Source organism: Tardiphaga sp. GW822-FHT04G09, from assembly GCF_058800725.1.
Map to the genome: position 1 here is coordinate 1 of NZ_JBXAMO010000010.1, position 55,288 is coordinate 55,288.

Sequence of the window (55,288 nt, forward strand, 5' to 3'; positions counted from 1 at the left end):
GTGACGATCGCGATCGCCCCTCTCGGTGGGGCAGGACGAAGGGGAAAATAATCAAGATGGGGATGTTGTCAATAGAGATAGGAAAAAATGTGTGAGGCGATTCCAGCCACACGCGTCATTCCCAGGCACACCAATTGGTGTGCCTGGGGGCGGGATCGGCACCGGAGGCGACGGGACCGAACTTCAGCCACTCCACTTGGAGTGGCTGAGAAATCCCGACCTGTTCAGCGGAAAACACTCCGTCATTCCGGGCTCAGTTCGGCCCGCTGCGCGGTCCGCCCTGCCCGGAACGACGAATTTGGATCGGGCTTTCCCGCCGCGCCAAGTGGAGTGGAGGTTCGCGCTCTCCCGGCATCGCCGGCGACGCGCGCCCTACCGCCCCTTTACCTTCCGCCACGCTGCGAAATCCACCAGCGTCTGCTCGTCGGTGGCCGGATAGAGCCCGAAGATGCCCTTGCCGTTCTGGACCTGCTCGGTGACGAAATCCTCGAACGCCGTCATCTCGAAGGCCTCATCAGCGATCTCATCGGCGAGATGGGCCGGAATCACGATGACGCCGTCGCTGTCGCCGAGGATCACGTCGCCGGGAAACACCGGCGCGTCGCCGCAGCCGATCGGACCGTTGATCTCGATGGCCTGATGCAGCGTCAGATTGGTCGGCGCACTCGGGCGATGGTGATAGGCAGGGAAACCGAGCTTGGCTATCTCGGCGGAATCGCGAAAGCCGCCATCGGTGATGACACCGGCGACGCCGCGCTGCGCCAGACGGTTGATCAGGATGGCGCCTGCGGACGCCGCACGCGCATCCTTGCGGCTGTCCATCACCAGCACGGCACCGGGCGGGCAATCCTCCACGGCCTTGCGCTGCGGATGACTGCGATCGCGGAACACGTCGAGCTTGTTGAGATCCTCGCGCGCCGGCATGTAGCGCAACGTAAAGGCCTCGCCGACCAGCGTCGGCTGGTCCGGCCCGAGCGGATGGACATCCTGGATGCACTGGTTGCGGAAGCCGCGCTTGTAGAGCGCGGTGGCCACCGTGGCGGTGGAGATGGTCTTGAGTTTGGCGCGGGTCGCGTCGCTGAGTTTGGTCATGGGATCACTCACTCAATAAATCACGGGTTCTTTGACCGGCGCGCCGAAGTCGGTGCGCAGGAAGTCGAAGTCGCAGCCTTCATTGGCCTGCTGGATATGTTTGGTGAACATCCAGCCATAGCCGCGTTCGTAATTGCGCTCCGGGGCTTTCCAGGCGGCACGACGCTTCTCCATCTCGGCATCGGAGATGTCGAGATTGATGGTGCGCGCATCCACGTCGAGCGTGATCATGTCGCCATTCTCGACCAGCGCCAGCGGACCACCGATGTAAGACTCCGGCGCGACATGCAGGATGCAGGCGCCATAGCTGGTACCGCTCATGCGCGCATCCGACAGGCGCACCATGTCGCGCACGCCCTGCTTCACCAGTTTCTTCGGGATCGGCAGCATGCCCCATTCCGGCATGCCCGGCCCTCCCTGAGGACCCGCATTGCGCAGGATCAGCACGTGGTCGGCTGTGACGTCGAGGCTCTCGTCGTCGATCGCCTTCTTCATGCTGGGATAGTCGTCGAACACCAGCGCCGGGCCGGTATGCTTGAGAAAGCGCGGCTCGCAGGCCGACGGCTTGATGACGCAGCCATCGGGCGCGAGATTGCCCTTCAACACGGCCAGCGCGCCTTCTGCATAGATCGGGTCCTGCACCGTGCGGATGACGTCGTCGTTATAGACTTCGGCGCCGGCGATATTCTCGCCCAGCGTCTTGCCGGTGACCGTCATCACATCGAGATGCAGATGCTCCTTGATGCGGCTCATCAGCCCCGGCAGGCCGCCGGCATAGAAGAAGTCTTCCATCAGATATTTGTCGCCGGACGGCCGCACATTGGCGATGACAGGCACCTTGCGGCTGGCGATCTCGAAATCGTCGAGACCGATATCCTGTCCGGCACGGCGCGCCTGCGCGATCAGATGAATGATCGCATTGGTCGAGCAGCCCATGGCCATCGCTACCGTGATCGCGTTCTCGAAGGCCTTGCGCGTCTGGATCTTCTGCGGGGTGAGATCCTCCCACACCATCTCGACGATGCGGCGGCCGCATTCACTGGCCATGCGGATATGACCGGCATCGGCCGCAGGGATCGACGACGCCCCGGGCAACGTCATGCCGATCGATTCCGCGATCGCGGTCATGGTCGAGGCGGTACCCATGGTCATGCAGGTGCCGTAGCTGCGGGCAATGCCGCCTTCGACCTCCACCCACTCCTTGTCGGAGATCTTGCCGGCGCGGCGCTCGTCCCAGTATTTCCAGGCGTCGGAGCCGGAACCGAGCGTCTTGCCCTTCCAGTTGCCGCGCAGCATCGGGCCTGCGGGCAGATAGATCGCGGGATAGCCGGCGCTGGTGGCGCCGAGCAGCAGCCCTGGCGTGGTCTTGTCGCAACCGCCCATCAGCACCACGCCATCCACGGGATGGCCGCGCAGCAGTTCTTCGGCATCCATCGCCAGCATGTTGCGATAGAGCATGGTGGTCGGCTTGAGGAAGGATTCCGACAGCGACAGCGCCGGCAGCTCCATGGGGAAGCCACCAGCCATCAGGATGCCGCGCTTGACGTCATCGACGCGGCTCTTGAAGTGCATGTGGCAGGGCTGCGCTTCCGACCAGGTGTTGAGGATCGCAATGACCGGACGGTCTTTCCACTCCACCGGCGCATAGCCCTGCTGCATCGCACGCGAACGATGACCGAAGGCGCGGAGATCGTCAGGTGCGAACCAGCGCGCACTGCGAAGTTGATCGGGGGTCTTTTTCTTGTTGCTCATGTCAGCACCTTCAGGGAAATCACGACTGCACGCCCCATTTCTGCACGGTGTTACGCTCGATGGTGCGGAAGATCAGGTTTTCCACGATCAGTCCGATGACGATCACCGTCAATAGGCCGGCGAACACGGCGGGGATGTCGAGCAAATTCCGGTTCTCGAAAATAAACCAGCCAAGACCGCCCTGCCCCGACGACACACCGAACACCAGCTCGGCCGCGATCAGCGTGCGCCAGGCGAAGGCCCAGCCGATCTTGAGGCCGGTGAGGATCGAGCCGAAGGCTGCGGGAATGAGGATGCGGCCCACATAGGGCAGGCCGCGCAGGCCGTAATTGCGGCCCACCATCCGCAGCGTGTTCGATACGCTCTTGAAGCCGGAATGGGTATTGAGCGCCACCGGCCACAGCACCGAATGCACCAGAACGAACACCAGACTGCCATTGCCGAGCCCGAACCAGATCAGCGCCAGCGGCAGCAGCGCGATCGCCGGCAGCGGATTGAACATGGCCGTCATGGTTTCGAGAAAATCAGTCCCGATGCGGGTGCTGATGGCAAGGATCGTGAAGACCGCGGCCAGCACGATGCCGGTCCCATAGCCCATGAACAGGACCTTCAGCGACGCCCAGGCGCGCATCGGAATGGTGCCGTCCTTGACCTTGTCGAACATGGTCAGGACGGTGTCGTGGAAGGTCGGAAACAGCAGCGGATTATCGAGATAGACGCCGTAGGCTTCCCATACTGCGCACAGGAAGATGATGATCGCCGTCTTGCGGACGAAGCCATCATTCCACAGCAATTCGAGAACGCTCAGCTTTCGCTCGAGCTCCGCGGGTTTAACGAGGGTCGCAACCGCCGCCTCATCGCGCATCAGGATTTTGGCTTCGCCCATGGCGGGTCTCCTCAATGCGCAGTGTCGGTGGACGCGAACAGCAGATCGTGGATCTGCTTCTCCAGCCGTCCGGCGCTGCCGTCTTCGGTGGACACCTGATCGACGTCGATGATCTCGGCCTTCACGCGGCCGGGATGCGGCGACAGCAGCAGGATGCGGTTGCCTATCTTGATCGCTTCGGCAATCGAATGGGTCACGAACAGCACGGTGAACTTGGTCTCTTCCCAGAGCTGCAGCAATTCATCCTGACAGGTCCGGCGGGTCAGCGCGTCCAGTGCGGCGAACGGCTCGTCCATCAGCAGGATGTCCGGCTCCATCGCCATGCCGCGCGCAATGGCGACGCGCTGCTTCATGCCGCCTGACAATGTGTGCGGATAGCTGTCGACCACACGCGTCAGGCTGACCTTTTCGATATAGGCGCGGGCGCGTGCCTCGGCGTCCTTCTTGTTCAGCTTCCGCGTCATCAGCAGCGGAAACATCACATTTTCCAGCACCGTCTTCCACGGCAGCAGCTGGTCGAACTCCTGGAAGATCATCATGCGGTCGGCGCCGGGCTCGGTGATCTCCCGCCCGTTGATCCGCATCTTGCCTTCACTCGGCGCCAGATATCCGCCGACAGCCTTGAGCAGCGTGGACTTGCCGCAGCCCGATGGACCAAGCAGCACGAAGCGATCGGACCGATTGACTTCGAAACTGACCTTGTCAGTAGCGGTGACAACCACGCTGGAGGTCTTGTAGCGCAGCGTCACGCCGCTGACGTCGAGAAGTGCAGACATCAGTTACCCTTGAGATCGGCCGAAGCAGGCAGGTAGTAATCGGTCCAGGCCTTCGGCTGGGTCTTCAGCGTCCCGGTCTTGAACAGATGGGTGGCGAACTTCATGGTGCCCTGCGGCGCCAGATTGTATTCCATCATGCCGGGCTCCTTGAGCCAGCCGAGGATGTCATCTGCCGGCGTCTTGTCGCCGGTGACTTCCTTGTAGATCTCCACCGCCGTCCTGGTGTCGTTCATGATCAGGTCCTGCGCTTCCTTGGCGGCATCGCGGACGGCCTGAATCACTTTCGGGTTGGTATCGGCAAATTTGGTGGTGGTGAAGAACTGCGACTGGCTCAGCGGCCCGCCCATTACGTCAGGTGAATTCAGCACCACATGCGCGCCGGGCACGTTCTTCATTTCAAGAAAGGTGAACGGCGGAATCGAGAAGTGGCTGCGCACTTCGTGCTGCACATTCGACAGCGCAGCATAAGCGTCGGGATGGCCGAGCTGCACGGTGTTGGCATCGAGCTTCGACCACTGATCGGCACCGAAGGCCTCGGATGCAGCAATCTGCAGCACGATCGCCTGGGTGGAGATCTTCACCGTCGGCACGGCAATCTTGTCGCCCGGCCCGAAATCCTTGATCGACTTGATGTGCGCGTCGCGGCTGATCAGCGTCATCGGCTGCGCCGATGTGGCGACGATGCCCTTCACCCCGCCTCTGGTGCGGTCCCACAGCAGCAGCAGATTGCCGGTGCCGGTGTTGAGGATATCGACACCACCGGCCAGCAGCGCATCGGTCTGCGCGCCGCCGCCGCTGAAGGTGATCCATTTGGTGGTGATGCCAGGCAGGCCCAGCGCCGCGGCATGTTTCTCGATCAGCTTCTGCTTCTCGATGATGTGCGTCGGCATGTAGAAAATACCCGGCTGACGCGACAGCGAAATCTCGGTCTTCTGCTGCGCCTGCGCCGGAAACACCGACATCACGAGGCCGAGCGCCGCCACGGCGCCTGAACAGGCAGCCCACATCTTGTTCATATCGTATCCTCCGCTGGGTTGACGTTGTTGACCGTCTTGACCCAAGGCACTAATACATTAGTGCATCGAAGGTCAAGCTGCGGCTGTTTATTTCTCTGTGATCCCTTTTTCTCATTCGCATTTCAGTGGCTTCATCATGCCTGCACCGACCACCGCGTCCCGCCGTACTGCACCGCGCTCTGCCGAGCGGCTCGACCGCGACCGTCAGGCGGCGCCGCAGGTATTCGAGCGATTGCGCGAATTGATCATCTCTCTTGCCCTGCCGCCGGGCTCTGCGCTGTCACGCGCAGCACTCGCGGAGCAGTTCGGCGTCAGCTCGACGCCGATCCGCGACGCGTTGATGCGGCTCGACAAGGAAGGCCTGGTCGAGGTCTTCCCGCAATATGCAACGGTGGTCTCCAAGGTCGATGTCGGCCTGGCGCAACAGGCGCATTTTCTGCGTCAGGCGCTCGAACTCGAAATTGTCAGAATTCTCGCGCTACAGCCTGACGCCGCGCTCATCATCGATCTGAACCGGATCATTGCGTTGCAGCAGCAGTTTGCAAAGGCCGGCGACTTCGCCCGCTTCATGGCGGCGGATACGGAATTTCATCTGAGGTTGTATGACGCCGCTGACAAGCGCGGACTGTGGGATCTGATCCGCAGCCGCAGCGGGCATATCGACAGGTTGCGTCGCCTGCATCTGCCGTCTCTCGGCAAGGCACAGGCGATCGTGCGGGATCACAAGCTGATCGTCAAAGCCATCGCGGCAGGCCAGCCCGACGAGGCGCAGAAGCATCTGCGCGCGCATTTGTCGGGCACGCTGCGCGACGTCGACAAAATCCGGATGCGATATCCGGAATATCTCAGCGACTGACGATAACGGAGCCTGGCCGACCGCAGGTCGGGTGTGCCCGCTTACGCCTTCCGATGCGCCTCCAGCGCCTGGGCATAGAGCGCAAGGCCTTCGGCCACTTTCTGGCGCTGCGCAGGCGTCAGGCGCGCCAGTGCATTCGTCACCTGCTGACGTCCAAAGGCCTGAATGGCTTCGCGGGTCCGCCTGCCTTTGGCGGTCAGCAGCAATCGCTTGATCCGGCCATCGCCGGCACTGGCAGCCTCCCTGAGCTCACCCGCCTCGATCAGCTTGCGGATCATGCGGCTGACGCTCGATTTTTCCAGACCGAGAAACGCCGATAATTCGACTGCCGTCATCGCCTCGCGCTCGCCGATCTCCAGCAGCGCGTGAACGGCCGATGGCGGATAATCGGTGGCGGCAACGGTCGCCTGCATGAAGCCAAGCTCGCGCACCATCAGGCGCGACGCTGCGCGGATGTGATCGATCAGATCGGCGTCGATATCGGGCAATCCCAGGCTCCTTGACGATAGTTGTATGATACAACTATATTGACCGTGGTGAATGATGCCCGTGTTAGCATAATCCGTGCAGGGAATGACCATGACAACCAGCGCTGTCCAACGCCGCCCCTATGCCCGCATGGCCGGGCGCATCTGCCTCGTCACCGGCGGGGGCAGCGGCATCGGGCGGGCGGCGGCACTGTTGATGGCACAGGAAGGCGCCGCTGCCGTCGTGATCGCGGGCCGCCGCGAAACCGAGGGACAATCGACGGCCGACGAATGCAGCCGGCTTGGCGCGAAAGCACTGTTCGTGCGCACCGACGTGACGGATGAGGCGGAGGTCGCCGGCCTAGTCCGAACCGTGATGGACGAATTCGGACGGTTCGATGTGGCCTTCAACAATGCCGGACATCAGGAACGGCGCGCGCCGGTCGAGCAGCAGACGAGCGCGGTCTATGACACCGTGTTCGACGCCAATGTCCGTTCGGTGTTTCTCAGCCTGAAGTATCAGATCCCTGCCATGGAGCTGAATGGCGGCGGCCGCATCGTCATCAACGCGTCGGTCAGCGGCATCCGCAACCCCAATCCCGGCCTCGCGCTGTATTCCGCATCGAAAGCGGCCGTGATCTCGCTGATGCGCTCGGCGGCGATGGAATGCGGGCCGCGCGGTATCCGCATCAATGCGGTGGCGCCGGGCCGCGTGGTGACCGACATGATGCTGGCTTCCGGCATAGCTGATATGTCGGCGGTCGCGGCCGGCCTGCCAATCCGCCGCATGGGACAACCGCACGAAGTCGCCGAAGCCGTGGTGTGGCTGGCTTCTGACGACGCCGGCTATGTTGTCGGCCATGTGTTGTCGGCGGATGGCGGCTTCAGCGCAACCTGACAACACTCGCGCATCATTGCGCTGCAACAGAAGAGTGCGGGCGCGGCAGTGCGACTTGCAACTCCCAAGCCCTTGGCAACGCCGGTGCTATCGTCAAAGATCACAAGCCGATTGCCAAACCCATCGCGACAGGCCAGCCTGAAGCGATGGCGATGGATCAGCGCCTCGCGCTGTGCTGCTGCACGTCATCAACACACGTCATGACGATCCGGAGTATCTGACCGACCAACGATCACGAATATCCGGCAGCGACCGGGCGGACGAAACGGATGCCTGCATCAATGACAGGCACCGCAAGGGAAAACACAGGGAGGAAGTCAAGATGAGCATTTCTCGTCGTGGTATTCTATTGGGCGGTGCTGGCGCACTCGGCGCGGCAACATTTCCACTCGCACGTCCCGCCATCGCGCAATCGTCCGAACCGATCAAGATCGGCTGGCTCGCGGCCATGACCGGGCCGAGCTCGGCGCCGACCGTCGGCTTCAACCGCGGCGTCGTCTTCGCCACCGAAGCCATCAATGCCGCTGGCGGCGTCAAGGGCCGCAAAATCGAGATCATCACCCGCGATACGCAGGGCGACCCCACCAAGGCCGTGAACGCCACGCAGGAGCTGATCAGCCAGGCCAAGGTCCATGCGATCTGGGGGCCGGTGAATTCCGGCGAGGCGCTGGCAACCACGCCGCTGATGGCGCGCGCCAAGATGCCCGACCTGCATCCCTGCGTCGTCGACACGCTGATCGATCCCGCGAAATTCCCGGCTGCGTTCCGCATCGCGCCGTCGAACGGCCAGTGGGATGATGCCGTGCGCAACTACTGTCTCAAGGTGCTGAAGGTCAGCAAGATCGCGGTGATCGGCGATACCACGGGTTATGGCGTCACCGCGGTGAAAGCCTCGGTCGAGGCTTTCAAGAAAGACGGCGCCGATGTGGTCTACAGCGCCAATATCGACGCCACGCAGCCCGACATGACGCCCGACATGCTGCGCGCCAAGAATGCGGGATCGCAGGTGATCGTGGTGTGGAGCGTCTCCACCGGCATGGAAGCGCGCATGTTCAACACCCGCGCGTCGATGGGCTGGGACGTCGCCTTTGTCGGCCATCCCTCGCTGGCCTCCGGCGAACTGGCCAGCCTGGTCGAGAAACCCGCCAATTGGGAGAAGGTCTATGCCATCGGCTACAAGAGCTGCAGTTATGACTCCACCGGCAAGCTGCCGCCCAAGAGCCAGGATCTGGTCGACCGGCTCACCAAGGCGAAGGTTGCGCTCAACGACACACTGCTGTGGTGGGTCGCCGGCGGCATCGACGCCGTCGAGCTGATCGCCAAGGCCGTCGAGGCTACCGGATCGACCGACAGCGAGGGGATCGTCAAATACTGGAACTCGCTGTCGAAATATCCCGGCTATTTCGGCAACTACTCGTTCTCGCCCACCCAGCATAACGGCTATCCGACCGACGAGATCGTGATGTCGGAAGCCCGCTCTGCCAAGAACGGCACCTTCGCCCTCGCCCCCGGCTACTCATAGGCCGGCGGGAGGGCACCCGCCATGCTCGGCTCGATCATAGCCTCCGGCCTCGCGGCGGGTGCGATCTACGCGCTCGTCGGCATCACCTACAACACCATGTTCTCGACCTCGCGAGTGATGAGCTTCACCGCCGGGCAGCTCGCGATGCTCGGCGGCGTGTTTGGCTCGCTGTTCATGCTGAAAATGGGGATGCCGACGCTGGTCGGCTTTGCCCTCACACTGATCGCCTGCGCGATCATCGGTGTCATCACCGAATTCGTCGCGGTGCGGCCGGTGCTGAAGAGCCTCGAGCAACATCTCTATGTGCTGTCGACGCTGGCGCTCGCGCTGATGATCCAGCAGGTCACCGCGATCAAATGGGGCACCGAGCCGCAACCGTTCCCGCGCATCGTCGGCCTGGGTACGGGAATCTGGGACGAGAAATTCTGGCTGCCGGTGGTGGCTTGCGGCCTCACCATTCTCGGCCTCGAATATCTCTATCGCCGCACGCTGGTGGGCCACGCCTTCATGGCGATAGCGGAAGACAATTTCGCGGCGCGTGCGCTCGGCCTGCCCGAGCGCAACCTGCGCGTGGCGAGTTACGCGCTGGCTGGCGTGATCGGCGGCGTCGCAGGCTTTGCCGGCGGCGAATTGATGCTCGCCTTCTTCGCCAATGGCGCCCTGCTGAATTTCTACGGTTTCGTGCCGGTGGCGCTCGGCGGTCTCGGCAACAATCGCGGCGCGCTGATCGGCGGCCTGGCGCTCGGCCTGTTCCAGCAGGCCGCGAATTTCCTGGTCGGCGGCATCTTCTCGTCGGTCGCGGTATTCGCGATCTTCATCATCGTGTTGCTGGCGGCGCCGCAGGGCCTGTTCGGCTCCGCCACGGCGCGGAGGGTGTAATGACAGTGATGACCGACACATCAGCAGCCCCCGAGATCACGACGAAGCATTCCGTGCTGCCGGCGCTGCTACCGTTTCTCGGCGTGTTCGCGCTGGCCATGATCCTGCCTTTTGTCAGCAACGACTACTGGGCGCTGATCGGCACCCGCGCCGCGATCTACTGGGTGCTGGTCGCCGGGCTCAATCTGGTGGTCGGCTTCGCCGGTCATCTCGCCATCGGCTATGTCGCGTTGCTGACGCTCGGCGCCTACACCACCAGTGTGCTTGTCGCCGGCAACGTGCTGCCGCCGGTGCCGATCTTCGTCGCACTGATCGCCGCGAGCGCCGTCGGCGCCGTATTCGGCGTGATCGTTGGCCTGCCGGCGATGCGGCTGCGCACCTTCTATTTCGCCATGACCACGCTCGGCTTCGCCACCATCGTGACGCAGATCGCACTGGCCTGGCAGAGCGTCACCGGCGGCGGCATCGGCATTGTCGGGCCGGAATTCTCGGCGCCGTTCAACACGCCATGGGGGTTCTATTATCTGTGCATCGGCTTCGCGGCGGTGGCCACATGGCTCAGCGCCAATATCGCCTATAGCCGGTTCGGCCGCGCGCTGATCGCAATCCGCGATGCGGATGTGGCCGCGGAAGCGACCGGCATCTCCAAGCCCAGGCTGCTGGTGTCGATCTTCTTGCTCGCCGGCGCCATGGCGGCCTTTGCCGGCGGGCTATTCGCCAGCCTGCAGACCTATATCACCCCGGATGCCTTCACCTTCGATCTGTCGGTCCTGTTCTTCATCGCCATCCTGATCGGCGGACGCGGCTCGATCCTCGGCCCGATGCTCGGCACCATCATCCTCACCATCCTGCCGGAGATCGCTGCACCTCTGGCCGCATGGTCGACATTCCTCTATGCAGTGCTGCTGCTCCTGATCGTGCTGGTGATGCCCGGCGGCATCGCGGCCCTGCTGGATTTCAAGAGCCGCCGGCCGCTCGCGAGCAATCGCGCTATCGTGCCGCGCATTGCGGGGCTCTCCGAGGTGCTGCGCAAGACGGCCACCACCAGCACGCTCACGCTACGCGATGTCGTCCTGACCTTCGGCAATGTCCGCGCCATCGACGGCCTCGATCTCGACGTCAAGCCCGGCCAGATCCACGGCCTGATCGGGCCCAACGGATCCGGCAAGACCACCACGCTGAACGTGATCTCCGGCTATTACGCCGCCAAAGGCGGCACCATCACGCTCGGCGACGACGCGCTGCCGCCCGGCATGCCGGAACTGCGCGCCGGCAAAGGCATCGCCCGGACGTTCCAGACCCCGCGGGTGATCGGCGAGGCCTCGGTGCTTGAGAATGTGATGGTCGGCGGCACTATCGAGGGCGAGGCGACATTTGCCGAGGCGCTGCTATCGCTGCCGCGGCATCACCGCGACGAACGCAAGCTCACAGCACAGGCGCGCGCCATGCTCGGCGTGGTCGGTCTGGAATCCCTCGCCGACGTCCGCGCCGATCGCCTGCAACACAGCGAATTGCGCTTCATCGAGATCGCCAGGGCGTTGATGCTGCAGCCCGACTTCCTGCTGCTCGACGAGCCTGCCGCCGGTCTCTCCAGCGACGAAATCATCAGGCTGGGTGCGCTGATCAAGGCCATCAGCCGCCGCGGCACCGGCGTGCTGCTGGTCGAACACCATGCCGACCTGATCTTCGACATCTGCGATCAGGTCACGGTGTTGAACCTCGGCAAGATCCTCGCCGCCGGCACGCCGGCCGAAATCCGCGTTCACAAGGAGGTCGTCAGTGCTTACCTCGGAGGCTGAACCGCTGCTCAGGGTCACTGCGCTGGAATCCGGCTACGGCAAGATCCGCGTGCTCCATGGTATCGACCTGCATATCGCCGCAGGCGAGGTCGTCACACTGCTCGGCCCCAACGGAGCCGGCAAGTCGACGCTGCTGCGCGCCATCTCCGGCCTGCTCCCGGTCAATGCTGCGAGCGTTCGCTTCGACGGCCGTGACATCAGCAACGGCACGCCGCGTGAGGCTGCGCGTGCGGGCCTCGTGCATGTCATCGAAGGCCATCGCGTGTTCACGCAGCAAACGGTCACCGAAAACCTGCTGCTCGCCGCCTATGACCTACCGCGCGGCGAGCGCAATGCCCGCGTCGATGAGGCGCTGTCGTTCTTTCCGGAGATCGCCCAGAAGCACCATGAACGCGGGGCGTCGCTTTCGGGCGGACAGCAGCAGATGCTGACGGTCGCGCAGGGGCTTGTGCGGCGACCACGGCTGCTGATGCTGGACGAGCCCTCTGCAGGACTCTCGCCGGTGCTGGTCGACCGTGTGCTGTCGGTGATTGCACAACTGCAGAAGCAGGGAACTGCCGTGCTGCTGGTGGAGCAACTGGTGGAGAAAGCGCTGGCTGCTGCCAATCGCGTCTATGCGCTGTCGCAGGGGCGGATCGTGCTGGAGGCGGCGACGTCGGAAGCGAATCTGCCGCAGCGTCTGGAGCGGGCCTATTTCGGGCATGAGGACGCGGCGGCGGTGTAGTGGCGCGGTGCGCTGCCTTGCTGCGCTGGCCCCAGCCTCGCCATTCCCCGGCAAACCAATTGGTTTGCCTGAGGGCGCGGGCGGCGCTAGCCGGACGCGCCCCCGGAATCCCGGAGTGAGAGTCTCGAACAGCGCCAAGCCATATCAAGATTCCGGGTTCGCTCGCGAAGAGCGAGCGCCCCGGAATGACAGTGCGTGGCGTAACGCTCGCGATCAACTATCAATAATCGCCACCGCCCTTGTCCATCCCGCCGACGCCTTCTCGATCTTCACCGGGAAGCACGACACCATGAAACCGGTGGACGGCAGCTGCTCAAGATTATGCAGCTTCTCGAGATGGCAATAGCCGATATGGCGACCGGCCTTGTGGCCTTCCCAGATCAGGCTGGCATCCTTCGTCTCGGCATATTTCTTCGCAGTGTAGACAAACGGCGCGTCCCAGCTCCAGCCGTCGATGCCAGTGAGGCGCACGCCCCTCTCCAGCAGATACATGGTGGCCTCATAGCCCATGCCGCAGCCGGAGGTGACGTAGTCCTGCTGCCCGTATTTGACGCCGGCGGATGTGTTGACGACGACGATCTCCAGCGGGCTCAGCGTATGGCCGATGCGCTTGAGCTCGTCCTCGACATCCTTGGCGGTCGCGACATAGCCGTCCGGCAAATGCCGGAAGTCGAGCTTCACGCCGGGTTGGAAACACCAGTCCAGCGGCACTTCGTCGATGGTCCATGACCGTTCGCCACGATTCATCGTGGGATGGAAATGATAGGGCGCATCGAGATGCGTGCCGTTATGGGTCGAGAGCTGCACCAGCTCCACCGCCCAGCCCTCGCCATCCGGCAGGTCTTCCTGCTTCAGCCCGTCGAAGAACTGCAGCATCCGCGGCAGGCCCTGCTGGTGATCGACATAATTGATGGTCGGATGATTGCCCGGCGGATCGGCGGGGACGTCGTTCTGCAGGGGAACGGAGATGTCGATGAGGCGACGGGCCATGGGATTTCCTCGGGGGTTCTTATTTCGATTCGTCATTCCGGGGCGGCCCCGACGCCGGAGGCGGCGTGACCGCCCCGGAATGACAGTGTGTGGTCGCAATGACGGTGGAGAGCGTTGCGCCCTCACACGTCCTGCCGCACCACCTTGTTCTTCAACACGCCGATCTTCTCGACCTCGAGTTCGATCTCGTCATTGTGTTCGAGATACCAGCCGAGTTCGAGGCCGCAGCCGTTGCCGACGGTGCCGGAGCCAATGAATTCGCCAGGCATCAACGTCTCGTCCTGCGTCACATGGGCGATGATTTCCTCGAAGGAGAACAGCATGCCCTCGCTGGTCGAGGACGAGCGCACCTTGCCGTTGACGCGGCATTCCATCTTCAGTCTGTAGGGATCGCCGATCTCGTCGGGCGTGACGATCCACGGGCCCAGCACATTGCCGCCGTCGAAGCTCTTGCCCTTCGCCGGGCCAAGACGGCCTTCCATCTCCAGCCGCTGCGCGTCACGCGCCGAGAAATCGTTGAAGATGGTGTAGCCGAAGATGTGATCCTTCGCCCTGGCCGCGGAAATATTCGCGCCCTTGTTCTTGGTCACGATGCCGAATTCGAGTTCGTAATCCATCACCTTGCTGTAGCGCGGCCACTTCACCGTCGTATTCGTACCGCGCACGCTGAAACGGTTGGTGATGTAGTAGATCGGCTGGCGGCGATAGACTTCGGGCAGTTCGCCAAGCGGCTCGGCTTCCAGCCGTGCCAGCTCTTCCATGTCACCCTTCGCACGGGCAGCCAGTTTCAACTGGCCGCGCGGCGACTGCCGGATATGCAGCGGAAACGACATGCCATCGCGCATCTGCCGCGGCTCCGGCAGCGGCGCGAGAACGTCTGTGCCGGCGACATTCACTGACAGCGTTGCATCGCTGCCATGTTTCTCGAATACGCTGCGCGCCGCATCGAGTGCAGCCTCGCCGGCATCGATCAGGGCCAGCATCGACCCGAAGGCGGGATTTCCGCCATCGCGGGCCGCAGCGCCGGCGAGATCGAACAGCCTTCCGTCATCGGCGTGAACGATACCGACTTTGTCCTGACCACCGGCACGAAATGTCGCGAGCTTCACTGGCGTCTCCCACTTGCTTTTGTTCGTCGATAAAATATATGATCAAAAAAAATATCGATAAACAAGAGGCGATCGAAAAGATTGCTTCGGGATCGAAAATGCTCGGGTGAGGGAGACGACCATGACCAGATGGACGGTGGCAGCCCTATTGGCCACGCTCGCTGTGACGGGCACCGCGCATGCCCAGAGCAAGCTCCAGATCGGTTGCACAGCAACAACGGACTGCGCCTCGGCCATGGTCGCGGTCGATGACGGCATCTTCAAGAAGCACGGACTCGATGCCGAGATGATCCCCATCGGCATCAATTCCAATATCCCGGCGGCCATTCTGTCCGGCTCGATCCAGATCGGCGGCCCGACCTCCACCGTCTTCCTGCAGGCTGCCGACGGCGGCCTCGATCTCGTCGCGGTCGCCGGCGCAACGGTGATGAGCCCGACATCGAACGCCAATATCACCGCCTTCGTGCGTAACGGCATCACGGTCAAGGAGCCGAAGGACTTCATCGGCAAGAAGGTCGGCGCGCCGGGCCTCGGTGCGTTTCTTCACGTGCTGTTCGTCAAATGGCTGGTCGACAAGGGCGTCGATCCCAGGAAGGTCAATTTCGTCGAAGTGACCTTCCCGACCATGCCGGACATCATCAAGTCCGGCGGTGTCGATGCCGTGCTGGCCGCGGAGCCGACGGTATCGCGCATGCTGGCGGCCGGCAGCGGCAGCATCGGCGCGCGCTACGCGTCGGAGCTCGAGCGCACAGAGCCGATCATTTTCTATGCGGCCTCGCGCGAATGGGCCGAGAAGAATCCCGACACCGTCAGGAAATTTCGCGCCGCCATCGCCGAAGCTGCGGCGATCGTGAACAGCGACAAGGCCTCGGCCGCAATCGCCAAATTCACCAAACAGACCATCGAACTGGTGAAGGCATCGCCGCCGAACAAGTCGGAGCCGGTGCTGAAGGCCGAGCAGCTGGCATGGTGGATCGACGTCATGTCCTCGCAGAAAATGCTGGAGACCAGGCTCGATCTCAACAAACTGATTCTGAAATAGGGCGAACTGAATGGCGGGCCAGCCCCTTAGCAGTCCAATCGACGTGTCCGGCTCGGATACGCTGAGCGAACGTGCAGCGACACTGCTTCAGCATGACATCATTGCCGGCAATCTCGCGCCAGGCACGCGGCTTGGCATCGTCGATCTCGTGCAGCGTTACGAGATCGGCGCCACGCCGATGCGCGAAGGACTGTCGCGCCTGATCTCACGCGGCCTGATCATCGGCATCGGCCAGCGCGGTTTTCGCGTCGCCGACATCAGCCGGGAAGATCTGGCCGACATCACACGGATGCGCAGCGTGGTGGAGATGGAGGCGCTGCGGCTGGCCATCGAACATGGCGACGATGCCTGGGAGGCTGGCATCCTCGGCGCGCTTCACCAGATGCGCAGGCATATCGACCGGACCGGCGATGAATTCCGCGAAGGAGCGCTGGATTTCGACAAGCTCCATAAGGGATTCCACACCGCCCTGCTGGCGGCCTGCGGATCGAAGCGCCTGCTCGCGGCGCATTCGGAGCTTTACGATCAGGCCTATCGCTACCGCAGGGTGATGATGCGCGGCTTCGACAGCGGCAGCCGCTTTGTCGCAGCCCATCAGCTTCTGGCCGATCGCGTGCTTGCGCACGAAACTGGTCCTGCACAGGCGATGCTGACGTCGCATCTGCACTCGACGCTCGCTTACGTCTATCCGCCCGGACAGGGAGATTGAGCGCGATGACATCCATTGCCCTTCGCAAAGACATGCCGTCCCCCCAACTCGAAACGTCGCAGATCGCGTTTTCCCATGTCACGCTGGATCTCGGCGGCAAGACGATAATCGAAAACGTCAGCCTCGACGTGAAGCCCGGCGAGTTTCTCTGCATCATCGGCGCCTCCGGTTGCGGCAAGACCACGGCGCTTCGCCTCGCAGCTGGCCTGTACCAGCCGACATCCGGACATGTCAGCTTCGACGGCGAGCCCATGCGCGCACCGCGACGCGACGTTGCCATCGTGTTTCAGGATTACGGCAAGGCACTGCTGCCATGGCGCACCGCCGCCGGAAATGTCGCGCTGGCGCTGGAAACCATCGGCATGCCCAAGGCCCAGCGCCCGGCGCGCATCGACGCGTTGCTGAAGAAAGTCGGCCTGCCCCATCACGCCGCGAAATATCCCGCCGAGATGTCCGGCGGCATGCAGCAACGGCTGCAGATCGCGCGATGTCTGGCGCAGGAGCCGAAAGCGCTGCTGATGGACGAACCGTTCGGCGCGCTGGATGCGATGACCCGGCAGGGCCTGCAGGACGAGGTGCTGTCCCTGCTCGATGCCAGCAAGGCCACGGTGATCTTCGTCACTCACGATCTCGAAGAAGCCATTTATCTCGGCGACCGCGTCGTCGGCCTGCTGCCGCATCCCGGCCGCATCGGCATCGATCTTCCGATCAACCTGCCGCGCCCGCGCGATCAGTTGACCACGCGCGAGAACCCGGAATTCCTGCGGCTGCGCCGCGAATTGTTCGACTTCATCAAGGCATCGGAAGCATGAGATCCGAGCGCCTGAAAGCGGCGGTCCTTCCGATGAGCCTGCTCATCGTGCTGGAAGCCTGGGCGCGCTCTGTCGATATCCACAGCGATGCATTGGCGCCGCCAAGCGCCGTGATGCTGGCGCTGTTTCAGGCGTTCGGCGACGGCTCCATCCTGTCAGCCACACGTGACACGCTGGCTTCGGCCTTTGCCGGCCTCATGGTCGGCGGCGCCATCGGACTGTTCCTCGGAATTGCGCTCGGTATTTTCCAGCCGCTGGATCGGCTGATGGAAGTCACCATTGAGTCCCTGCGGCCGATCCCCTCCATCGCACTGCTACCGATCGCGCTGATCGCGCTCGGCTTCGGCTATCCCATGGAAATTGTGATCGTCGCCTTTGCCTGTGTTTGGCCGATCCTGATCCTCAGCCGCGCGGCCGTGCGTAGCATCGAGCCGCGACTGATCGAAGTCTCCCGCGCGCTGCGGCTGTCGCCAGGCGACCGTATTCGCAAGATCATCATTCCCGCGGCACTGCCGCGCATCTTTCTCGCCTTTCGTCTGGCCGCCGGCATCGCGCTGATCGTCGCGGTGACCGTGGAAATTGCGATCAATCCCATCGGGCTCGGCGCGGGCATCATGATTGCGCAGCAGGCGCTGCGCCCGGACCTGATGCTCGCTTATCTGCTGTGGATCGGCCTGATCGGCTACGCGCTTAATGCCGCATTGCTGGCCGCGCAGCAGCACCTGTTTGGCCGCGCGGCGCTGGCGGGAGAGGTCCGATGAACTGGACACTCACCCTCTGGCGCCTCGCCAGCTTCGCCGTTGCTGCAGGCCTGATCGCGCTGTGGCAGCTGATCGCCAATCTGAAACTGGTCTCACCCGTGTTCTTGCCCGGCCCCGATCGCGCCTGGGCCGCGCTGATGCGCGGCTTCAGCAATGGTACATTGCTGGACAAGACGATCGGCACCCTCGAACACATGTTCTATGGCTGGCTGGTCGCATCCGTCGTCGGCATCGCACTCGGCGCCATGATCGGCTCGTCCAGGGCGATGCGCAGCTATGTCGCCCCGTCGCTGGAGTTCCTGCGGCCCCTGCCCGTATCGGCGATCATTCCCGTCGCCATCGCGCTGTTCGGACTGACCCAGGGCATGGCACTGTTCGTCATCGCCTTCGGCGCGATCTGGCCGATGCTGCTGGCGACGGTTCACGGCTTCGGCGCAGTGGAGCCGCGTCTCTATGAGGTCGCCCGCTCGCTGCACATGTCGCGCCTTGCTGTGATCTTCAAGATCGCGCTGCCATCTGCGAGCCCCGACATCATCTCCGGCATGCGGCTGAGCCTGACCGTGTCGCTGATCCTGGCGGTGGTCTGCGAAATCCTCGCGGGGCTCGATGGATTAGGCCACTGGGTGCTGCTGTCGGCGCGCGCGTTTCGTTCGCCGGATCTGTTCGCCGGCGTAATCCTGCTCGGCGTGATCGGCTATGTGACCGCGCTGGCCATGTCGCTGGTCGAGGCGCGACTGCTGCGATGGCGGACGAGCGGACATTGAAATAGGAACGCGGAGGCACATGGATTCCCTCCCCCTTGCGGGTCTGGCGGACGAATTCGTCCGCCATGGGTCGGCCGATAGGCCGGGGTGGGGGTGCCGCGGGTGGCGGCGCTTGTGGCACCCCCACCCGACCGCGCTGCGCGCGGCCACCCTCCCCGCAAGGGGGAGGGAAAGACAACGCTCTACGTGCCGGCCAAAAACACCTTCGAGATCGCCGCCTGCGCGTCTGCCTGGATCCGCTTGAGATGATCCTCGCTGCGGAAACTCTCCGCATAGATCTTGTAGACGTCCTCGGTGCCGGACGGCCGCGCGGCGAACCAGCCATTGGCCGTCGACACCTTGATGCCGCCGAACGACTGATCGTTGCCCGCCGCCTTGCTCTCGGTCCTGGTCACCGCATCGCCGGCGAGCTCAAGCATGCCGATCTGCTCCGGCGTAACCTTCTTCAGCACATTCTTCTGCTCGGGCGTGGCCGCGGCATCGATGCGCTCGTAATAGGGCACGCCGAATTCCTCTGTGAGCTTTTCAAAGCGCTGGCTTGGATTCTGCTTGGTTACCGCGGTGATCTCGGCGGCGAGCAGGCCCAGGATGAGTCCGTCCTTGTCGGTGGTCCACACGGTGCCGTCCTTGCGCAGGAACGAGGCGCCTGCGCTTTCCTCACCGCCGAAGCCGAACGAACCGTCGACCAGACCGTTGACGAACCACTTGAATCCGACCGGCGTCTCGACGAGCTTGCGGCCGATTTTGTTCACCACACGATCGATGATGGCGCTGGAGACGATGGTCTTGCCCACCGCCGCATCCTTGCGCCAGTTCGGGCGGTGCACGAACAGATAGTCGATGCTTGCTGCGAGATAGTGGTTCGGATTCATCAGCCCGCCGGTGCGGGTGACGATGCCATGGCGGTCGGCATCGGTGTCGTTGGCGAAAGCGACGTCGAACTTGTCGCGCATGCCGATCAGCTTGGCCATCGCATAGGGCGATGAACAGTCCATGCGGATCTTGCCGTCCCAGTCCAGCGTCATGAAGCGGAAGGTCGGATCGATCGCGGTATTCACGATGGTCGCATCGAGCTTGTAGCGCTCGATGATCGGCTGCCAGTAATGCACGCCGGCACCGCCAAGCGGATCGATGCCGATCTTGACGCCGCTCGCGCGGATCGCGTCCATATCCACGACATTGGCGAGATCGGTCACATAGGGCGTGATGAAATCGTAGCGCTTCACGAATTCGGATTTGCGGGCGCGCGCGATCGGGATGCGCCGCACGCCGGCCATGTCGCTCTCGAGGAAGCCGTTGGCAGCCTTCTCCATGATGCCGGTGATGTCGGTATCAGCCGGGCCACCATTCGGCGGATTATATTTGAAGCCACCATCTTCCGGCGGGTTGTGCGACGGCGTGATCACGACGCCGTCGGCAAGGCCGGAGCTGCGGCCCTTGTTGTAGGTGAGGATGGCATGGGAGATCACGGGCGTCGGCGTGTAGCCGTCCTGCGCGTCGATCATCACATGGACGCCATTGGCGGCGAAGACTTCCAGCGCGCTGACCAGCGCCGGTTCAGCCAGCGCATGGGTGTCGATGCCGATGAACAGCGGGCCGTCGATGCCGGCGCTCTTGCGGTAATCGCAGATCGCCTGGCTGACGGCGAGAATGTGGTTCTCGTTGAAGGAATTATGGAGCGCCGAGCCGCGATGGCCGGAGGTGCCGAAGGCGACACGCTGCGCGGGAATCGTCGGGTCCGGCTTGCCGGCGAAATAGGCCGTCACCAGCCGAGGCACGTTGACCAGCAGGGACGGATCGATGGTTTTGCCGGCCAGCGGACTCACATGGGCAGCCATTTGTTCTCCTTCATACACCTAGAGCCCTGAAGCGGCAGAGCCGCCGCCGGGGCTCAGGACTCTTGGCATGTTTTGGAGGACAAATCAGCTGTTTGCGAGGCGCCTGTGGCCCGCAACGGGGCTCAGGACCGGCCGAAGGTCCGGTGCGACACCCATGCCAACGGGACGGCGAAACAGACGAACATTGCGACCACGGCGGCGGCAACCAGCATACTGTCGAAAGGCATTTCTCTTCTCCCTGAGTGATGGAGAAGAGTGTGAGCCTCGCGCGATGACTGCGCCTTGAGATGGGTCAAAGGCGTAAGTTTGAAGCGGCAGCACGTCGGATGGGTAGAGCGAAGCGAAACCCATCGCTTTCTTGCGTACAAATGATAGGATTCGCTCCGGCGCGATGCGCCTCCGCTCTACCCATCCTACGCATTTGAGATGGGTCAAGATTGCGGTGGGAGATGCGGCGCTGCCCTCTCCCCGCAAGCGGCGCGAGGTAAGAAAACGAAGCTAGGCCGCAGCGAGCTGATCCAGCCGGTCGGTGGACAGCAGGCGCACGCCATCGGGCACCACGACCACGGTCTTTTCCCTGGCGAGTTTGGTCAGCGTGCGGCTGACGGTCTCGATGGTCAGGCCGAGATAATCGGCGATGTCCTGCCGGCTCATGGGCAGCGGGACGTTGACCGATTTCGCGCCGATGCGGCCATAGCGGGCCTGCAGGTTCAGCAGGAAGGCGGCGACCTTCTCGTCGGCGGTACGACGGCCGAGCAGCAGCATCTGGTCCTGCGCAAGGCTGAGTTCATGGCCGGCGAATTCATGCAGGCGGCGCAGCAGATGCGGCTTGCCATCGACATAGGTCAGGAAAGCGGCGCGGCTGAAGCGGCAGACGCGCACGGGCGTTACAGCCTCGGCGGCGACGCCGTAACGGTCCATCAGCGCAAGTCCGAGGAAGTCACCAGGCAGCGCAAAACCGACGATCTGGCGGCGGCCATCGGGCAGCGACTTGTACAGCCGGACGATGCCTTCGGTCACGTTGAACACGCTGCCGGCCAAGGCGCCCTGGTCGAACAGCATGGTCTTGGCCGGGAAATTCTTGACCTGGCTGAGGCGATCGAGCTCGTCGAGTTCCGCCGGTGCCAAAGCGCCGCAGACGCTGAACAGGCGCACCTTGCAATCGTCGCAGCCGTTTCCGCCGCGGCCGTGCTTGCAGTCGTGCTCTCCGGCACAGGTCTCGACCGCTGGCTCTGCGAAGGTCATGGCAGTGTCCATCTCTGGTTTCGTCTTGTGAGGCTGAAAATCACTCTACACCATTTGACATGGATCAATCCCGGACGCTTTGACCCATATCAATGCCGGAACGGCCCATCCCCGCCAATTTTGCGGCCATGCGGGAATCCAGCCATGAATGAGGAATATCAGGCGCAACCAATGACTTGGGCCGATGCCCGGGCCGCCTATCCGCTCGTCTATCTGCACGATGCCAGCATTACGCTGGATGCATGGCTGGATTTCGTGCGCCGACGGACCGATGCCGATTCCGGCGACAACGGGCTGATCGTGATCCGCGACCGGCGAGACATCGTCCATGCGCTGTTTGCCTACCGCGTCGATCTCGACCTGCGCGGCTGCAACCGGCTCTGCATTGCGCAGCTGATCGTGGCCCAAATTCCCGGCTCGCAGATCGACCATGCCGTGGTTGCCTCGACCAGCCAGGTCGCAGCGTCGCTGCGCTGTCCGAGCATCGTCATCGAGCAGCCGTTCGATCTGATGCCCGGCTCCCCGATGCGGGCGCCCACAGCCGCGTGAGCGGCTCATTTCAAATCGGAAAATCCGATTGCAAGCACCAATAACATTCGTTTGTCAAAACTCATGGCGGACCTAGGCTTGATGGCATTCCGGGGCGGCGACGCCCGGCCCTCGATCATGCAGGAGCCGACCATGAAAATGATCATTCGCCCCGACGTATCGGTCGCTCTCGCGCTGTTCGCCTTTGCTGCGGCGATCGTCGCACGCCTGACCACTGCCCGAGGATCTCGGCACAATGCCGATGAGATCGCGGCCATCGTTGCGACGTCGGGGCATCCGTCCGGCGCCTAGCCGAACCGACGCCTCGCATCACGCCCTCGTTGCCGGACGTTTCGGCGCCCTCGCCTGCCCTGCAGGCGCGGGCTTCTTGTTGGCCGCGTCACGCGCAAGGCGATGCATGAGTGTGACCGCTTCGGCAATGACCGTGTCGTCGCGATCCCCGGAATAGGCGACATAAGCCGACATCGAAAACACCGGCGCGTTTGCGACGACATGCAATCGCCGAGCCTTCAGCAGGGGCGTAACGATGCGTCGCGGGAAATATCCGGAGCCGCCATTCTCCAGCACATGCTGCAAGCCGAGCCAGCCTATATTGGCAGTGAGCGATGGCCCTGCGAAATCCGGAAACAGCGCCATGTGGCGCGCGTAGAATTCCGGACCCCAGTCGATATAGACGTAACCCGGCTGCGGCAACGGCGCGCTGTTCCTGCTGGTCGACACCAGGATGAGATGGTCCTCGAACAACTGCTCGACCTTGAGCCCGGGCCGGCTCTGCGGCGTATACATCACACCGATATCGATACGACCTTCAACGAGGCCCTGCATCAATTCGGGTTCAAGGGCACTCTCGGCGCGGATCGCGATATCCGGATGTTTCGCACGCATCAGCGGCAACCAGTGCAGCAGATACTCCTCCCACAATCCGATGCGACCGCCCACGGTCAGCGTACCGCTGAATCCCTTGGCGATGCCCACGTCCTGCCGCGCCTGTTCCACCGTGCGTACCAGCGTGGACGCGTGCTTCTGAAACTGGCGGCCGGCCGGCGTCAGCGCGGCCCCCGCCTTGTTGCGCACGAACAGCGTCACGCGCAGCAACTGCTCCAGCGTCTGGATCCGCGCGCTCACCGTCGACTGCGTGACATGGAGCTTGTCCGCCGCGGCCACGAAATTCCCCGCGCTCACCACCGCAAGGAATGTCCGGGCCAGTTCGGTATCCATGACGACGCTCTCCGGCTACGCGCCCTCGTCGAGCGCGACCATCTCGCGCTTCCTGCGCAGCGCTGGCAGCAAGGGCGCGATCAGCAATACGACGGCCAGCACGAGACAGGCCGCCGAGATCGGCCGCTCGACGAAGGTCATCAGATCGCCCTGCGACAGGATCAGCGACTTGCGCAGATTGTTCTCCAGCAGCGGACCAAGCACGAAGGCCAGCACCAGCGGCGCCGGCTCATAGCCGAACTTGCGCATGAAGTAGCCGATGACGCCGAAGCCGACCATGACATAGACGTCGAACACGTTGTTGCTGCTGCAATAGACGCCGATGATGGTGAACAGGATGATGAGCGGGAACAGCACATTGTAAGGCAGCTTCAGCAGCTTCACCCACATGCCGATCAGCGGCAGGTTCAGCACCAGCAGCATGACGTTGCCGATATACATGCTGGCGACGATGCCCCAGAACAGGCCGGGGTTCTGCGTGATCAGCAGCGGGCCAGGCTGCAGCCCGTGGATCACGAAGGCGCCGAGCAGCAGCGCCATCACCACGTTGGGCGGAATGCCGAGGGTCATCAATGGAATGAACGCGCCACCGGCCGCCGCGTTGTTCGCGGCTTCAGGTCCGGCGACGCCTTCGATGGCGCCATGACCGAAACGCTCCGGCGTTCTGGACAGACGTTTCTCCAGCGCATAGGACGCGAAGGATGCGACCACGGCGCCGCCACCCGGCAGGATGCCGAGGAAGAAGCCGAGAATGGTGCCGCGCCCGATGGGCCCGGCACTGGCTTTCCAGTCTTGCTTGTTGGGCAGAAGCTGCGTGATCTTCGCATTGATGATGTCGCGCTTGATGGCCTGCTCCGTGTTGAGCAGCACTTCGCCTAGCCCAAACAGACCCATCACCACAGGCACGAGGCCGATACCGTCGATCAGTTCGATGCGGCCGAAGGTCAGCCGCGGCTGCGCGGTGATGCTGTCGAGGCCGACAAGGCCGAGCACGATACCGATGCAGGCCATCAGCAATGCCTTGGCCATCGAGCCCTGGGTGAGGAAGGTCAGGACGACGAGGCCAAGCACCATCAGGCTGGCATATTCGGCGGGGCCGAAGGCAATGGCGACCGAAGCGAGCGACGGCGCCACCAGCATCAGCATCACCAGCGCGAAGGTGCCGGCGATGAACGAGCCGAGCGCGGAAATGCCAAGTGCCGGACCGGCACGGCCCTGTTTCGCCATCTGATGGCCGTCGATGCAGGTGACCACGGAGGCGGCTTCGCCGGGGATGTTGACGAGGATCGAGGTGGTCGAGCCGCCATACATCGAGCCGTAATAGATGCCGGCCATCATGATGATGCCGGATTCCGGCGTGCCGGACAGTGTGACAGGCAACAGCAGCGACATTGCCGAGATCGGGCCGATGCCCGGCAGCACGCCGACCAGCGTGCCGATGAACACACCGATGAAGCAATAGAGAATATTGACGGGCTGCAGCGCGATGCCGAAGCCGTGCATGACATTGACGAGAACATCCATGATCTGTGTTTCCCGTCAGCCGATTTCGAACATGCCCGAAGGCAACTGGATCAGCAGGGCGTGTTTCAGCACCCACCACACACTGAGCGGCGCCAGCACCGCAAGCGGGATCGCCAGCGTCCAGCGCACCGGATCGATGACACGCAACAGCAGCAGCATCAACGGAATGGTCGAGATCAGGAAGCCGAGCGGCTCAAGCGCAAAGGCATAGGCCGAGAGGATGACGATGATCGCGACCGGCTTGCTCCAGCTTGCGCCTTCCCAGCGCGAGCCGAAGGTCGGGCCGCCTTCCGTGATCGAAGCCAGCACGATGGTCACGGCGAAAGCGCACATCAGCAGGCCGATATAGAACAGCATGAAGCCGGAGCCGGGGTCGTTGATGGTACCGAGCTTCAGCTTGAGGCCGGAGCGAATGACGAACACGCCAAGCGCAATGCCGATCACGCCGGTCCACAGTTCGGAATTGTTGAGCCGGAATGGCGGGCGGGTTTGGTCAGTCATCGCTTCTGTCCCGGGAAATCAAATTGAAATGAAGGCGCATGCGATGGCTTCACCGCATGCGCCCGATGTCGTTACGCGACGATCAATTCGCCTTCTTGCCCAGGCCGATGCTCTCGATCACCTTGCGCTCGGAATTGGTGACCTCGACGACGAACTTCTTGTAGTCTTCGGTGTTCTTGTAGTTCGGCACCATGTCGTATTTCGCCAGCGTCGCAATGACAGCGGGATCGTCGATGGCCTTCTTGAAGGCGTCGTGCAGCTTGGCGACGATCTTCGGATCCATGCCCTTCGGCCCGGCGATGCCGAACGGCGAGTCGTAGACCATCGGGTAGCCGCTCTCCTTCAAGGTCGGCGCATCCGGGAAGTTCGGCGAACGTTTGTCGGTCCATACCATCAGGAGACGCAGCTTGCCGGCATCGACCAGCGGCCGCCAGCCGGTGGAATCCGCCTGCAGCATGGTGTGATTGCCGAGCACGGCGGCATTGGTTTCCGCGCCGCCCTTGAATGGCACCTGCGTGAGCTTGATGCCGGCCAATGCCGCGATCTGCTCCATGCCCACATGCAACGAGGTGCCGGTCCCCGGCGTCGCATAGGTCACCTTGCCGGGATTGGCCTTGGCGAAATCGACCACGTCCTTCCAGGTCTTGAACTGCGAATCCGCATTGGTGGTGATGCCGAAAGTGTAGCCGGTGAGATGGATGATGTAGCTGAAATCCTTGTCGGGATTCCACGACACCTCCTGCATCAGCGGCAGACGGAACACCGTGATCGGAATCTGCGAGATGGTGTAGCCATCCGGCTTCGCCGCGGCCGCCATGGTCGCGGGACCGACCGTGCCGCCACCGCCGCCCTTGTTGTCGACGGCGATCGACTGGCCGAGATGCTTGGACGCAGCATCGGCAATCGCACGCATCGAAATGTCGGTGGAGCCACCGGCCGGCCACGGCACGATCAGCGTGATCGGTTTGGTGGGATATTCCTGTGCCTGGACTGCACCGCCGAACATGGTGGCGACCGCGGCGAGCGCGACGGCAGTGGACAAAGCAAAGCGATTGCGTTGCAACATGTATTTCTCCCTCTGCGATTCCGGGGTGATGCCCGGACCGGCTGTATTTTTATTGTCGTCGTTCAGTCTAGCGCGGAACAAACCCAAGAAAAGGACATGTTTCCGAACCCGACTGCGAACGCGTTTGGCGTCACTTGCAATCAACGATGATTTGGTCGCCGCCGCAATTCGCAATGCGCATAGACCATGCGACATTCCGTCTGCACGCGGAGATCGCCGGACTGGAATATTGATCGCGGCGGCGAGAAATTCCGCCTGCAAAAATAACTGAAAGAATTTCAGAGGCGATGTCGGATCGCAGCCGGCCCAAACGTCCTTTGCGGGACAATCGCCAAAGAGAACATTCAGAACGCATACCCACTGGAGTCCATCCGATGAGCAAACTGATCTTCGTCAACCTGCCAGTCACCGACCTGCCCCGCGCCGTCTCCTTCTATGAAGCGGTGGGTGCCACCAAGAATCCGCAATTCTCCGACGACACCGCCGCCTGCATGGTGTTCTCCGACACCATCCACGCGATGCTGCTGACCCATGACAAGTATCGCCAGTTCACCTCGAAAAAGATCGTCGATGCGAAGACATCGAGCGAAGTTCTGATCTGCCTCTCCGCCGACAGCCGCGACGAAGTCGATGGCCTCGTCGCCAAGGCGAAGGCCGCCGGCGGCGGCCTGGATCCGACGCCGGTGCAGGATTTAGGCTTCATGTATGGCCGCAGCTATGAGGACCCGGACGGCCATATCTGGGAAGTGATGTGGATGGACATGGCCGCGGCGCAGGCTGCGATGGCGGACTGAGCAAGCAAGAAAGGGAACGACGATGTCGAAGATTTCCCCCTGCATCTGGTACGTGAACGAGGCCGAAGCGGCCGCGAAGTTCTACTGTTCGCTACTGCCGAACTCCTCTGTCGACACCGTGCAGCGCAGCCCGATCGACACGCCGTCCGGCAAGGCCGGTGACGTCCTCGTGGTCGGCTTCACACTGGCCGGTCAAAGCTTCATCGGCCTGAATGGCGGCTCGCCCGCCCAGTTCAGCCATGCGGTGTCCTTCACCGTCCATTGCGACGATCAGGCAGAAACTGACCGGCTCTGGGATGCCCTCCTCGCCAATGGCGGCAAGCCGCAACAATGCGGCTGGCTTAACGACCGCTGGGGCGTTCCGTGGCAGATCGTGCCCAAGGGCTTCACGGAGATGGTCGCCAGCGACAATATCGAAGGCTCGAAACGCGCCATGACGGCGATGATGGGCATGGTCAAACTCGACCTGCCCGCGCTGAAAAAGGCCTTCGACGGCGGCTAGATCCCGGTCATAAATGCCTGATCCGGCGGCGATAGCGACCCGACCCCAAAATCGGTGGCCGGGTGGCAGGAACATCGATTTCAGGCACCGATTTCACACGCTGCCTTGCTTGACATCGAGTCCCCCGACTTCTTATATGCCGCGCATTCGCCGGGGGACAATTTGTCCCCTCCGGATACCGTGGCGGGGTAGCTCAGTTGGTTAGAGCACGGGAATCATAATCCTGGGGTCGGTGGTTCGAGTCCACTCCTCGCTACCAGTTTTCTCCTTGGTTCACAGTATCTTAGGAAGCCTGCCACCGAGCGGGCTTTCTGCATTTTTGCGCTGTACCGAGGTGGCTGACAGCTTGGATCCGTCAGCCCACCCTCACCATTATCTTTGGCGCGTCGAGATCGCTTCGCTAAAATCGGCCAGGTCGGGGTTGAACCGCTGCGCTTCCTCCAGGAATGGCGCGTGTCCGGAATCCGCATGAATCTTTAGACTTTCGTGAAATCGGGCTTTCGCTTCTCTATAAAGGCAGAGAAGGCCTCGCGAGCTTCCGCGCTCTGAAGCCGCTCTTTGAAAAGAGCGCTCTCCTCCGCAATCCTTTCGACCATTTCCTGCTGCTCCCGCATCAAAAGCTTTGTATGGCGAAGTGCGCCCGTCGGACGCTGCGTCAATGTCAGGGCGGCGGCCGCCGCCCTCCCACGAACCTCGCCGAGAGGGACAACGGCATTGGCAAGTCCGCATTGAAGTGCGGTTGCGGCATCCATCGGCTCTCCCAACGCGAACATGGCATAGGCCCTCACGTGCCCGATCCGCGAAGGGAGCAACCAACTCGACGCGGCTTCGGGCACCAGCGCCAGATTGACGAAAGGCGTGATGAGGCGCGCATTGTCCGCCAGGTATACGAGATCGCAATGCAGAAGCATTGTGGTTCCGACCCCGACGGCGTTTCCCTGGACGGCCGCGACAAGCGGCTTGGTCGCTTTTGCTAGATTGCCGATGAACCGGAAAGCGGGACTTTCGCTGGTTTCGTTTGCCTTGGACTGGGCCGCGAAGTCCGCTAGGTCGTTGCCGGAGGTGAAGCTGTCGCCATCGCCCTGAAACAGAACGACCTTGACGGCGGGATCCCTTTCGGCGCGTTCGAGGCCTTCCGACATCGCGTTGTACATCGCTCCGGTCAGCGCGTTCTTCTTCTCGGGGCGCGAGATCGTGAGCGTCATCACGCCATCGACGACATCCGTCTTCACATGATCCGTCATGCCATGGTCCTCAGCTTGCGGCGCGCAGGGGTTCGCGGGCAGAGGCGTCGAGAAAACCGGTCAAGCGCTGGCGGATGATGCTTTCGGCGTCCGCCATGATGCGATCGATCAGTTCCTTGACGGTCGGGATGTCGTTAATGAGGCCCGCAACCATGCCGCAGCTCCAGGCGCCGGCGTCCATGTCACCGTCGACCATGACTTTCGGATACACGCCCGCCACTTCGTTGATGATGTCGCCGATGACCAATGAGTCGCCCTTAACGCGTTCGGTTGCGATCAGCCGCTCGACTCCGGCGTTATTGAGAACGCGCTCGGTATTCCTCAGCGAGCGCATCACCAGACGCGTATCGAGTTCCGACGCCTTCACAATCGCATCCTTGACGTTCTGATGGACCGGCGCCTCTTTGGTTGCCACGAACCGGGTGCCCATGTTCATGCCCGCAGCGCCCATCGCGAGCGCCGCAACCAGACTACGCGCGTCGGCCATCCCTCCCGATGCAACGAACGGGATCTTCAACTCTTCGGCAGCGCGCGGCAGCAGAATCATGTTTGGCATGTCATCTTCGCCGGGATGGCCGCCGCATTCGAAGCCGTCGACGCTGACGGCGTCGCAGCCGATCTTCTCCGCCTTCAACGAATGGCGAACGGAAGTGCACTTGTGGATGACCTTGATCCCCGCCTGTTTCAGGGCTGGCATATATTGCTCAGGGCTTCGACCTGCGGTCTCCACCGCCTTGATGCCGCCTTCCTTAATGGCGGCGATGTATTCTGGATAGGGCGGCGCGTCGAACGTCGGAAGAAATGTCAGGTTCACACCGAACGGCTTGTCGGTCATGTCATGACAGCGCGCGATCTCCTTCGCGAGCTTCTCAGGCGTGCGCTGGGTCAATCCCGTGATAATGCCGAGGCCGCCGGCATTCGAGACGGCCGCGGCGAGTTCGGCAAAGCCTACATAGTGCATGCCGCCCTGAATGATGGGATGTTCGATCCCGAACAGGTCTGTGATCGCGGTTCTCATGATCGTCTCCGACTCTCGCTGTTTAGGTTTCTGATTATCAGTGAACGATCTCGAGCAAACCCGCGGCACCCATCCCGCCGCCGACGCACATCGTGACCACCGCGTACTTCGCCTTGCGACGACGCCCCTCGATCAACGCATGACCCGTCAGTCGCGCGCCGGTCATGCCATAGGGGTGACCGACCGCGATGGAGCCGCCGTTGACGTTGAGCCTCTCGGGATCAATGCCGAGTTTGTCGCGGCAGTAGATAACCTGGACCGCGAATGCCTCGTTCAACTCCCAAAGATCGATGTCGTCGATCGTGAGACCATGACGTTTGAGGAGACGCGGAACGGCGAAGATCGGACCGATGCCCATCTCGTCGGGCTCGCAACCCGCCGAGACGAAGCCACGAAAGATTCCGAGTGGCTTCAGGCCCTTCTGGGCGGCGAGCTTGTCACTCATGATAACGGTGGCGCTGGCACCATCCGATAGCTGGCTCGCGTTGCCGCCGGTGATCGTGTAGCCGGGACCCTTCGCGGGCTTCACCTTGGCCAACCCCTCGGCGGTGGTGTCGGGGCGCGGGCCCTCGTCTGTCGAGAGCGTGATCTCGTTGTAGGAGATGGCGCCGGTCTCCTTGTTCGTCACGGCCATCGTCGTCTTGATCGGCGCCAGTTCGTCATTGAAGCGGCCGGCCTGCTGCGCGGCCGCGGTGCGGCGCTGACTTTCGAGACTGTATTCGTCCTGCGCGTCCCGAGAGATGTTGTAGCGTTTTGCGACGTTTTCGGCCGTATCCAGCATGGCGATGTAAGCGTCGCCTTTGATCGCCAGCAGCTCTGGGTCAACCGCGTGCCACTGATTCATATGCTCATTCTGGACGAGGCTTATGGATTCACCGCCTCCACCGACCGCGACCTCCACGCCATCGAAGATCACCGACCGAGCGGCAAGCGCGATCGCCTGAAGCCCCGACGCGCACTGTCTGTCGATGGTGGTGCCGGCGACCGTGACGGGAAGACCGGCGCGAAGCAGAGCCTTACGCGCGATGTTCGACCCCGTCGTGCCCTGCTGCATGGCGCACCCCATCACCACGTCCTCGACTTCTCCCCCGACGATGTTCGCACGAGCGAGCGCCGCCGAAATGGCGTGTCCCATCATGGTCGCACCTTCGGTATTGTTGAGCGCGCCCTTGTAGGCCTTTCCGATCGGGGTGCGGGCGGTCGATACGATTACGGCTTCGGTCATTTATTATTTCCTTTGCTGCATGGGACGGGCGTGACTGCATGTCACGCGGCGCGGGCGAATCGCATCAGATGGAAAGCGGGGTCGCCGAACTGGATATCGATGGCGCCGATCCGCTTGAAATAGTGACCGACCTTGAGCTCGTCGCTCATGCCCATGCCACCGTGCAGCTGGATCGCCTGTTCGCCGATGAAGCGTGCAGCATATCCGACCTTTGTCTTCGCGCCGGAGGCGAGCTTCGTGACATGGGCGTCGTCGGAGGCCAGCGTCAAGGTCAGATGCTGCATGAGTGAGACGGCCTCCTGCAGTGCGATGAACATGTCGACCATTCGGTGCTGCAACACCTGAAATGATCCGAGCGTCACCCCGAACTGCTTGCGGGTCTTGCTGTAGTCGAGTGTCGCCGCGTTCAATTCGGTCATCGCGCCTATGGCCTCGGCACACAATCCGCCGATGGCCCGGTCGCGGCAGTTTTCGAGTGCAGCACTCCCCTGTCCTTCGCGTCCGAGCAGGTTGCTCGCCGGGACTCGGACATCCTTCAGCGTGATCTCGGCCGCCCGCCTGCCGTCGATCGTCCGGTAGCCTTGCATGTGCAGACCGGCCGCTCGACTGTCGACGATGAAGAGGGACACGCCGTCGCGATCGCCGTCCCGGCCGGACGTCCTTGCGGAGACGATCAAGCGGTCGGCGCACGGGGCTCCGATCACGGCGGCTTTCGTTCCCGACAGGACGTAGTCATCGCCACGTCGGTCGGCGGACACCGACACCTTATTGAGATTGTAGCGAGATCCGGGTTCGGCCCAGGCCAAAGCCCATGTCGCTTCCCCCGCGGCAATCTCGGCGAGCAATTCCTGGCGTTGACCATCGGTGCCCAAAGCCTCGATCAGCCCCCCCGCCAGCACAACGGTCTCGAAATATGGCTCGACGACAAGGCTGCGGCCGAACTCCTGCATGACGATCATGGTCGTCAACGGGCCGTTTCCGAGGCCGCCATGTTCCTCCGCGAACGGTGCCGCCAGAAGACCGAGGTCGGCGAACTTTGCCCACACCGCGCGACTCCAACCATCTTCGCCCGCGACGATCTTCGCTCGTTCATCGAAGCCGTATTCATCCTTCAGGAAGCGTTGCACGCTGTTGCGGAGCAATTCCTGGTCTTCGGTCAGTTCGATGTCCATGGACGCCTCTCCTGGTGCGGGTCAAAGACCGAGCACGGCTTTCGCGATGATGTTGCGTTGAATCTCGTTGGATCCGCCGTAGATGCTGAGCTTGCGCGAGTTGAGGTATTTTTCCGCCGACGTATGCCCATACTCAGGCCCGGGCATGAAACGGTTGCCACTGACGGGATGCTCCCGAAGAGCGACGCCGTAGTTGCCCATCGCGCGGTGCGTGAGGTCGGTAATGCGCTGGAAGATCTCGGTGCCTCTGATCTTGAAGAGCGATGCGGCCGCGCCGGGATCGATACCGCGCGACATCTGCGCGACGACCCTCAATTCCGTCGCTTCGAGGGCCAGCACATCCAGTTCGACACGGGCGATCTCACGGATGAACTCCGCGAAACTCGGATCGTCCTCGGGAATTTCAGCCCTGACGATGTCCTTGAGCCGCCGCAGGTACCTGGTCGAACGACCGATACCCGCCATACTGGTGCGTTCGTTGCCGAGGAGGAATTTTGCGTAGGTCCAGCCTTTGTTTTCCTCGCCGATCAGATTCTCGATCGGCACTCGCACGTCCTCAAGGAAGACGTCGTTGACCTCATGTGAGCCGTCGATGGTGATGATCGGGCGCACGGTGACGCCGGGCGTCTTCATGTCGATCAACAGGAAAGAGATGCCCGCCTGGGGCTTTGCGGACGGATCGGTGCGGACGAGACAGAAGATCCAGTCCGCGTGCTGCGCGAGAGTAGTCCATGTCTTGTGCCCGTTGACGACGTAGTGATCGCCGTCGCGAACCGCCTTGGTCCTGACGGACGCTAGATCCGACCCCGAACCCGGCTCCGAGTAACCTTGGCACCACCAGTCCTCGCCCGACAATATGCGCGGCAGGAACCTCGCCTTCTGCGCGTCCGTCCCGAAGGTGTAGATGACCGGACCGACCATGGTCACGCTGAAGGCGAGCGGCGGAAGCGTTCCCGCACGCGAGGTCTCCTGCTCCCAGATGAAGCGCTGGGTCAGCGACCAACCGGGGCCGCCATATTCCTTCGGCCAGAGCGGCGCGATCCAGCCCTTCCGATGGAGGATCCTGTGCCAAAGGAGCGATTGCTCTTTCGTGAGATCCGTCTCGGGATTCGCGACACGCATTTCCTTCGGGTAGTTTTCCGCGATGAAGGAGCGAGCTTCGTCACGAAATGCCGCGTCTTCGGCCGAAAGGTTGAGCTCCATGGCGAGCTACCACTTCTCGCCGAATGGACGAATCTCATGCTCGAAGGTCCACGCGTCGCGCGGTTGCTGGTAGAGGGACCAGTATGCCTCGGCGACCGCCGCCGGCCGCATGAGCCGGTTCGGATCGAGGTTTTCCATCGCCTTCGGCCCTTCGCGGCTGGTGATCAACTGCCGCACCCATTCCGTGTCCACGCTAGAGTCGATGATCAGGTGCGCGACATGAATGTTCTTTGGCCCGAGTTCCCGGGCCATCGATTGCGCGACGGCCCGGAGACCGAACTTGGCGCTCGCGAAGGCTGCGAAACCGTTGCCGCCGCGCAGGCTTGCCGTCGCTCCCGTGAAGAAGATGTTCCCCTTCCCGCGTGCCAGCATTGCCCGCGCCGCCTCGCGTCCAGCGAGGAAACCCGAATAGCACGCCATTTCCCAGACCTTGCGGAACACCCGCTCCGTGGTCTCGACGATCGGAAAATTGACGTTGGCGCCGATATTGAAAACGCACACTTCCAAGGGAGCATGGGCGTCGGCATCGGAGATGAATTTCACCATCTCGTCTTCCTTGCGCGCATCGAGAGCCCGTCCGAACACGGTTCCACCGGCGGCCTCGATCTCCTTGATCAGCGGCTCCAGCTTCTCACCCTGGCGCCGGCCTACGAATACCGTAAAGCCTTCGGCTGCGAATTTTTTGGCGATTTCACCGCCGATGAAGTCGCCTGCTCCGACGACGGCAACCGTTGCATTGCGTTTTTCCAACTAAGTTCTCCCGGAAGCGAGTTTGGCGCGACGACAGCCGCCGCGATCTGATTAGCTGCGCAGCGACTCCGCCAGCTTGTGTTTGAGGATCTTGCCGGTGGACGTGGCCGGCAGCGCCGGCAGCACGATGATCTCGGACGGGCGTTTGTAGGATGTCAGTTGAGGGCTGACATGTGCGATCAGGTCGTCGGCGGTCGTCTCGGTACCCTGAAGAAGCTGCACGAAGGCCACGACCTCCTCGTTGCCCTCGACGGGTCGGCCGACGACCGCGCATTGCACCACGGAGGGATGCGTGCTTAGCACCGCTTCGATCTCCGCCGGGTAGACATTGAAGCCGGACCGGATGATCATTTCTTTCGTGCGGCCTACGATATAAAGGCAATCGCCTTCGAAGCGTGCCAAGTCGCCCGTGTTGAACCATCCGTCCGGATCGATGGCCTTTGCCGTGAGATCAGGCGCGCGGTAGTAGCCGCGCATCACGTTGCGGCCACGGACATGAAGCTCACCGACCTCACCCGCGGGCTTCGCCACGCCATCCATTCCCAGGATCTTCGCTTCGATGCCAGGCAACAGTGGCCCCACAGCCTGGTCGTCGCGCGGGGCATCGATGCGTACCCCCGACAGTCCGGGCGAGCACTCGGTGATCCCGTAACCGTTCAGCAACGGAAGCCCAAGCTCCTGCTGCACTCGGGACTTGAGCTCGAGATCAAGCGGCGCCCCGGCAACAGCAATGAGGCGCAGCGAACCTGGATCGAGCCTCTCCAGACCGTTGACAGCTTTGTACTCCAACAGCCGCTGATAGGTGGCAGGAACGCCGTTGAGGATGGTGATGCCCTCTTCCGCGATCGCCTTCGCCAGCGCGGCCGGATCATATTTGGCGACCAGCCTGACAGTGGCGCCGGTCATCAACGTCATGACCAGCAACGATATCCCGACGATGTGCGAGATCGGCAGCACGATGTACTGCTTGTCCGCGGGTGTCATGCGACGAATTTCGGCCGTCGTCTTCGCGCTGACGAGAAGATTCTCATGCGTCAGCATCACGCCCTTCGGCGTGCCGGTCGTGCCCGACGTGTAGATCAGGACGGCGACCTGGTCCTTCGCGCGTTCCTCGACCGGTTCGGGAGACGTCTCCTCATTAAGTGCCGTGATCGCGATCTCGGAAAGAGGTCCAATTGCCTGGACCTGAGCCTCGTATCGCGCGGCATGGGTGGCCGCTTCCTTCGAAACGCCGACGGTAAGCAGCACGCGCCTGGCGCCGCTGTGATCCCTGATCTGATCCAGTTCGCGCGCGGACAGCCGCGGATTCACGACGATGGCCCAGACATCGAGACGGCTCGCCGCCAGAAGAAGGCCAGCGAGAGCAATGCTGTTTTCACTGACGATCATCAGGCGATCGCCCGGCCTCATGCCGATTTTCGTCAGATCCCGCGCGATGTCAGCAACCGCGTCGCGCAGGTGGCCGTAGGTCCAGGATCCCCCATCTTCGACCAGCGCGACCCGGGTCGGCGTTTCCGCTGCATGTCGATCGATGACGCTGTGGATGCGGCGAGGTAGCGAGGCAAGTATGCGGGTCGCGTCGTCCGGCTCAACCGTCTTCAACATTTTTGTCCTCCCTGGAAAGAGCCGCTTTGGCGCGGCTTCTATCGGTTATTGAATGACCTAGGCTCTTCTCGACCTGAGCGCGGACCTCTGCTCGACGATCGCTTCTTCGACGTCCCTGAGACTGTCCTTACCGAAGAAGATCTCGCTTCCGACAAAGAAGGTTGGCGACCCGAACGACCCGCGAGCAACCGCGTCATTCGTGTCCTTGATGAGCTTCTGCTTGACGTCGTCCTGTTGCGCCCGGGCGATCAACCTGTCGATGTCGATGCCGGAGGATTTGAAGGCCGCGGCAAAGACGTCGGGGTCGTCCATCTTCTTCGGCTCTTCCCACATGTGATGGTAGGCCGCGGTAAAATACGGCTCGAACACGCCTTCGAACCGGGCCGCGACCGCGCCGCGCATCAACATCAGCGTGTTGACCGGGAAAAAAGGGTTGCTCCTGAATTTCGTGATGCCGTGCCGCCGGATGAACCGCTCCGACTCCAGCTTCTGGTATTCAGGCTTGTTCTTGATACCGCGCAGGGATTCTGCGGGCGACATGTTGCCGGTGGCCTTGTAAATGCCGCCTAACAGGACGGGAACGTACTCGAATTTAATGCCGGTGCGACGCTCGATGCCAGGCAGCGCTGCCTCTGCAAGATAGGCATTCGGACTACCAAAATCGAAATGGAATTCTGGCTTCAATCGGTCGGTCACACACGCCTCCTCTTCGATCTTCGTGGGCGCGATCGAGCGTCCGCCCTTACATTCACGCTAGAGTTCTATTTTAGAACTGTCAATCGACAAAACCATTACCGGGGCACAAAGGTAATATCTCTATTGTTTTGAGGTACGTACCAAAATAGAATGTAGCAAATACGCTGTCCGGAGAGACTGAATGAAATGGGATGCACTTGAGGAGGAGCCGTGCTCGCTGGCACGCACTGTCGCAGTCATTGGCGACCGCTGGAGCCTGATGATTTTGCGCGAGTGCTTTCTGCGCAAGCGCAGGTTCGATGCTTTTCAGGCGTCGCTCGGAATCACGCGGCATCTGCTGGCCGACCGGCTCAAGAAGCTCGTTCGCTTCGGCGTTCTGCGACGCATTCCTTATATGGAAGCACCCAAGCGGTACGAATACATTCTGACGCAGAAGGGTCTCGACCTCTACCCGATCATCATGTCGATCGTCCATTGGGGCAACATCCATATGGTCGACTCGCGCGGCAGGCCGATGCTTCATGAGCACAAAACATGCGGCAAGTATTTCGACCCGCTTATGATTTGCTCGGAATGCGGTGAGCCGGTGCTCGCCAAGGAAGTCCACGTCCATCCAGGTCCCGGAGCTCGCGAGGCCGTTGCATCCAAAGGAAGAAAGACTAAAGCAAGCGCCGCTTGATTCCTTGGCCCATCCGCCCGCTGTTGGGACGGACCAAGGAAATGTCCCGGTCACTCCGAGCTTGCGTCCAGCACCTCGCCAAACGGCTCCCAGCTCGTCCCGCTCCAGCGCTGTAACTGTAGCTGTGTCCAGACCATGTTATTGGTTGGACTGGTGTTGATCCGGATGCCGGGTGCGGCCACCGGCAACGCCATGTCGTGGATGGCCTTTGCCTGTATCACGATGTTCTTCCGTGACAGATCGTCACCGCATTGCTTGAGGATCTGCTCCAATATCATGCCCTGCATGTAACCCGTCAGGTAACTGGTGTTGCTGTAATCCGAGCCGGGCAAATACTTTTCGAAAAAGACCTTGTAAGCCTTCACGCCTTCGTCGTTCTCCCATCGCACGTCTGAAGGGTCTTTGCTGATAGTGCCGACGACGACGCCTACGGATTTGTCCAGTCCCGCCGGACGCAGCGTGCCTCCGACCGAACTCGACGGAAAATTGATGACAACCGTCGCCTTCCAGCCGATCTCGGAAGCTTTTCGGATGGCCTGTGCGGCGAACTTCGGCGTGCCGGCGATGAAGAGCGCTTCGGCACCTGAGCTCTTGAGATTGACGACCTGCGAGTCTACCGTCGGCTCCGATACTTCGTAAGCAGCAGTTACGACGCGCTTGTCGAAATCCGCCTTCATGAACGAGCGGAAAGCGTTCACGTAGTCCTTACCCAAGTCGTCGTTCTGGTAAAGGATCGCGTATTTCGCCGTCGGTAGCGCCTTGTTCAAGAACTTCGCGTAGATCTTACCTTCGGTGTCGTAGCTGACCAGGCCGGTTGTGGCCAGCGGAAACTCCTTCCCATCGGTGAACTTGCTTGAACCGCTCACCACAGCAATGCTGGGTACGCCCTTTCCTTTGAGGTACTTGGCGACGGCAGTATTTCCCGCTGTCCCGAGCTGGCCGAAGATGAAGGACACTTCGTCGCTCTCGACGAGACGCCGGACATGCTCGACGGCTTTCGGCGGGCTGTAGGCATCATCCAGAGCAATGTAGTTGATCTTTCGGCCGTTGATGCCTCCGCGATCGTTGATGGATTGGACATAGGCGACCAAGCCTTTGCCCGTGAGCCCGATGGAGGAGGCTGGACCGCTAAACGGGTAGACCCCTCCGATTTTTATCTCTCCGGACGTGACGCCGGGAGCGTCTGCCGCGCGGGCCTCCACGCAGCCAAACAAGCAGGCAAGCGACATCGCTAACGCAGTCGATATTCGACGCATCGTAATCCTCCCCTGAAGCGCGCCGAGTGACAGGTACGGCGGCGTGCGATCATTCGATCGCGATTTTCGGCTGAACGCCGACGCCTGGATTAGTCAGTTCTTTTTTAGAACCTGTCAATGGCGATTTCGGACCCCCTCCTGCTCCACCTGCCTGGCGCGCGACATTTCAAAGGCGCCTTTGGGCCACGAGCAGTCATGCCAGGGGGTCACGGGCTGACACATAGTCCGGCGTCCGCTGACCAAACCAGAACCCGTTGCAACACGCTGCTCTGATTAGGCAGAGGCCGACCCGGGCGACTGGAAGCTTCAACTCCGATCGAGCTTCGGCGCCTGAACAGCGGTCAAGCTCGTCGATCGCCTCGATCCGGAAAGCGCGGCTATTTCCCTGCGACGCCTACAGGCAATTACGGGATGAGACCCGTCGCGCGATAGGTCCGGATCGTCCTGTCATAGATGGCGATGTCCCGGCAACCGCGCGCGACGAGCTGCGCCCCTTCAATGGCAGCAAAGATCGCCATCGCGTGTTCCCGCAGATCCTTCTTGCTCGCCGAAGGCCTTGCCCGCGAGAGCACCTTGCTAAGCCAGCCCACGTTCATCTCCGCGAATTTATCGATCTCGGTTCGGACACCCGCGGGAAGGTCGTCGAGTTCCGCGCTCATGATGCCGCACAGGCACATGCGATTGTTGTTGGCCAGTGCCGAGCGAAAGATCTCAGTATATCTGTCCATGCACCAAGTCGCATCGTCGGAGGTCGCCAGCTTCGCCAGATAGTCGGCCCCCTCCTCGGTATAGCGCCGAGCCAACGCGGCGCCGAGGTCGCCCTTCGTCGGGAAGTGGTAGTGCACGCTGGCGCTTTTAATCCCGACCTCTTTCGCAAGCTCGCGAAAGCTCAGCGCATTGTAGCCATGCGACTGCACCGTCGCTCTTGCGGCGGTCATGACCGCCTCGCGCACGTCCGTCTTGGTTTTTGCCATCTATCGGTCCCAGCCTATCACTCGATAGATAGTTGTTGACGTCGAAAAAAGGAAGGAATAAACGCTCGGGACGCTGTCTACCTATCGATAGATAGATTAAGGAGCCTATCATGAGAATCTTCGATCGCCCCGGCTTTCCCAATCCCGCCCGTATCCGCATCGTCCTGGCCGAGAAAGGCCTCGACCCGCAGGTCGAATTTGTTTCCGTCGACCTCATCGCTGCCGAACACAAGCAACCCGCCTTCCTCCAAAAGAACCCTTCGGGCGTTCTGCCGGTCCTCCAGCTCGAGGACGGCACCTACATCGCGGAGGCCACTGCCATCACCGAATATCTTGACAATCTCGACGGCGATCCGCGCCTCACCGGCAAGACACCGAAGGAAAAGGCCGTCATCCACATGATGCAGAAGCGGGCCGAATCCGAGCTGCTCGATGCGGTCGGCAACTACTTCCATCACGCGACACCGGGTCTGGGCGCTGAGCTGCAGGTGTTCAAGAGCCCGGAATGGGCTGGCCGCCGGGAATGGGGCAATCGCCAGCGCGATCGGGCGCAAGCCGGCATGAAGTACTTCGACACAGTGTTGCAGGACCATTCGTTCGTTGCCGGCGATGCATTCTCGATGGCCGACATCACCGTGTTTGCCGGGCTGATGTTTGCGGACGCCGCCGGCATTGCCATTCCGGAAGATCATTCCGCGCTGAAGGCTTGGCGCGCGAAGGTCTCCGCGTTGCCGAGTGTCAAGAACCGCAGCGGCCAGATGTTCGTCGCTGACGACCTGCGCAGGCTCGGCTTCTGATCCCACACGCGAAGGCAGTCCGAACGCGCCCACCCATTCGCCAATCACGCCAACCCAGGCGGTCTATTTCTCACGGAGCTTCTTCATGTCTACGATCACAACACCCAACAGCGCGTCCCGGCGCAACCTGCTGAAAGGGGCCGCCATCGCCGGTGTCGGACTGGCGGCTAGCGGTGCCGGCGCAAGCCCCGCGGCGGCAAAAGCAACTCCGTCAGCACGTGCAAGGCCGACGGCGGACCGCCTCATCACGAAAGACGGCACCAGCCTCTACTTCAAGGACTGGGGCACCGGGCCGGCCGTGGTGTTCAGCCATGGCTATCCGCTCTCATCCGACGCGTAGGAGGACCAGATGTTCTTCCTGCAGCAGAACGGCTATCGCGTCATCGCGCATGACCGTCGGGGGTTCGGCCGCTCGAGCCAGCCATCCGGCGGCTACGACTATGACACCTTCGCCGACGATCTGGCTCAACTGGTCGAGGCGCTCGATCTGCGCGAAGCCACCTTCGTCGGCCATTCGATGGGCGGCGGCGAGGTCGCACGCTATGTCGCGCGTCACGGCCAGAGCCGCGTCGCCAAGGTCGCCTTCGTCTCCTCGGTGACACCGTTCCTGCTCAAAACCGCGAGCAATCCGAACGGTGCTCCGAAGGAGCTATTCGATACGTTCCGCGCAGCCGTGCAGGCAAACCGGTCGCAGTGGAATCTCGATGTCACCATGCCTTACTACAGCTTCAACCGGCCGGGGGCACATGTCTCGGAAGGCCTGCGGGAGAGCTACTGGCGCCAAGGGCAGGCAACCGGCTTTCTTGCCGCCTACCATGCGCTCGGCGCCTTCTCGGAAACCGATTTCCGCGATGATCTCAAGAAGATCACCGTCCCCGCTCTGGTTGTCCACGGCAACGACGATCAGATCGTCCCGCTGGAGATCTCCGCGAAGGTGACTGCCAGGCTCGTTCCACATGCCAAGCTGATCGTTTACGATGGCGGCTCGCATGGATTGCTGCACCTCGACAAGGACCGCTTGAACGCCGACCTGCTGGCGTTTCTTCGCAGCTGACCCTGTCTCGTTGAAGACCCCGGGGGGCCGGCCGCAGCCGGCCCCGGCGTTTTTGGGGAGGCCCCGACGCGATGATTTCCTGATGGCTTCCCGCTGCAACCGAAGAAGTTCGGTTGACTCTGTGTAATTACACATTTAAAAGCACCCCATGTCGAAGCTCGCTGGTCCCCATCTTTGTTATGCCCTCGCCGCTCGCCAGAACGCGCGGCACTTGAGCCGTCTTTACGACAATCACCTGGCCCCCGCCGGTCTGTCCGTCTCGCAATTCTCCATTCTATCGCTGCTGGAAGCCTACGAGACACTCAAGATCAGCAACTTGGCGCAAATGCTGAGCATGGAGCGTACAACGCTGGTCCGTGCGCTGAAGCCGCTGCAGACGGCCGGATGGGTCGTGGCAGGTCGAGCCGATAGCGGTCGATCCTTCGATGTCGAACTCTCCCGCTCGGGCCTGAACAAGGTGGCAGAGGCCCTGCCCTACTGGAAAAAAGCCCAAGCCGCATTTGAGCGGGAGGTCGGGCGGGACCGCGCCGCCCGCATGCGCGATGAAATTCACGAGATGAATAAAAGCACGTAGTTCCCCTTTTTTTTCACTCAATGTGTGTAATTACACATAACATTCTCGGTTCAACCAACTCCACGGAGACAATGATGACCAACACATTCCTCGTCACCGGCGCTACCGGTGAGACCGGCCGCTACACCGTCCGGCGCCTGCTCGAGAAAGGCCATGCTGTCAGGGCGATGGTCCACAAGGAGGACAAGCGTGCGGAGACGCTTCGCAGCGAAGGCGCGGAGGTCGTGGTCGGCGACCTCTTCGAGCATGACGACGTTATCCGCGCCGCCGCCGGCACCACTGCCGCTTACTTCTGCTATCCCGTCCGTCCCGGCATCATCCAGACGACGGCGTACTTCGCCGATGCGGCCAAGCGCGCCGGGCTGAAGGCCGTGATCAACATGTCGCAGATCTCCGCGCGCGAAGACTCCAAGAGCCATGCGGCGCGCGATCACTGGATCGCCGAGCGGATTTTCGACTGGTCGGGCGTTCCCACCGTACACCTGCGACCGACCTTCTTCTCGCAATGGCTGCTCTACCCGTTTGCACGCAAGACGATCGTCGAGCAGAGCATCATCGATCTGCCCTACGGTACGGGCCGTCATGCGCCGATCGCGGCCGAGGACCAGGCCCGCCTGATCGCCGCCCTCCTGACGAAACCGGCCGCCCATATTGGCAAGACCTACACGCTCCATGGACCGACCGAGCTCGACCAGCCCGGCATCGCCGCGGCCATCAGCGAAGTGCTCGGCCGCAAGATCAGCTACCAGCCGCTGACCATCCCCGCCTATCGCGAGCGCCTCGAAAAATTCCGCCTGCCTGAGTTTCTGATCCAGCATTTCTGCGCGATCGCTGTCGACTATCAGAACGGCATCTTCTCGGGTGCAGACAAGATTATCGCCGACGTGACGGGCGTACCCCCGATGACGGTTCAGAACTTCGTCACGTCGCACCGGGCCGCCTTCGACAGTCTCGACGCGGCCACATGAAGCCGCTCCGGCGGGCTCAAACTCACCTCCCGTCCATTCCGGACCCGCTTGGCGCTCGACGGGCGCGGACTTCGTGCTGAGGCGAATAAGCCCTGGATTCAACAAACGGGCGGCACGAAGAACGATCCGCTTCGCAGATCACAACCGAGGCAATGACTATGACCACGTCCCAAGGAAAGTCGAGAATGCTATGGTCGGCCCTGGCGCTCTGGACCTGCATATCCAGCAACGCCTTCGCCGCGGACGTGAGCTACAAGTTCGTCAGTATCGACGGCATCAAAATATTCTATCGTGAAGCAGGTGACCCGCAGAAGCCAACGATCCTCCTGCTTCACGGATTTCCCTCATCCTCACACATGTTCCGGGATTTGATCCCCGAGCTTGACGACCGCTTTCACGTGGTTGCTCCGGATTATCCAGGGATGGGCAACAGCGAGGCACCGCCCGCCGCCAAGTTCACCGCCACGTTCGATTCTGTCGCCGAGATTATGGACAAGTTCGTTCAGGCCATCGGCGTGACAAACGCGATCCTTTATATGCAGGATTTTGGCGGTCCCATCGGAATGCGGTTGGCCGTCAAGCAGCCGGGCCGGGTGCGGGGCATCATCATCCAGAATATTCCGGTTTCACTGGATGGCTGGGAGCCTACGCGACTGAAGGCGGTTCAGGACAATGCAGGGCCGGAAACGCCGGCAAAGCGCGCTGCCGCGGAAAGCCGTGTCGTGCTCGCAACCGACCTGTTTCTCTATCGGCACGGCGCGCGCAACCCCGCTGGTCTCAACCCCGACGCCTGGACGAACGACGCATTTGCGCTAGCCAACCCTGAAAGCCGGAGAGTCATGACGGATCTGCAGATCGATATCCCGTCCAATCTCTCGCTCTATGCGCAATGGCAAGACTATCTTCGAGCCAACAAGCCCAAGACCCTTGTCGTCTGGGGCGATGGCGATCCGATTTTTGTCCCACGTGGGGCCGACGCATATAGGGGCTTTGTGCCCGAGGCGGAGATTCACCACTACCATACCGGCCACTTCGCGCTCGAGGAAGAACACAGCGACATCGCGCGACAGATCATCCGGTTCTTTGGAAAGTGATCGCCGGTAACGTCCCCCACGATTCACTTCCCTGCCCGTCTATGACAGCTATCCGGTCGCGCCAACGGGCCGCGATAGACCGGAGGCGATTTTTTCCGCGATGAAGGTCATAACCGTGCGGACCGCCGGGTTACGCTGCATGTCCGCGTGAACGACCAAATGGACGTCGCGCGACGGAGGCTTTCCTTCAACCGGGAGCGCTGCCACCCGCGTGTCCTCCTCGACCAAAAAACGAGGCAACGCCGCGATGCCGATGCCCGCGCTCGCCGCAGCAAGTTGGCTTGTCAGATCATTGCTCCTGAACACGATGCGACGCCCGTCCGCTATTGTTCGCAACCATTCCTGCTCCGGCACATGATCAAGAGATCCGTCGTAAGCGATGAACTGCCATTCCTCCGGAGGCTTCAGCGAATAAGCGGGGGCAGCGTAGAGACCGTACGCGACACGTCCGATCCGGCGCACGACGCTGCTCACTTCTGTCGGCGGCGAAAGCCGTACGGCGATATCAGCCTCCTGGCGACCAAGGGACGCCAAGGCCTGACTGCCTAGCAGGCACAGTTCCAGATCGGGGCGCTGCGCGCGAAGTTCGGCAAAGCGCGGCGCGAGGAAATAGCTCGCGAGTGCAGGCGGCGCGCTGACTGTGACCATGGCAGGCGATCCCGCCTGGCGCGCTCGCACCGCGCGCTCCAAGGCATGGGCGTGCGCCTGCATACCCTCGGCCATCCGCGCGACCTCCCGGCCAGCGTCGGTCAGCCGCCACCGCTTCGAGAAACGTTCCACCAACGTTTCACCGAGTGCTCTCTCAAGGCCGGTGATGTGACGAGCCACGGTCGCGTGATCGACCTTGAGCAGACGTGCGGCGCGCGAAAGGGTACCGGCCTCCGCCAACGCAATGAGGTGTCTCATATCGTCCCAGTCAAACATCGGCGCAGACTCTCACAAGCGATGTGAACTATTTCACCCTTCCCCTTGAGCGGTGTCCAGACATTATATGTTGATCGTCATCTTGAGGATCGGGATGCGCTAGCAGCGGCCAGTCGTGACAGTTCGACGATCTGCTAGCGCGCCTTGCTTCTCACCATAGCATTCCCGCGACAGACGACCCGGGCCGTCTTCGCCTCATTGATCGCGCCCCCGATCGCTGTCGCCAATTCCGCGCGTGAAGGAAGCCCCTTGTACAAGATCCTGCTGCTCAGTCTCGGCACCTTCGCTCTTGGTATCGACGCCTACATCATGGCCGGACTACTACCTGGCATTGCTGGGGGTTTCGACGTAACGATCTCCGGAGCCGGTCAAACGGTCAGCGTCTTTACGGTGTGCTATGCGGTGTCTGCTCCGCTCTTCGGCGCCCTGACCGCCGGCAAGCCCACCCGTCTCGTGCTGGCTGCGGCCCTGACGATTTTCACACTGGCAAACGCGCTGAGCGCGGTGACGACCAGCTTCCCGCTCCTGCTGGTGTCGCGTGCTATCGCCGGGATTGGGGCGGGCCTTTATACGCCCACGGCCCTTAGCACCGCCGCGAGCTTTGTATCTCGCGGCCAGCGCGGGCGCGCGCTCGGAGCTATCGTCGGCGGTCTCGCGATGGGGACCGCAGTCGGAGTCCCTTGCGGCCTCCTTCTCGCCCAAGACATGGGATGGCGCGCCACGATGTGGCTGGTGACGGCGCTTGGCGGGTTGGCACTCGCAGGAATCCTCCTGCGACTGCCCACGGCGGCGGCGGCCACACCGCCATCGCTGCGCCAACGCATTTCGGTTCTGATCGATCCGCGAGTTGCCGCCACGATCGCCGTTTCGTTCGTAACGTCGGCGGGGTCGATCGGCCTCTACACCTATGTCGCGCCCCTTCTGCACGCTTCTGCAGGCGTCCAGGATGCGCTGCCGTATCTTTGGGCCTGGAGCCTTGGCGGGCTTGTCGGTATCTATCTATCCGGGGTGATCATCGACGCCACCGGCCGTCCCGAATGGGTGATGTCCGGCATCCTCGTCGGAATGACAGCTGTGTTCGTCACACTCACTTGGGCGCTCCCAAATGCGGCTCCCGCGCTGCTGTGGTGCGCCGTCTGGGGTGCGGGGGCCTGGTCGACACAAACCCCGCAGCAGCATCGCCTGCTATCGCTGCATCCCGACAAGGGGAGCATCGTCGTCGCCCTGCAGAGTTCGGCACATTATTCCGGTAGCGCCGCCGGTGCGGCGGTTGGCGGCCTAGCACTTGGCGCCGGCGTCTCCCTGACGCAATTGCCCACCCTGGCCGGCCTCACGCTGGCAGTAGCGCTGATCGGCCAATTCGTCATCGCCGTGTGCAGCAGATCGAGCGATCGCGGCCGAGCCGATTGTCCTCAACCACACCCTGCATCAGTCCGCGAGGCTGTCGAAGGAGAGCCATTATGAAAGCCATTCAATACCGAACCTTCGGCGGCCCCGAGGTGCTCGAATATGTCGAGCTCTCCGAGCCCGAACTCGGCCCAGGCGATGTTCTGATCGAGACGTCTGCTATCGGCGTCAACTTCCCCGACATTCGCGAACGCCTCGGCGTCTACAATCAGGCTGAAACGCGCGTTGGAGGCGTCACCCTGCCCCAGGTCGGCGGACTGCAGGTCGTGGGGCACGTACTGAAGTCGGGACCGGGTGCCGATCCAACCCTGATAGGTCGCAAGGTAATGGCGCTCATGCCGAAGGGCGCATACGCCCAGCAGGCCGTTGCCCGCGCCGAGATGGTCGTCGCGCTCGATGAGGCGGCCGACGACGTCGCGATGGCGAGTCTGCCCTGCCAGGGCGTCACGGCCTTTCTTGCTCTCCAGGCCTGCACGACGCTGCGCGAAGGTGAAAGCGTCCTCGTTCAAGGCGCCGCTGGCGGGGTCGGCAGCCTGGCAATCCAGATTGCCAGAGCACTTGGTGCAGGCACTGTCATCGGCACCGCCAGCAGTGAAGCCCGCCGCGCCTTCGTGCGCAACATCGGTGCCGATCATGCAATTGCCTACGACACGCCGGATTGGCCGCAAACGGTGCTGGACCTCACGGATGGGCGCGGCGCCGATATTATTCTCGAGACAATCGGCGGTGACGTCTTCGACCAGAACTTCGAATGTCTCGCGATGCTCGGCCGCTGCATCGTCATAGGGTCGACGCGCGGGCCGGGTCAGCCGCTGGCACCGCGCCGGCTGATGGCGAAGGCGCAGTCACTCGCAGGCGTCTACCTGCCGAGCTTTTTCAAGCGGCCGGATCTGATTCAACGCGCGCTCCGCTTTCTCGCCGATGGTGTCGCCAACGGGTCCATCAAGGCCAATGTCGGCGCGGTCGTGCCGCTCAGCCGTACGGCCGAGGCGCACGGGTTGCTGGAGCGGCGCGAGGTGCAAGGCGTCGTAGTGCTTGACCCACACGCCTGATTGGCCCCGCTTATTGTCCGGGACCGAAGATCGATTTTGACCGACCGCAGCAGCCGTTGTGACAGGCGTTCGCGAAGACTTTTTTTGTCGGGGAAGGTCGAAGTCCTGGAATTTTTGATCGTGCTTACGTCTTCCGTACCTCGCACCCCCTCAGAAAGAGAGCGGCACAGGTACGGACGCGGGCCTCGATCTCCCGGCGCGTCGGAAGCGGCGCGCCACCAAAAATAGCGGCCCGTTGCGGCGCTGACGCAATCATCCCTATGAGAATCCCGGCAGCTTCATCGACGTCATCCAGCGCGATGGCACCGCAGTCACGTTGTACCCGTAGCCAGCCTGCCAGGGAATTGACCATGCGCTGCATTCCGTTGCGATAGAACGTACCCGCGATATCGCTGAATTTGCCCGCTTCCTGCAGCACCATGCGTTGCAGAGCTACCACCTCTTTGTCTAGAGCCAACTCTGCGCAAACCGTCAGCGCATGACGAAGGGCGTGCTCGAGGCCCGCATGCGCGCCCGTCGGCAGGCTGACGCTAGTCAGGACGCGATCAAGGCGCTCGGACACCATGCCCTCGAACAGAGCGGCCTTGCTGGGAATCAACCGGTACAGAGTTTTGGTGGAGACGCCCGCGTGGCGAGCGACGGCCTCCATGCTGGTGGCAGCAAACCCGCTACGCGCAAATTCGTGTCGCGCGCTCTCATAGATGACCTTGCGCGTCTCGTCGTCCGGCCGCTGTTGCGGCCGCCCCCGGTCGCGCCGGTCAGAGGGAGTTCTGGTGCGAGCCATGCTTTTAAATGATGCCTGTCATTCCATTGACACCAGAAAGATAAATCCTAGTTTGGAAAATATCAAGTTTCCTAAATATCCGGCTCAAGCGTCGGACGGACAGAAGCTCCAGGAACAACCGCCATGAACAGTCATTCGCCATCTTTCCCCACAATCGACGGCCCAATCTCTGGCGACGCGGCCCGCAGCCTGCAGCCCGTCTCCGAAAAAATGGCAGATGATGCCACTACCGCGCCGGGTGCTGCCAGACTCAACCTTCGCCGATTGCTAATGACAGGCGCTGCGTTGGCTGTGGTAGCCGGAGCGGCGTGGTATGGCTGGAACTACTGGACCGTCGGCCAGTATCTGGTCTCAACCGACGACGCCTACGTCAAGGCGGACAACACCACTGTCGCCCCCAAGGTCTCAGGCTATCTGCATCAGGTATTGGTTGGCGACAACGAGCGCGTGAAGGCTGGCCAGATCGTGGCGCGGATCGACGACCGCGACTTCAAGATCGCACTCGACCAAGCAGATGCTGATGTCGCCGCGGCGGAAGCGGCAATCGCCAGCAAGCGGGCACAGCTTGAAGTGCAGCAGGCCGTCATCAACGCCGCCATCGCGACCCTTGACGTCGATCGTGCGGCGTTGACCTTCGCCGCGCAAGATAGCAAGCGATACACCGACCTCGCCGCCACCGGTTCGGGGAGCGTGCAGAACGCGCAGCAGGCGCAGTCACGCATCGCCAGCGCGCAAGCCGTGCTGGAACGAGATGCGGCCAATCTGGTATCCGCGCAGAAGCAGGTCGACCTGCTCAATGCCGGGATCGTCCAGGCCACCGCGAGCCGGGCGCGCGCTATTGCGCTTCAAGGCCAGGCCCGGCTTAATCTTGGCTACACCGCTATCGTAGCTCCCGTGGACGGCGTCGTCGGCAACCGCTCGCTGCGCACCGGCCAATATGTGCAAGCCGGGACACAGCTGATGTCGGTGGTGCCGCTCGACGGCGCCTACGTCATTGCGAACTTCAAGGAAACCCAGCTGACCGATGTGCGCAAGGGCCAGCCTGTCGATATTGAGGTCGACATGTTTCCGGGCCATGTCGTGCACGGTCATGTTGACAGCATTGCACCTGCGAGCGGCCAGGAATTCGCGTTGCTACCACCCGACAATGCCACCGGAAATTTCACCAAGGTGGTGCAGCGAATTCCGGTGAAGATTGCGCTGGATCGCGGCAACAGCGCGCCGATCGAGTTGCGACCAGGCATGTCGGTGATCCCGACCATTGAGACGCGAGGCTCCGCACGGGACGGTCAAACCGTGGCGGCGACCAAAACGTCATCCAAAATCTCTGGAGCCTCGTGTCATGTCAAATCCAATCCCCTCAGCCTCGATCTCCGCTTTGCCGACTTCGCGCGGCAGATTTGAGCCTGCGGCCGATCCTGACCGCGCCAGTCTGACGATCTGGGTCGCGGTATTGGCCTCTATGATCGGCTCGTTCATGGCGATCTTGAACATTCAGATCACCAACGCCTCGTTGCTCAATATCGAAGGAGGTATCGGCACTGGCGTCGATAACGGGTCGTGGATCTCGACTTCCTATTTGATCGGCGAGATCGTTGTCATCCCGCTCACCGACTATCTCAGCCGTGTGTTCTCGTTCCGGCGCTACATGCTGGCCAGCGCGACATCGTTCGCGCTCTTTTCAGTTGCCTGCGCTTTCACCCACGACCTGCCATCGATGATCGCCATGCGCGGCCTGCAGGGTTTTGCCGGTGGCGTTCTGATCCCGATGGCATTTACTCTGGTGCTTACGAAACTGCCAAAAGCGCAGCAGCCGATCGGATTGGCGATCTTTGCCTTGTCGGTAACGTTCGCTCCGGCGATTGGGCCAACCATCGGGGGCTATCTGACGGAGAATTACGGCTGGCAGACGATCTTCTTCGTCAACGTGCTGCCGACTATCGTGATGGTGACCGCGCTCGCGCTGACCTTGGAACACAAGCCGATGCAGCTCGGCCTCCTCAAGGAGGGGGACTGGGCGGGAATCTTCACCATGGCCGTAGGCCTTTCGGCACTGCAGACAGTGCTCGAGGAAGGCAACAAGGATGACTGGTTCGCATCGTCGTTCATTCTGCGCCTCGCCGCCATAGCGCTTGTCAGCCTGGCAGCGTTCGTATGGATCGAGCTGACCGTCGAAAAACCGCTGATCCGGCTGCGGCTGTTGACGGGCCGAAACTTCGGTTTCGGCACCATCGCCATGACGCTGCTGGGGTTCGCGCTGTTTGGCTCGGTTTACATCCTGCCGGCCTATCTTGGGCAGGCGCAGGGCTATAATGCCGAACAGATCGGTGCGGTATTGGCCTGGACGGGGTTGCCGCAGCTCGTCCTGATCCCGCTCGTGCCGCGATTGATGAAGCGATTTGACACCCGTTACATCGCCGTCGTTGGGCTTTCCATCTTTGCCTATAGCTGCTTCATGAATACAGCCATGTCGCCCGACTATGCCGGTGACCAACTCTGGATTCCGAATATTGTGCGCGCTATCGGCCAGGCTATGGTGCTCACACCGCTCACCTCGGTGACCACCGGAGACATCGCGCCACAGGACGTGGCCGCGGCATCGGGCATCAGCAACATGCTGCGCAATCTCGGCGGCGCCATCGGCACAGCGACCCTGGCCACGGTGATTACCAAGCGCGAACAGTTTCACTCCAACATCATCGGCCAATCGGTGACGCTCGGCCGAGAGGAAATCCGTAACCGGATCGCGCAGATGACCGACTACTTCATGGCACATGGCGTACCGGACACTGCGGCGGCACGTGAGCAATCCATCATTGCGCTAGGCAAGGCCGTCAAGCACCAGGCGCTTGTGATGGCTTTCAGCGACACCTTTGCTGTAATTAGCGCGGTGCTCGTGCTCGCTGCTGCGGCGGTTTTATTGACACGCAAAGTGAAAGGCAGCGGCGCCGGAGCTCATTGAATAAAAACGAATCTTGCTAACTTTAGCGCTGGCTCCTACGAGGCGAGACAATCTCTGTACGCACTAAGGTGGCGAGGAGTTCGCAGCCGAGCGCACCGTTGTGGGCGTCGATTGCTGGTTCAACAGCCTCTATGTCCGAGTGGTACCAACTCACGCCATCGAGCTCACGGCTATATACTTGGATCGCGATGTCGCTGGCGTTCTCGCCTCCGCGTCCGACACGACAGCAAGCCAGCAACAGAAACAGGATCTCGCCGCTTTCATTCACCTCTGCGGTCCAAAACCCGCCCGGGCCTTCAGGCGCCGTGGCTTCCAGATGATGGCGGGAGAGCGCTGTGGCGATGATCTCGTTGCGACATATCTCGCCAGGGTCTACGCCATGAAGCGGCAATTTGTCCGCCTCGCTGCGAACGATCAGAATTGGTCAAAGAACCGAGCTTTTAATGGCGAACTACGGTGTGTTCAGTTCACGACTGGAGCCAGCGATAGACACCGCCGCCGCCGGTATACCGGCGTGAGTGTCCGTCATCACATAAAGATGGAGCGCGTCTTATGGCCTACATGGACTTATCGACGAGGATGGCCTGATAGCCCAACAGCTTTTCCTTGATCCGAACTGACGACTCTGGGACTGCGATCCCAAGTAAGGCGAGCGATAGGTTATAGCCTAACTCAGCTTCAACCTGCTTCTTCGATAGATCACGGGCTATCCAACCTCTAATAGCCTGCAGCGCGATGCGACGGAGACTCATTGCAAGGGGGTCCTCGGCAACGAATCCTTGAAGATGCCCGTGCTGAACCAGCGCGCGCGTCAGTCGCCGCCAGAATTCTTCGCGCAGTGGCGTCGCAAAGGCCTGCTTCGTCCCGCCCTTTTGATCGAGAAGCTCTCGATACAGGGTCTTATAAAAGACGGGCTCCGAGAACCAGAACTCCGCACACAGCCTTACGACTTCAAATATCTCAGTGAGGGGATCAGCGGTTTGGCCTGACTGCACGGCGTGTTCGAAATCGACCATATCCGCATCGAGCACAGCCAGCAGAACCGCCTGCTTGGAGCCGAAGATGTTATAGGGCGTCACGTGTCCGACCTCGGCCTTCGCGGCCAAGGCCCGCATCGAGAATTCAATCGACTCGGTCTCCGACAGGAGGTCGCGCGCCGCGGCGACAATCCTTAGGCGCAACTCCTCGCGCGTCTGCTCCCGTGGTCCCAACTTGCCCGACTTCCTGCTCGATGTTGCGGCCGCACTCTAAAGCATCCGCGAAGATTCAAGGAAAGCTGTCGCCGCGGCGATCCAGCCGAACCATCCGAACCATCCGCTTGACGCTGACGAAATCTGATTGATATAACGCGTTATATCAAAATGGCGAACAACGCCAATCTGCGCGCTCCCGCTGGGAAGACGCGAAGAAACTCATGAGGAAACGTCGCCATGCGCTTTAGCGGCAAGGTTGCTGTGGTTACGGCCGCAGCATCGGGAATTGGCGCCGCCACAGCGGCGCGCCTCGCGCGCGAAGGCGCGTATGTCTATCTTTCGGACATCGATCGGGAAGCCCTTGCCCGCCAGGCCGGGGCCCTGCAGGACATCGACGGTCAGATTTCCACCGTCGCCGCGGACGTCACCAACCCGGACGAAGTGTCAGCCCTCATCGAGACCGCCGTGCGCGAACGCGGCAGGCTCGACATCCTGATCAACAATGCAGGCATGGGGTCATTCGGCCGTGTGACCGAAGTGACGCCCGAGAACTGGCACCGCGTTTTCCAGATTTGCGTGGATTCGGTGTTCTATGCGAGCCGCAGCGCCATCCCGCACCTGATCGGGACGCGCGGCAACATCGTCAACACCGCGTCGATCTCCGGCCTGTTCGGCGACTATGGTTTTGCCGCCTACAACGCCGCCAAAGGCGCCGTCATCAACCTCACGCGCAACATGGCGCTCGACTACAGCCGGGACAATATCCGCGTCAACGCGGTCTGTCCGGGGCTGGTTGCCACGCCGCTATCCCTCAAGCTGCGCGGCAACGAAGCGGTGATGGCAGAGTATGATCGCCTCATCCCGCTCGGCCGCGCCGGGGAGCCGGAAGAAATCGCCAGTGCCATCGCATTCCTGGCGTCGGACGACGCATCCTACGTGACCGGCGTGAATTTCGCCGTCGACGGCGGCATAACCGCGGCCACAGGCCAACCGAACTTTCTCGGGCATCTCACGCCCCGTCCCTAACCAGCCGCCGCCGACCAACACAAACCAAGAAGACGGAGACGTTATGCACGCATCGACAACTGCTTCCGACAACTGGATCGAGGGCGGAGAACTGCTCGCCCGCACCTTGCGCGATGCCGGCGTCGATATCGTGTTCGCGCTGCATGGGGGGCATCTGGAGTCCTTCTATCGCGGCTGCATCAACAACGAGATCCGCCTGCTCGACTTCCGTCATGAATCTTCGGCCGGCCACGCCGCCGATGGTTATGCGCGCGCAACCGGCAAGCTCGGCGTCTGCGTCATCACCGCCGGACCTGGTTTCACCAATGCAACCACGGCGATCCTGAACGCCCAGCTCGACAGCATTCCGACGCTGTTCGTCATCGGCGCACCGCCGATCCGCGAGGACGAAACCAATGCGCTGCAGGGCGGGTTCGACCAGATCGCGGCCGCGCTCCCGATGACCAAATATGCGCACCGCATCGCCAGCACCGAACGCATCCAGGACCTGACCGCGCTGGCCATTCGCAAGGCCATGACGGGACGTCGCGGCGCCGTCCTGCTCGAACTGCCGATCGACGTGCTGCACATGCGCGCCCATGCCAGCGACATCCGGGCGCCACACGGTCTTCATGTCCATCCGCGCCCGGCGCCGCATCCCGAGGAAGTGACGGCGGCCATCAAACTTCTGAAACAGAGCGATCGCCCCGTCATCATCGTCGGCGGCGAGGCGCGTTTTTCCGATTGCCGCGAGGACCTCATCGCCCTCGCCGAGGCCACCCGCATTCCGGTGTTTTCCAACGCACGTGGCATGGGCGTGTTTCCGTCCGGTCATCCGCTCAACGGTCAGATCGTCGGCAACCTGGCGCTGCTCGGCGATCAGCGTCCCGATGCCGCGCTGCTACTCGGCACCCGCTTCGGCTTCCGCATGGCCGGACGCAGCACCTCATTGCTTCCTGCCGATGCGCGCCTGATCCAGGTGCACAGCGACGCCGGCGAACTCAGCCGCCTGCGTCATGTCGAGATCCCGATCGTCGCCGATGTCGGCGCGGCGATCAATGTGCTGCGCACAGCTGCCGCCGGCGAAACCTGGCCGGAGCGCGCGGCCTGGACCAAATCCGCCACCACCGCTGCCAGCAAATTGCAGGCGGCCTATCCCGAGACACGCGGGCCGGGTGGCATTCATCCATTCCGGGCCGCCGAAGCCGCCGTGCAGGCGGCAGGGCCCAACGCTGCGATCATTCTCGACGGCGGCGAGGCCGCAAGCTGGGCGGCGTTTCATCTCCGTGCCGACCGGCCAGGCCACGTTCAGGGCCTTGGCTATCTCGGCGCGCTGGGAACCGGCCCCGGCATGGCGATCGGCGCGCAGATCGTCGATCCCGACCAGCGCGTCATGCAGATCACCGGCGATGGCGCCATGGGCTTTCATATCCAGGAATTCGACACCATGGTGCGACACCGCCTGCCGATCTGCACCGTCGTGCTCAACAATCAGATCTGGGGTATGTCGATCCATGGCCAGCAGATCATGTATGGCGCGAACTACAGTGCCATCAGCGAA

The 55,288-nt window shown here is 62.1% G+C and carries 54 protein-coding genes, 1 tRNA gene and 1 pseudogene (1 of these 56 cut by a window edge); 28 read left to right on the forward strand and 28 right to left on the reverse strand.

Annotation, left to right across the window (positions count from 1 at the left end):
* Positions 1–372: 372 nt before the first annotated feature.
* From AC1RLZ_RS18035 to AC1RLZ_RS18055, 5 genes are read right to left on the reverse strand one after another with little or no spacing between them, the layout of a single operon-like run.
* Positions 373–1,092: a ribonuclease activity regulator RraA gene (locus AC1RLZ_RS18035; RefSeq protein WP_493189734.1), complete on the reverse strand. Its 720-nt coding sequence runs from the start codon at positions 1,090–1,092 to the stop codon at positions 373–375.
* Positions 1,093–1,104: 12 nt separating this feature from the next.
* Complete coding sequence (gene araD, locus AC1RLZ_RS18040; RefSeq protein ID WP_493189735.1) at positions 1,105–2,844, reverse strand: L-arabinonate dehydratase; 1,740 nt, start codon at positions 2,842–2,844, stop codon at positions 1,105–1,107.
* Between the two features lie 19 nt (positions 2,845–2,863).
* Positions 2,864–3,730, reverse strand: a complete 867-nt coding sequence (locus AC1RLZ_RS18045; protein WP_371421007.1) for an ABC transporter permease — start codon at positions 3,728–3,730, stop codon at positions 2,864–2,866.
* A gap of 11 nt (positions 3,731–3,741) precedes the next feature.
* Positions 3,742–4,506: an ABC transporter ATP-binding protein gene (locus tag AC1RLZ_RS18050; protein WP_493189736.1), complete on the reverse strand. Its 765-nt coding sequence runs from the start codon at positions 4,504–4,506 to the stop codon at positions 3,742–3,744.
* Positions 4,506–5,513: an ABC transporter substrate-binding protein gene (locus tag AC1RLZ_RS18055; RefSeq protein WP_493189859.1), complete on the reverse strand. Its 1,008-nt coding sequence runs from the start codon at positions 5,511–5,513 to the stop codon at positions 4,506–4,508. Before AC1RLZ_RS18055 ends, AC1RLZ_RS18050 begins: the two co-directional genes overlap by 1 nt.
* 145 nt (positions 5,514–5,658) lie before the next feature.
* Here AC1RLZ_RS18055 and AC1RLZ_RS18060 point away from each other — a divergent pair, with 145 nt between their 5' ends.
* Positions 5,659–6,378, forward strand: a complete 720-nt coding sequence (locus AC1RLZ_RS18060; RefSeq protein WP_493189737.1) for a GntR family transcriptional regulator — start codon at positions 5,659–5,661, stop codon at positions 6,376–6,378.
* A 41-nt stretch (positions 6,379–6,419) separates the two neighbouring features.
* On the opposite strand, the gene AC1RLZ_RS18065 is transcribed toward AC1RLZ_RS18060, so the two are convergent.
* On the reverse strand, positions 6,420–6,866 hold the full coding sequence (locus AC1RLZ_RS18065; RefSeq protein ID WP_493189738.1) for a MarR family winged helix-turn-helix transcriptional regulator: 447 nt from the start codon (positions 6,864–6,866) through the stop codon (positions 6,420–6,422).
* A gap of 91 nt (positions 6,867–6,957) precedes the next feature.
* On the opposite strand from AC1RLZ_RS18065, the gene AC1RLZ_RS18070 reads away from it, so the two are divergent.
* The 5 genes from AC1RLZ_RS18070 (at position 6,958) to AC1RLZ_RS18090 (ending at position 12,667) form a co-directional block, all read left to right on the forward strand.
* Positions 6,958–7,743, forward strand: coding sequence for an SDR family NAD(P)-dependent oxidoreductase (locus AC1RLZ_RS18070; protein ID WP_493189739.1), 786 nt, complete (start codon positions 6,958–6,960; stop codon positions 7,741–7,743).
* Between the two features lie 322 nt (positions 7,744–8,065).
* A complete protein-coding gene (locus AC1RLZ_RS18075) occupies positions 8,066–9,265 on the forward strand; it encodes an ABC transporter substrate-binding protein (protein ID WP_493189740.1) in 1,200 nt (399 codons plus the stop codon).
* A gap of 21 nt (positions 9,266–9,286) precedes the next feature.
* Complete coding sequence (locus tag AC1RLZ_RS18080; RefSeq protein WP_493189741.1) at positions 9,287–10,144, forward strand: branched-chain amino acid ABC transporter permease; 858 nt, start codon at positions 9,287–9,289, stop codon at positions 10,142–10,144.
* Positions 10,144–11,943: a branched-chain amino acid ABC transporter ATP-binding protein/permease gene (locus tag AC1RLZ_RS18085; protein ID WP_493189742.1), complete on the forward strand. Its 1,800-nt coding sequence runs from the start codon at positions 10,144–10,146 to the stop codon at positions 11,941–11,943. Before AC1RLZ_RS18080 ends, AC1RLZ_RS18085 begins: the two co-directional genes overlap by 1 nt.
* Positions 11,924–12,667 (forward strand): ABC transporter ATP-binding protein, encoded by a 744-nt coding sequence (locus AC1RLZ_RS18090; RefSeq protein ID WP_493189743.1) that lies wholly within the window; start codon positions 11,924–11,926, stop codon positions 12,665–12,667. Before AC1RLZ_RS18085 ends, AC1RLZ_RS18090 begins: the two co-directional genes overlap by 20 nt.
* Positions 12,668–12,880: 213 nt before the next feature.
* On the opposite strand, the gene AC1RLZ_RS18095 is transcribed toward AC1RLZ_RS18090, so the two are convergent.
* Together AC1RLZ_RS18095 and AC1RLZ_RS18100 are read right to left on the reverse strand one after the other, a co-directional pair.
* Positions 12,881–13,657: a cyclase family protein gene (locus tag AC1RLZ_RS18095; RefSeq protein WP_493189744.1), complete on the reverse strand. Its 777-nt coding sequence runs from the start codon at positions 13,655–13,657 to the stop codon at positions 12,881–12,883.
* A 122-nt stretch (positions 13,658–13,779) separates the two neighbouring features.
* Entirely contained in the window at positions 13,780–14,766 is a 987-nt protein-coding gene (locus AC1RLZ_RS18100) for a fumarylacetoacetate hydrolase family protein (RefSeq protein WP_493189745.1), read from the reverse strand.
* Between the two features lie 121 nt (positions 14,767–14,887).
* Here AC1RLZ_RS18100 and AC1RLZ_RS18105 point away from each other — a divergent pair, with 121 nt between their 5' ends.
* From AC1RLZ_RS18105 to AC1RLZ_RS18125, 5 genes are read left to right on the forward strand one after another with little or no spacing between them, the layout of a single operon-like run.
* Positions 14,888–15,808 (forward strand): ABC transporter substrate-binding protein, encoded by a 921-nt coding sequence (locus AC1RLZ_RS18105; protein ID WP_493189746.1) that lies wholly within the window; start codon positions 14,888–14,890, stop codon positions 15,806–15,808.
* A 10-nt stretch (positions 15,809–15,818) separates the two neighbouring features.
* Positions 15,819–16,517 (forward strand): GntR family transcriptional regulator, encoded by a 699-nt coding sequence (locus tag AC1RLZ_RS18110; protein WP_493189747.1) that lies wholly within the window; start codon positions 15,819–15,821, stop codon positions 16,515–16,517.
* 5 nt (positions 16,518–16,522) lie between these two features.
* Entirely contained in the window at positions 16,523–17,329 is an 807-nt protein-coding gene (locus AC1RLZ_RS18115) for an ABC transporter ATP-binding protein (protein WP_493189748.1), read from the forward strand.
* On the forward strand, positions 17,326–18,090 hold the full coding sequence (locus AC1RLZ_RS18120; RefSeq protein WP_493189749.1) for an ABC transporter permease: 765 nt from the start codon (positions 17,326–17,328) through the stop codon (positions 18,088–18,090). Before AC1RLZ_RS18115 ends, AC1RLZ_RS18120 begins: the two co-directional genes overlap by 4 nt.
* Entirely contained in the window at positions 18,087–18,854 is a 768-nt protein-coding gene (locus AC1RLZ_RS18125; protein WP_493189750.1) for an ABC transporter permease, read from the forward strand. The genes AC1RLZ_RS18120 and AC1RLZ_RS18125 overlap by 4 nt, the downstream gene beginning before the upstream one ends.
* Before the next feature lie 182 nt (positions 18,855–19,036).
* On the opposite strand, the gene pgm is transcribed toward AC1RLZ_RS18125, so the two are convergent.
* Together pgm and AC1RLZ_RS18135 are read right to left on the reverse strand one after the other, a co-directional pair.
* Positions 19,037–20,692, reverse strand: coding sequence for a phosphoglucomutase (alpha-D-glucose-1,6-bisphosphate-dependent) (gene pgm / locus AC1RLZ_RS18130; RefSeq protein WP_493189751.1), 1,656 nt, complete (start codon positions 20,690–20,692; stop codon positions 19,037–19,039).
* Positions 20,693–21,190: 498 nt separating this feature from the next.
* Positions 21,191–21,937, reverse strand: a complete 747-nt coding sequence (locus tag AC1RLZ_RS18135) for a Crp/Fnr family transcriptional regulator (protein WP_493189752.1) — start codon at positions 21,935–21,937, stop codon at positions 21,191–21,193.
* Positions 21,938–22,081: 144 nt separating this feature from the next.
* Between AC1RLZ_RS18135 and AC1RLZ_RS18140 the strand changes: the two genes are divergently transcribed.
* Together AC1RLZ_RS18140 and AC1RLZ_RS18145 are read left to right on the forward strand one after the other, a co-directional pair.
* Positions 22,082–22,486 (forward strand): hypothetical protein, encoded by a 405-nt coding sequence (locus AC1RLZ_RS18140; protein WP_493189753.1) that lies wholly within the window; start codon positions 22,082–22,084, stop codon positions 22,484–22,486.
* Between the two features lie 132 nt (positions 22,487–22,618).
* A complete protein-coding gene (locus AC1RLZ_RS18145; protein WP_493189754.1) occupies positions 22,619–22,777 on the forward strand; it encodes a hypothetical protein in 159 nt (52 codons plus the stop codon).
* An 18-nt stretch (positions 22,778–22,795) separates the two neighbouring features.
* Here AC1RLZ_RS18145 and AC1RLZ_RS18150 read toward each other — a convergent pair whose 3' ends face one another.
* The 4 genes from AC1RLZ_RS18150 to AC1RLZ_RS18165 all read right to left on the reverse strand — a co-directional run bounded on the left by AC1RLZ_RS18150 (position 22,796) and on the right by AC1RLZ_RS18165 (position 26,795).
* On the reverse strand, positions 22,796–23,704 hold the full coding sequence (locus tag AC1RLZ_RS18150; RefSeq protein ID WP_493189755.1) for a LysR family transcriptional regulator: 909 nt from the start codon (positions 23,702–23,704) through the stop codon (positions 22,796–22,798).
* Positions 23,705–23,719: 15 nt separating this feature from the next.
* On the reverse strand, positions 23,720–25,228 hold the full coding sequence (locus AC1RLZ_RS18155; protein WP_493189756.1) for a tripartite tricarboxylate transporter permease: 1,509 nt from the start codon (positions 25,226–25,228) through the stop codon (positions 23,720–23,722).
* A gap of 15 nt (positions 25,229–25,243) precedes the next feature.
* Positions 25,244–25,729, reverse strand: coding sequence for a tripartite tricarboxylate transporter TctB family protein (locus tag AC1RLZ_RS18160; RefSeq protein WP_371421029.1), 486 nt, complete (start codon positions 25,727–25,729; stop codon positions 25,244–25,246).
* Positions 25,730–25,811: 82 nt separating this feature from the next.
* Positions 25,812–26,795 carry a tripartite tricarboxylate transporter substrate binding protein gene (locus AC1RLZ_RS18165; RefSeq protein ID WP_493189757.1) on the reverse strand — a complete coding sequence of 328 codons (984 nt, stop codon included), beginning with the start codon at positions 26,793–26,795 and terminating at the stop codon, positions 25,812–25,814.
* 374 nt (positions 26,796–27,169) lie between these two features.
* Between AC1RLZ_RS18165 and AC1RLZ_RS18170 the strand changes: the two genes are divergently transcribed.
* From AC1RLZ_RS18170 to AC1RLZ_RS18180, 3 genes are all read left to right on the forward strand, one after another.
* The gene (locus AC1RLZ_RS18170) at positions 27,170–27,589 is read left to right on the forward strand and encodes a VOC family protein (protein ID WP_493189758.1); all 420 of its coding nucleotides are present in this window, start codon (positions 27,170–27,172) and stop codon (positions 27,587–27,589) included.
* 22 nt (positions 27,590–27,611) lie between these two features.
* The gene (locus tag AC1RLZ_RS18175) at positions 27,612–28,091 is read left to right on the forward strand and encodes a VOC family protein (RefSeq protein WP_371421032.1); all 480 of its coding nucleotides are present in this window, start codon (positions 27,612–27,614) and stop codon (positions 28,089–28,091) included.
* 182 nt (positions 28,092–28,273) lie between these two features.
* Positions 28,274–28,350 (forward strand) — tRNA-Met (locus AC1RLZ_RS18180).
* Positions 28,351–28,567: 217 nt separating this feature from the next.
* Here the strand turns inward: AC1RLZ_RS18180 and AC1RLZ_RS18185 are convergent.
* From AC1RLZ_RS18185 to AC1RLZ_RS18220, 8 genes are read right to left on the reverse strand one after another with little or no spacing between them, the layout of a single operon-like run.
* Complete coding sequence (locus tag AC1RLZ_RS18185; protein ID WP_493189759.1) at positions 28,568–29,335, reverse strand: enoyl-CoA hydratase; 768 nt, start codon at positions 29,333–29,335, stop codon at positions 28,568–28,570.
* Between the two features lie 10 nt (positions 29,336–29,345).
* On the reverse strand, positions 29,346–30,353 hold the full coding sequence (locus tag AC1RLZ_RS18190; RefSeq protein ID WP_493189760.1) for an NAD(P)H-dependent flavin oxidoreductase: 1,008 nt from the start codon (positions 30,351–30,353) through the stop codon (positions 29,346–29,348).
* A 37-nt stretch (positions 30,354–30,390) separates the two neighbouring features.
* Positions 30,391–31,578 carry an acetyl-CoA C-acyltransferase gene (locus tag AC1RLZ_RS18195; RefSeq protein WP_493189761.1) on the reverse strand — a complete coding sequence of 396 codons (1,188 nt, stop codon included), beginning with the start codon at positions 31,576–31,578 and terminating at the stop codon, positions 30,391–30,393.
* A 41-nt stretch (positions 31,579–31,619) separates the two neighbouring features.
* Positions 31,620–32,750 carry an acyl-CoA dehydrogenase family protein gene (locus tag AC1RLZ_RS18200; protein ID WP_493189762.1) on the reverse strand — a complete coding sequence of 377 codons (1,131 nt, stop codon included), beginning with the start codon at positions 32,748–32,750 and terminating at the stop codon, positions 31,620–31,622.
* A 21-nt stretch (positions 32,751–32,771) separates the two neighbouring features.
* Positions 32,772–33,953, reverse strand: a complete 1,182-nt coding sequence (locus AC1RLZ_RS18205) for an acyl-CoA dehydrogenase family protein (protein WP_493189763.1) — start codon at positions 33,951–33,953, stop codon at positions 32,772–32,774.
* A gap of 6 nt (positions 33,954–33,959) precedes the next feature.
* Positions 33,960–34,703 carry an SDR family NAD(P)-dependent oxidoreductase gene (locus tag AC1RLZ_RS18210; RefSeq protein ID WP_371421038.1) on the reverse strand — a complete coding sequence of 248 codons (744 nt, stop codon included), beginning with the start codon at positions 34,701–34,703 and terminating at the stop codon, positions 33,960–33,962.
* Positions 34,704–34,754: 51 nt separating this feature from the next.
* The gene (locus tag AC1RLZ_RS18215; RefSeq protein ID WP_493189764.1) at positions 34,755–36,308 is read right to left on the reverse strand and encodes a class I adenylate-forming enzyme family protein; all 1,554 of its coding nucleotides are present in this window, start codon (positions 36,306–36,308) and stop codon (positions 34,755–34,757) included.
* Between the two features lie 57 nt (positions 36,309–36,365).
* Positions 36,366–37,004: a 2-hydroxychromene-2-carboxylate isomerase gene (locus tag AC1RLZ_RS18220; protein ID WP_493189765.1), complete on the reverse strand. Its 639-nt coding sequence runs from the start codon at positions 37,002–37,004 to the stop codon at positions 36,366–36,368.
* 181 nt (positions 37,005–37,185) lie between these two features.
* Here AC1RLZ_RS18220 and AC1RLZ_RS18225 point away from each other — a divergent pair, with 181 nt between their 5' ends.
* A complete protein-coding gene (locus AC1RLZ_RS18225) occupies positions 37,186–37,683 on the forward strand; it encodes a winged helix-turn-helix transcriptional regulator (protein ID WP_371421041.1) in 498 nt (165 codons plus the stop codon).
* Between the two features lie 50 nt (positions 37,684–37,733).
* Here AC1RLZ_RS18225 and AC1RLZ_RS18230 read toward each other — a convergent pair whose 3' ends face one another.
* Together AC1RLZ_RS18230 and AC1RLZ_RS18235 are read right to left on the reverse strand one after the other, a co-directional pair.
* On the reverse strand, positions 37,734–38,939 hold the full coding sequence (locus AC1RLZ_RS18230) for an ABC transporter substrate-binding protein (RefSeq protein ID WP_493189766.1): 1,206 nt from the start codon (positions 38,937–38,939) through the stop codon (positions 37,734–37,736).
* Between the two features lie 404 nt (positions 38,940–39,343).
* Positions 39,344–39,913 carry a TetR/AcrR family transcriptional regulator gene (locus AC1RLZ_RS18235; protein WP_493189767.1) on the reverse strand — a complete coding sequence of 190 codons (570 nt, stop codon included), beginning with the start codon at positions 39,911–39,913 and terminating at the stop codon, positions 39,344–39,346.
* 110 nt (positions 39,914–40,023) lie between these two features.
* Here AC1RLZ_RS18235 and AC1RLZ_RS18240 point away from each other — a divergent pair, with 110 nt between their 5' ends.
* The 5 genes and pseudogenes from AC1RLZ_RS18240 to AC1RLZ_RS18260 all read left to right on the forward strand — a co-directional run bounded on the left by AC1RLZ_RS18240 (position 40,024) and on the right by AC1RLZ_RS18260 (position 44,400).
* Complete coding sequence (locus tag AC1RLZ_RS18240; RefSeq protein ID WP_493189768.1) at positions 40,024–40,710, forward strand: glutathione S-transferase family protein; 687 nt, start codon at positions 40,024–40,026, stop codon at positions 40,708–40,710.
* Between the two features lie 85 nt (positions 40,711–40,795).
* Positions 40,796–41,764: pseudogene (locus AC1RLZ_RS18245) on the forward strand (alpha/beta fold hydrolase).
* A 148-nt stretch (positions 41,765–41,912) separates the two neighbouring features.
* Positions 41,913–42,338: a MarR family winged helix-turn-helix transcriptional regulator gene (locus AC1RLZ_RS18250; RefSeq protein WP_493189769.1), complete on the forward strand. Its 426-nt coding sequence runs from the start codon at positions 41,913–41,915 to the stop codon at positions 42,336–42,338.
* Positions 42,339–42,412: 74 nt separating this feature from the next.
* Complete coding sequence (locus AC1RLZ_RS18255; RefSeq protein WP_493189770.1) at positions 42,413–43,306, forward strand: NmrA family NAD(P)-binding protein; 894 nt, start codon at positions 42,413–42,415, stop codon at positions 43,304–43,306.
* Positions 43,307–43,464: 158 nt separating this feature from the next.
* Positions 43,465–44,400 (forward strand): alpha/beta fold hydrolase, encoded by a 936-nt coding sequence (locus AC1RLZ_RS18260; protein WP_493189771.1) that lies wholly within the window; start codon positions 43,465–43,467, stop codon positions 44,398–44,400.
* Between the two features lie 48 nt (positions 44,401–44,448).
* Here AC1RLZ_RS18260 and AC1RLZ_RS18265 read toward each other — a convergent pair whose 3' ends face one another.
* Positions 44,449–45,324 carry a LysR family transcriptional regulator gene (locus AC1RLZ_RS18265; RefSeq protein WP_493189772.1) on the reverse strand — a complete coding sequence of 292 codons (876 nt, stop codon included), beginning with the start codon at positions 45,322–45,324 and terminating at the stop codon, positions 44,449–44,451.
* 249 nt (positions 45,325–45,573) lie between these two features.
* On the opposite strand from AC1RLZ_RS18265, the gene AC1RLZ_RS18270 reads away from it, so the two are divergent.
* Positions 45,574–46,788 (forward strand): MFS transporter, encoded by a 1,215-nt coding sequence (locus AC1RLZ_RS18270; RefSeq protein ID WP_493189773.1) that lies wholly within the window; start codon positions 45,574–45,576, stop codon positions 46,786–46,788.
* A complete protein-coding gene (locus AC1RLZ_RS18275) occupies positions 46,785–47,783 on the forward strand; it encodes a quinone oxidoreductase family protein (protein ID WP_493189774.1) in 999 nt (332 codons plus the stop codon). Before AC1RLZ_RS18270 ends, AC1RLZ_RS18275 begins: the two co-directional genes overlap by 4 nt.
* Positions 47,784–47,907: 124 nt before the next feature.
* Here the strand turns inward: AC1RLZ_RS18275 and AC1RLZ_RS18280 are convergent, their stop codons facing one another.
* Positions 47,908–48,567 carry a TetR/AcrR family transcriptional regulator gene (locus tag AC1RLZ_RS18280; protein ID WP_493189775.1) on the reverse strand — a complete coding sequence of 220 codons (660 nt, stop codon included), beginning with the start codon at positions 48,565–48,567 and terminating at the stop codon, positions 47,908–47,910.
* A 123-nt stretch (positions 48,568–48,690) separates the two neighbouring features.
* Between AC1RLZ_RS18280 and AC1RLZ_RS18285 the strand changes: the two genes are divergently transcribed.
* Positions 48,691–49,971, forward strand: a complete 1,281-nt coding sequence (locus AC1RLZ_RS18285) for an HlyD family secretion protein (protein ID WP_493189776.1) — start codon at positions 48,691–48,693, stop codon at positions 49,969–49,971.
* A complete protein-coding gene (locus AC1RLZ_RS18290; protein ID WP_493189777.1) occupies positions 49,910–51,529 on the forward strand; it encodes a DHA2 family efflux MFS transporter permease subunit in 1,620 nt (539 codons plus the stop codon). The genes AC1RLZ_RS18285 and AC1RLZ_RS18290 overlap by 62 nt, the downstream gene beginning before the upstream one ends.
* Positions 51,530–51,551: 22 nt before the next feature.
* Here the strand turns inward: AC1RLZ_RS18290 and AC1RLZ_RS18295 are convergent, their stop codons facing one another.
* Positions 51,552–51,920, reverse strand: coding sequence for a hypothetical protein (locus AC1RLZ_RS18295; protein ID WP_493189778.1), 369 nt, complete (start codon positions 51,918–51,920; stop codon positions 51,552–51,554).
* Between the two features lie 166 nt (positions 51,921–52,086).
* Positions 52,087–52,740 carry a TetR/AcrR family transcriptional regulator gene (locus AC1RLZ_RS18300; protein ID WP_493189779.1) on the reverse strand — a complete coding sequence of 218 codons (654 nt, stop codon included), beginning with the start codon at positions 52,738–52,740 and terminating at the stop codon, positions 52,087–52,089.
* Positions 52,741–52,959: 219 nt separating this feature from the next.
* Between AC1RLZ_RS18300 and budC the strand changes: the two genes are divergently transcribed.
* Positions 52,960–53,748 (forward strand): meso-2,3-butanediol dehydrogenase, encoded by a 789-nt coding sequence (gene budC, locus AC1RLZ_RS18305; RefSeq protein WP_493189780.1) that lies wholly within the window; start codon positions 52,960–52,962, stop codon positions 53,746–53,748.
* A gap of 43 nt (positions 53,749–53,791) precedes the next feature.
* Positions 53,792–55,288, forward strand: partial view of a thiamine pyrophosphate-binding protein gene (locus AC1RLZ_RS18310; protein ID WP_493189781.1) — the 5' portion only. The gene runs 252 nt beyond the window's last position; 1,497 of the gene's 1,749 nt are visible here — the first part of the coding sequence; the start codon lies at positions 53,792–53,794; the stop codon falls past the right edge of the window.

What these genes read in the sequence shown, in the direction of transcription:
- AC1RLZ_RS18060 (WP_493189737.1), top strand. Translation starts at nt 5,659, where the DNA reads ATGCCTGCACCGACCACCGCGTCCCGCCGTACTGCACCGCGCTCTGCC.
- AC1RLZ_RS18055 (WP_493189859.1), bottom strand. Translation starts at nt 5,513, where the DNA reads ATGTGGGCTGCCTGTTCAGGCGCCGTGGCGGCGCTCGGCCTCGTGATG.
- AC1RLZ_RS18165 (WP_493189757.1), bottom strand. Translation starts at nt 26,795, where the DNA reads ATGTTGCAACGCAATCGCTTTGCTTTGTCCACTGCCGTCGCGCTCGCC.
- AC1RLZ_RS18175 (WP_371421032.1), top strand. Translation starts at nt 27,612, where the DNA reads ATGTCGAAGATTTCCCCCTGCATCTGGTACGTGAACGAGGCCGAAGCG.
- AC1RLZ_RS18115 (WP_493189748.1), top strand. Translation starts at nt 16,523, where the DNA reads ATGACATCCATTGCCCTTCGCAAAGACATGCCGTCCCCCCAACTCGAA.
- araD (WP_493189735.1), bottom strand. Translation starts at nt 2,844, where the DNA reads ATGAGCAACAAGAAAAAGACCCCCGATCAACTTCGCAGTGCGCGCTGG.
- AC1RLZ_RS18105 (WP_493189746.1), top strand. Translation starts at nt 14,888, where the DNA reads ATGACCAGATGGACGGTGGCAGCCCTATTGGCCACGCTCGCTGTGACG.
- AC1RLZ_RS18140 (WP_493189753.1), top strand. Translation starts at nt 22,082, where the DNA reads ATGAATGAGGAATATCAGGCGCAACCAATGACTTGGGCCGATGCCCGG.
- AC1RLZ_RS18265 (WP_493189772.1), bottom strand. Translation starts at nt 45,324, where the DNA reads ATGTTTGACTGGGACGATATGAGACACCTCATTGCGTTGGCGGAGGCC.
- AC1RLZ_RS18045 (WP_371421007.1), bottom strand. Translation starts at nt 3,730, where the DNA reads ATGGGCGAAGCCAAAATCCTGATGCGCGATGAGGCGGCGGTTGCGACC.
- AC1RLZ_RS18170 (WP_493189758.1), top strand. Translation starts at nt 27,170, where the DNA reads ATGAGCAAACTGATCTTCGTCAACCTGCCAGTCACCGACCTGCCCCGC.
- AC1RLZ_RS18085 (WP_493189742.1), top strand. Translation starts at nt 10,144, where the DNA reads ATGACAGTGATGACCGACACATCAGCAGCCCCCGAGATCACGACGAAG.
- AC1RLZ_RS18185 (WP_493189759.1), bottom strand. Translation starts at nt 29,335, where the DNA reads ATGACGGATCATGTGAAGACGGATGTCGTCGATGGCGTGATGACGCTC.
- AC1RLZ_RS18275 (WP_493189774.1), top strand. Translation starts at nt 46,785, where the DNA reads ATGAAAGCCATTCAATACCGAACCTTCGGCGGCCCCGAGGTGCTCGAA.
- AC1RLZ_RS18215 (WP_493189764.1), bottom strand. Translation starts at nt 36,308, where the DNA reads ATGTTGAAGACGGTTGAGCCGGACGACGCGACCCGCATACTTGCCTCG.
- AC1RLZ_RS18200 (WP_493189762.1), bottom strand. Translation starts at nt 32,750, where the DNA reads ATGGACATCGAACTGACCGAAGACCAGGAATTGCTCCGCAACAGCGTG.
- pgm (WP_493189751.1), bottom strand. Translation starts at nt 20,692, where the DNA reads ATGGCTGCCCATGTGAGTCCGCTGGCCGGCAAAACCATCGATCCGTCC.
- AC1RLZ_RS18260 (WP_493189771.1), top strand. Translation starts at nt 43,465, where the DNA reads ATGACCACGTCCCAAGGAAAGTCGAGAATGCTATGGTCGGCCCTGGCG.
- budC (WP_493189780.1), top strand. Translation starts at nt 52,960, where the DNA reads ATGCGCTTTAGCGGCAAGGTTGCTGTGGTTACGGCCGCAGCATCGGGA.
- AC1RLZ_RS18070 (WP_493189739.1), top strand. Translation starts at nt 6,958, where the DNA reads ATGACAACCAGCGCTGTCCAACGCCGCCCCTATGCCCGCATGGCCGGG.
- AC1RLZ_RS18285 (WP_493189776.1), top strand. Translation starts at nt 48,691, where the DNA reads ATGAACAGTCATTCGCCATCTTTCCCCACAATCGACGGCCCAATCTCT.
- AC1RLZ_RS18125 (WP_493189750.1), top strand. Translation starts at nt 18,087, where the DNA reads ATGAACTGGACACTCACCCTCTGGCGCCTCGCCAGCTTCGCCGTTGCT.
- AC1RLZ_RS18050 (WP_493189736.1), bottom strand. Translation starts at nt 4,506, where the DNA reads ATGTCTGCACTTCTCGACGTCAGCGGCGTGACGCTGCGCTACAAGACC.
- AC1RLZ_RS18190 (WP_493189760.1), bottom strand. Translation starts at nt 30,353, where the DNA reads ATGAGAACCGCGATCACAGACCTGTTCGGGATCGAACATCCCATCATT.
- AC1RLZ_RS18250 (WP_493189769.1), top strand. Translation starts at nt 41,913, where the DNA reads ATGTCGAAGCTCGCTGGTCCCCATCTTTGTTATGCCCTCGCCGCTCGC.
- AC1RLZ_RS18240 (WP_493189768.1), top strand. Translation starts at nt 40,024, where the DNA reads ATGAGAATCTTCGATCGCCCCGGCTTTCCCAATCCCGCCCGTATCCGC.
- AC1RLZ_RS18225 (WP_371421041.1), top strand. Translation starts at nt 37,186, where the DNA reads ATGAAATGGGATGCACTTGAGGAGGAGCCGTGCTCGCTGGCACGCACT.
- AC1RLZ_RS18290 (WP_493189777.1), top strand. Translation starts at nt 49,910, where the DNA reads ATGTCAAATCCAATCCCCTCAGCCTCGATCTCCGCTTTGCCGACTTCG.
- AC1RLZ_RS18035 (WP_493189734.1), bottom strand. Translation starts at nt 1,092, where the DNA reads ATGACCAAACTCAGCGACGCGACCCGCGCCAAACTCAAGACCATCTCC.
- AC1RLZ_RS18230 (WP_493189766.1), bottom strand. Translation starts at nt 38,939, where the DNA reads ATGCGTCGAATATCGACTGCGTTAGCGATGTCGCTTGCCTGCTTGTTT.
- AC1RLZ_RS18145 (WP_493189754.1), top strand. Translation starts at nt 22,619, where the DNA reads ATGAAAATGATCATTCGCCCCGACGTATCGGTCGCTCTCGCGCTGTTC.
- AC1RLZ_RS18235 (WP_493189767.1), bottom strand. Translation starts at nt 39,913, where the DNA reads ATGGCAAAAACCAAGACGGACGTGCGCGAGGCGGTCATGACCGCCGCA.
- AC1RLZ_RS18075 (WP_493189740.1), top strand. Translation starts at nt 8,066, where the DNA reads ATGAGCATTTCTCGTCGTGGTATTCTATTGGGCGGTGCTGGCGCACTC.
- AC1RLZ_RS18135 (WP_493189752.1), bottom strand. Translation starts at nt 21,937, where the DNA reads ATGACCTTCGCAGAGCCAGCGGTCGAGACCTGTGCCGGAGAGCACGAC.
- AC1RLZ_RS18110 (WP_493189747.1), top strand. Translation starts at nt 15,819, where the DNA reads ATGGCGGGCCAGCCCCTTAGCAGTCCAATCGACGTGTCCGGCTCGGAT.
- AC1RLZ_RS18150 (WP_493189755.1), bottom strand. Translation starts at nt 23,704, where the DNA reads ATGGATACCGAACTGGCCCGGACATTCCTTGCGGTGGTGAGCGCGGGG.
- AC1RLZ_RS18080 (WP_493189741.1), top strand. Translation starts at nt 9,287, where the DNA reads ATGCTCGGCTCGATCATAGCCTCCGGCCTCGCGGCGGGTGCGATCTAC.
- AC1RLZ_RS18195 (WP_493189761.1), bottom strand. Translation starts at nt 31,578, where the DNA reads ATGACCGAAGCCGTAATCGTATCGACCGCCCGCACCCCGATCGGAAAG.
- AC1RLZ_RS18120 (WP_493189749.1), top strand. Translation starts at nt 17,326, where the DNA reads ATGAGATCCGAGCGCCTGAAAGCGGCGGTCCTTCCGATGAGCCTGCTC.
- AC1RLZ_RS18160 (WP_371421029.1), bottom strand. Translation starts at nt 25,729, where the DNA reads ATGACTGACCAAACCCGCCCGCCATTCCGGCTCAACAATTCCGAACTG.
- AC1RLZ_RS18095 (WP_493189744.1), bottom strand. Translation starts at nt 13,657, where the DNA reads ATGGCCCGTCGCCTCATCGACATCTCCGTTCCCCTGCAGAACGACGTC.
- AC1RLZ_RS18280 (WP_493189775.1), bottom strand. Translation starts at nt 48,567, where the DNA reads ATGGCTCGCACCAGAACTCCCTCTGACCGGCGCGACCGGGGGCGGCCG.
- AC1RLZ_RS18255 (WP_493189770.1), top strand. Translation starts at nt 42,413, where the DNA reads ATGACCAACACATTCCTCGTCACCGGCGCTACCGGTGAGACCGGCCGC.
- AC1RLZ_RS18155 (WP_493189756.1), bottom strand. Translation starts at nt 25,228, where the DNA reads ATGGATGTTCTCGTCAATGTCATGCACGGCTTCGGCATCGCGCTGCAG.
- AC1RLZ_RS18205 (WP_493189763.1), bottom strand. Translation starts at nt 33,953, where the DNA reads ATGGAGCTCAACCTTTCGGCCGAAGACGCGGCATTTCGTGACGAAGCT.